The 57671-nt window shown below is 68.0% G+C and carries 44 protein-coding genes (1 of these 44 running past the window's edge); 19 read left to right on the top strand and 25 right to left on the bottom strand.

Translation table 11 applies throughout. From position 1 onward, the window contains the following. The 3 genes from ABZT04_RS06895 to ABZT04_RS06885 all read right to left on the bottom strand — a co-directional run. Positions 1-914, bottom strand: partial view of a glycoside hydrolase family 11 protein gene (locus tag ABZT04_RS06895; RefSeq protein ID WP_356053756.1) — the 5' portion only. Its footprint begins 61 nt before the window's first position; the window shows 914 of its 975 coding nt (coding positions 1-914); its start codon is at positions 912-914; its stop codon lies off the left edge, out of view. Between the two features lie 216 nt (positions 915-1130). Next, positions 1131-2339, bottom strand: a complete 1209-nt coding sequence (locus ABZT04_RS06890; protein ID WP_356053754.1) for a hypothetical protein — start codon at positions 2337-2339, stop codon at positions 1131-1133. Continuing rightward, positions 2336-3529 (bottom strand): ThiF family adenylyltransferase, encoded by a 1194-nt coding sequence (locus tag ABZT04_RS06885; protein ID WP_356053752.1) that lies wholly within the window; start codon positions 3527-3529, stop codon positions 2336-2338. Before ABZT04_RS06885 ends, ABZT04_RS06890 begins: the two co-directional genes overlap by 4 nt. A 307-nt stretch (positions 3530-3836) precedes the next feature. Between ABZT04_RS06885 and ABZT04_RS06880 the strand changes: the two genes are divergently transcribed. Beyond that, entirely contained in the window at positions 3837-5147 is a 1311-nt protein-coding gene (locus ABZT04_RS06880) for a M14 family zinc carboxypeptidase (RefSeq protein WP_356053750.1), read from the top strand. A 30-nt stretch (positions 5148-5177) separates the two neighbouring features. Here ABZT04_RS06880 and ABZT04_RS06875 read toward each other — a convergent pair whose 3' ends face one another. The 9 genes from ABZT04_RS06875 to ABZT04_RS06835 form a co-directional block, all read right to left on the bottom strand. Then, entirely contained in the window at positions 5178-5471 is a 294-nt protein-coding gene (locus ABZT04_RS06875) for a hypothetical protein (protein WP_356053748.1), read from the bottom strand. Next, on the bottom strand, positions 5440-5883 hold the full coding sequence (locus ABZT04_RS06870) for an IMP cyclohydrolase (RefSeq protein WP_356053746.1): 444 nt from the start codon (positions 5881-5883) through the stop codon (positions 5440-5442). Before ABZT04_RS06870 ends, ABZT04_RS06875 begins: the two co-directional genes overlap by 32 nt. A gap of 259 nt (positions 5884-6142) precedes the next feature. Continuing rightward, on the bottom strand, positions 6143-7243 hold the full coding sequence (locus ABZT04_RS06865; protein WP_356053744.1) for a tyrosine-type recombinase/integrase: 1101 nt from the start codon (positions 7241-7243) through the stop codon (positions 6143-6145). A gap of 403 nt (positions 7244-7646) precedes the next feature. Beyond that, positions 7647-9791 carry a 3'-5' exonuclease gene (locus ABZT04_RS06860; RefSeq protein WP_356053742.1) on the bottom strand — a complete coding sequence of 715 codons (2145 nt, stop codon included), beginning with the start codon at positions 9789-9791 and terminating at the stop codon, positions 7647-7649. Between the two features lie 17 nt (positions 9792-9808). Continuing rightward, entirely contained in the window at positions 9809-11416 is a 1608-nt protein-coding gene (locus ABZT04_RS06855) for a serine/threonine-protein kinase (protein WP_356053739.1), read from the bottom strand. Positions 11417-11532: 116 nt separating this feature from the next. Beyond that, complete coding sequence (locus ABZT04_RS06850; RefSeq protein ID WP_356053737.1) at positions 11533-14745, bottom strand: DEAD/DEAH box helicase family protein; 3213 nt, start codon at positions 14743-14745, stop codon at positions 11533-11535. Continuing rightward, positions 14742-16028 (bottom strand): restriction endonuclease subunit S, encoded by a 1287-nt coding sequence (locus ABZT04_RS06845; protein ID WP_356053735.1) that lies wholly within the window; start codon positions 16026-16028, stop codon positions 14742-14744. The genes ABZT04_RS06850 and ABZT04_RS06845 overlap by 4 nt, the downstream gene beginning before the upstream one ends. Continuing rightward, on the bottom strand, positions 16025-18061 hold the full coding sequence (locus ABZT04_RS06840) for a class I SAM-dependent DNA methyltransferase (RefSeq protein WP_356053862.1): 2037 nt from the start codon (positions 18059-18061) through the stop codon (positions 16025-16027). Before ABZT04_RS06840 ends, ABZT04_RS06845 begins: the two co-directional genes overlap by 4 nt. Positions 18062-18149: 88 nt before the next feature. Continuing rightward, positions 18150-20234 (bottom strand): N-6 DNA methylase, encoded by a 2085-nt coding sequence (locus ABZT04_RS06835; RefSeq protein ID WP_356053733.1) that lies wholly within the window; start codon positions 20232-20234, stop codon positions 18150-18152. A gap of 136 nt (positions 20235-20370) precedes the next feature. Between ABZT04_RS06835 and ABZT04_RS06830 the strand changes: the two genes are divergently transcribed. Continuing rightward, entirely contained in the window at positions 20371-21210 is an 840-nt protein-coding gene (locus tag ABZT04_RS06830) for a hypothetical protein (protein ID WP_356053731.1), read from the top strand. A 264-nt stretch (positions 21211-21474) separates the two neighbouring features. Here the strand turns inward: ABZT04_RS06830 and ABZT04_RS06825 are convergent, their stop codons facing one another. Next, entirely contained in the window at positions 21475-23631 is a 2157-nt protein-coding gene (locus ABZT04_RS06825; RefSeq protein ID WP_356053729.1) for an AIPR family protein, read from the bottom strand. Positions 23632-23943: 312 nt separating this feature from the next. Then, positions 23944-25032, bottom strand: a complete 1089-nt coding sequence (gene ychF / locus ABZT04_RS06820) for a redox-regulated ATPase YchF (RefSeq protein ID WP_356053727.1) — start codon at positions 25030-25032, stop codon at positions 23944-23946. A 200-nt stretch (positions 25033-25232) separates the two neighbouring features. Between ychF and ABZT04_RS06815 the strand changes: the two genes are divergently transcribed. Beyond that, entirely contained in the window at positions 25233-25811 is a 579-nt protein-coding gene (locus ABZT04_RS06815; RefSeq protein WP_356053725.1) for a DUF6542 domain-containing protein, read from the top strand. A gap of 55 nt (positions 25812-25866) precedes the next feature. On the opposite strand, the gene ppgK is transcribed toward ABZT04_RS06815, so the two are convergent. Together ppgK and ABZT04_RS06805 are read right to left on the bottom strand one after the other, a co-directional pair. Continuing rightward, positions 25867-26613 (bottom strand): polyphosphate--glucose phosphotransferase, encoded by a 747-nt coding sequence (ppgK, locus tag ABZT04_RS06810; RefSeq protein WP_356053723.1) that lies wholly within the window; start codon positions 26611-26613, stop codon positions 25867-25869. Positions 26614-26642: 29 nt separating this feature from the next. After that, positions 26643-27668 carry a 4-hydroxy-3-methylbut-2-enyl diphosphate reductase gene (locus tag ABZT04_RS06805; RefSeq protein ID WP_356053721.1) on the bottom strand — a complete coding sequence of 342 codons (1026 nt, stop codon included), beginning with the start codon at positions 27666-27668 and terminating at the stop codon, positions 26643-26645. 124 nt (positions 27669-27792) lie between these two features. Here ABZT04_RS06805 and ABZT04_RS06800 point away from each other — a divergent pair, with 124 nt between their 5' ends. The 4 genes from ABZT04_RS06800 (at position 27793) to ABZT04_RS06785 (ending at position 31466) form a co-directional block, all read left to right on the top strand. Next, positions 27793-29175 carry an APC family permease gene (locus tag ABZT04_RS06800; protein WP_356053719.1) on the top strand — a complete coding sequence of 461 codons (1383 nt, stop codon included), beginning with the start codon at positions 27793-27795 and terminating at the stop codon, positions 29173-29175. An 86-nt stretch (positions 29176-29261) separates the two neighbouring features. Continuing rightward, entirely contained in the window at positions 29262-30479 is a 1218-nt protein-coding gene (gene xseA, locus ABZT04_RS06795) for an exodeoxyribonuclease VII large subunit (protein ID WP_356053717.1), read from the top strand. A gap of 9 nt (positions 30480-30488) precedes the next feature. After that, complete coding sequence (locus tag ABZT04_RS06790) at positions 30489-30719, top strand: exodeoxyribonuclease VII small subunit (protein WP_356053715.1); 231 nt, start codon at positions 30489-30491, stop codon at positions 30717-30719. 156 nt (positions 30720-30875) lie between these two features. Beyond that, positions 30876-31466 carry a malonic semialdehyde reductase gene (locus ABZT04_RS06785; protein WP_356053713.1) on the top strand — a complete coding sequence of 197 codons (591 nt, stop codon included), beginning with the start codon at positions 30876-30878 and terminating at the stop codon, positions 31464-31466. A gap of 94 nt (positions 31467-31560) precedes the next feature. Here ABZT04_RS06785 and ABZT04_RS06780 read toward each other — a convergent pair whose 3' ends face one another. Further along, complete coding sequence (locus ABZT04_RS06780) at positions 31561-32082, bottom strand: DUF4245 domain-containing protein (RefSeq protein WP_356053711.1); 522 nt, start codon at positions 32080-32082, stop codon at positions 31561-31563. Between the two features lie 125 nt (positions 32083-32207). On the opposite strand from ABZT04_RS06780, the gene glpX reads away from it, so the two are divergent. Further along, positions 32208-33242, top strand: coding sequence for a class II fructose-bisphosphatase (glpX, locus tag ABZT04_RS06775; protein WP_356053709.1), 1035 nt, complete (start codon positions 32208-32210; stop codon positions 33240-33242). 66 nt (positions 33243-33308) lie between these two features. Here glpX and ABZT04_RS06770 read toward each other — a convergent pair whose 3' ends face one another. Further along, on the bottom strand, positions 33309-33683 hold the full coding sequence (locus ABZT04_RS06770; protein ID WP_026150672.1) for a WhiB family transcriptional regulator: 375 nt from the start codon (positions 33681-33683) through the stop codon (positions 33309-33311). Between the two features lie 173 nt (positions 33684-33856). Further along, positions 33857-34576, bottom strand: a complete 720-nt coding sequence (locus ABZT04_RS06765; RefSeq protein ID WP_356053707.1) for a DUF1707 domain-containing protein — start codon at positions 34574-34576, stop codon at positions 33857-33859. Positions 34577-34745: 169 nt separating this feature from the next. Between ABZT04_RS06765 and ABZT04_RS06760 the strand changes: the two genes are divergently transcribed. The 8 genes from ABZT04_RS06760 to ABZT04_RS06725 all read left to right on the top strand — a co-directional run bounded on the left by ABZT04_RS06760 (position 34746) and on the right by ABZT04_RS06725 (position 47196). Next, entirely contained in the window at positions 34746-36413 is a 1668-nt protein-coding gene (locus tag ABZT04_RS06760) for a fumarate hydratase (RefSeq protein ID WP_356053705.1), read from the top strand. A 440-nt stretch (positions 36414-36853) separates the two neighbouring features. Next, positions 36854-37000, top strand: coding sequence for a hypothetical protein (locus tag ABZT04_RS06755; protein ID WP_356053703.1), 147 nt, complete (start codon positions 36854-36856; stop codon positions 36998-37000). Between the two features lie 679 nt (positions 37001-37679). Further along, on the top strand, positions 37680-38039 hold the full coding sequence (locus ABZT04_RS06750) for a hypothetical protein (RefSeq protein ID WP_356053701.1): 360 nt from the start codon (positions 37680-37682) through the stop codon (positions 38037-38039). Positions 38040-38052: 13 nt separating this feature from the next. Further along, the gene (locus tag ABZT04_RS06745) at positions 38053-41070 is read left to right on the top strand and encodes a hypothetical protein (protein WP_356053699.1); all 3018 of its coding nucleotides are present in this window, start codon (positions 38053-38055) and stop codon (positions 41068-41070) included. Positions 41071-41108: 38 nt separating this feature from the next. Then, positions 41109-42494: a class II fumarate hydratase gene (locus ABZT04_RS06740; RefSeq protein WP_356053697.1), complete on the top strand. Its 1386-nt coding sequence runs from the start codon at positions 41109-41111 to the stop codon at positions 42492-42494. Positions 42495-42566: 72 nt separating this feature from the next. Further along, the gene (locus tag ABZT04_RS06735; protein ID WP_356053695.1) at positions 42567-43259 is read left to right on the top strand and encodes a DUF402 domain-containing protein; all 693 of its coding nucleotides are present in this window, start codon (positions 42567-42569) and stop codon (positions 43257-43259) included. Positions 43260-43549: 290 nt separating this feature from the next. Beyond that, positions 43550-45643, top strand: a complete 2094-nt coding sequence (locus tag ABZT04_RS06730; protein ID WP_356053693.1) for a SpoIIE family protein phosphatase — start codon at positions 43550-43552, stop codon at positions 45641-45643. Between the two features lie 95 nt (positions 45644-45738). Next, positions 45739-47196 carry a catalase gene (locus ABZT04_RS06725; RefSeq protein WP_356053690.1) on the top strand — a complete coding sequence of 486 codons (1458 nt, stop codon included), beginning with the start codon at positions 45739-45741 and terminating at the stop codon, positions 47194-47196. 59 nt (positions 47197-47255) lie between these two features. On the opposite strand, the gene ABZT04_RS06720 is transcribed toward ABZT04_RS06725, so the two are convergent. Next, entirely contained in the window at positions 47256-49580 is a 2325-nt protein-coding gene (locus tag ABZT04_RS06720; RefSeq protein ID WP_356053688.1) for a transglycosylase domain-containing protein, read from the bottom strand. Positions 49581-49892: 312 nt separating this feature from the next. On the opposite strand from ABZT04_RS06720, the gene ABZT04_RS06715 reads away from it, so the two are divergent. From ABZT04_RS06715 to ABZT04_RS06705, 3 genes are read left to right on the top strand one after another with little or no spacing between them, the layout of a single operon-like run. Then, positions 49893-50417: a PadR family transcriptional regulator gene (locus ABZT04_RS06715; protein WP_356053686.1), complete on the top strand. Its 525-nt coding sequence runs from the start codon at positions 49893-49895 to the stop codon at positions 50415-50417. Continuing rightward, positions 50414-51106 (top strand): ABC transporter ATP-binding protein, encoded by a 693-nt coding sequence (locus tag ABZT04_RS06710; protein ID WP_356053684.1) that lies wholly within the window; start codon positions 50414-50416, stop codon positions 51104-51106. Before ABZT04_RS06715 ends, ABZT04_RS06710 begins: the two co-directional genes overlap by 4 nt. Continuing rightward, positions 51103-53442 carry an FtsX-like permease family protein gene (locus tag ABZT04_RS06705; RefSeq protein ID WP_356053682.1) on the top strand — a complete coding sequence of 780 codons (2340 nt, stop codon included), beginning with the start codon at positions 51103-51105 and terminating at the stop codon, positions 53440-53442. Before ABZT04_RS06710 ends, ABZT04_RS06705 begins: the two co-directional genes overlap by 4 nt. Positions 53443-53473: 31 nt before the next feature. Here ABZT04_RS06705 and ABZT04_RS06700 read toward each other — a convergent pair whose 3' ends face one another. The 5 genes from ABZT04_RS06700 to ABZT04_RS06680 form a co-directional block, all read right to left on the bottom strand. Beyond that, positions 53474-53902 (bottom strand): hypothetical protein, encoded by a 429-nt coding sequence (locus tag ABZT04_RS06700; protein WP_356053680.1) that lies wholly within the window; start codon positions 53900-53902, stop codon positions 53474-53476. A gap of 4 nt (positions 53903-53906) precedes the next feature. Beyond that, on the bottom strand, positions 53907-54266 hold the full coding sequence (locus ABZT04_RS06695; RefSeq protein WP_356053860.1) for a roadblock/LC7 domain-containing protein: 360 nt from the start codon (positions 54264-54266) through the stop codon (positions 53907-53909). Between the two features lie 71 nt (positions 54267-54337). Continuing rightward, complete coding sequence (locus ABZT04_RS06690; RefSeq protein ID WP_356053858.1) at positions 54338-55183, bottom strand: MarR family transcriptional regulator; 846 nt, start codon at positions 55181-55183, stop codon at positions 54338-54340. Positions 55184-55360: 177 nt separating this feature from the next. Beyond that, a complete protein-coding gene (locus ABZT04_RS06685) occupies positions 55361-56701 on the bottom strand; it encodes an AI-2E family transporter (RefSeq protein WP_356053678.1) in 1341 nt (446 codons plus the stop codon). A 137-nt stretch (positions 56702-56838) separates the two neighbouring features. Beyond that, positions 56839-57537, bottom strand: a complete 699-nt coding sequence (locus ABZT04_RS06680; RefSeq protein ID WP_356053676.1) for a lytic transglycosylase domain-containing protein — start codon at positions 57535-57537, stop codon at positions 56839-56841. Positions 57538-57671 lie beyond the last annotated feature (134 nt).

Raw genomic sequence — 57671 nt, 5'->3', positions numbered from 1 at the left:
CCCCAACTGTTGCCGCTGCCGTTGGGTTTCGCGGTCAGCACCTGTGCGCTGGGGTAGGAGGCCGCGATGTTCCAGGTGGAGAGGACCTTCGCCGGGGAGGGGACGTTCATCGTCACGGTCCAGTTGCTGGAACCGGTGACAGCGACGTTGAGGTTGTACCGGTCGCTCCACTGCGTACCGGCCGACAGCGTCGCCGTACAGCCGCTGGAGCCACCGCCCGAACTGGTGCCGCCCACCGTGATGTTGGAGTTCCCGCTGCTCTGGTAACCCTCGGTCGCGAGGATCATGTAGTAGCTGAAGCTGCCCAGCGGCATCCCCGCGCGGGCCCAGGCGTCGAAGTGGTTGCCGGTGGTGATGGTGCCGCCGGTGCGCTTCGTCTGCCGCACGCTCCAGTACTGGTCGAAGGTCTTCGTGCCCTCCACCGACGGGGCGTTGTACCGCGTGGTCTTGTAGATGTCGTACGTACCGCCGTCACTGGTGACCGTGCCCATGTACGTCCCGGTCGGCCGGTAGGTGCCCCAGTTGTCGACGATGTAGTACTCGACGAGCGGGTTCGACGTCCATCCGTACAGCGACAGATAGCCGTTGCCGGACGGATTGAAGGTCCCCGAGTACGTCACGCTCCGGCGACCGCCGGTGCTCCAGCCCTTGCCGGCCACGAAGTTGCCGGTGTTGCTCCATGAGGTGCTGTAGTTCCCGCCGGAGCCGAGGTTCATGGAGACCGACCCCTGGGTGTCGGTCCAGAACGAGTAGTAGTAGCCGTTGTTGGTGCCGGTCTGGTTCGTGGTGACCACCGTGTCGGCCTGAGCGGTGCCGGGCAGGGTCATCGCCGCGAGGAGCGCCAGCAGCAGGGCGCAGGCGCCGCTGATGAACAGCCTGAAGCGATTCGTCGTGCGTGCGGGTGTGTTGTCCATGCGGCGTCAGTGTTGGTAGGTCCCTGTCAACTGTCAATAGTTTCGGCGTCGAGTGCGAATATTTCGCTGGCTCCGGAGACGCGATTCATCGCTGCGATGATGCAGTTCAGAGGCCCTATGGAACGATTCACGATCGGAGACGATTGGCGCGCGGCGGGAATTCAAGATCCATCGCCCGAATGTTTTCGATCGAATGTTTCGAAGAATTCACCGATCTTACGGCCGCACCGCCGAACGTCGATTGCGCCACCGGGTGACCGCCCACAGGACGTTGATCCCGCCCAGGGTGACCAGCACCGCCGCCGAGTCGGCGTTGCCCGCGAGGCTGTGCCCCGGTCCCAGTCCCCGCGCCGCGCGGACCAGCAGGGTGACGTCGACGGGCAGGGTCACGGCGGCCATGAACGTCAGGCAGGCCACCGTCCCGACCACGAGGACGAGGCTGTAGAGCCGTACGGCCCGGCGCTCGTGGGGAGGCAGACGGGTGCTCGGGTCACCGGTCCCCGTGCGCGTCACGCGGCGGAACACGTACCGGGCGTAGGCGAGACCGTCGCCGTACAAGTCCCGGCAGCCGGTGAGGTCTTGGAGGACGAAGTACAGGTCCGTGCGCGTGAACACCATGAGCTGGAAGGGCAGCGGCAGCAGGGCGAGCAGCAGCGCGGCGGACAGCAGCCGGTGGGTCGTGGTCCCCGTGTCGGCCAGGGCGAGGGTCAGGACGAGGGCCGAGGCGAGGGAGAGGTTGAGGGCGATGCCGGCCAGGTAGGCGGTCAACCGGTGGCGGCGGGGCGCGAGTTCGATGCCGCTGATGTCGGTCTGCATGACCAGGAACTGGAGCCGGGTGCCCAGCCGTATCCTCCCCGGCACGCCTGCCGCACGGGCGGTGACGAGGTGCGCCAGCTCATGGGCCAGCACCAGCGTCCACCCGGCCGCCGCCGCGCTGATCAGGACCAGGCTGCCGTGCGGACTCCACAGGAGGTCGCGATAGCCCGGCAGCAGTTCGGGGCGGCGGATCAGGACTACGACGGCGGCGAGCAACAGCACGCCGACGAACACGGGCAGCGCCGGGTGCAGTGCCGATCGGACCTGGTGGGGGCGGAGCCAGGGCAGTGACGCGCGCGGTGGTTCGCCGTCCGGGACCGGGCGGTCCCCGATCCGCGCCACGAAACCGAGAGCGACCAGATCCCCCACGAAGTCCGAGATCTCGAACTCCTCACCGGTCTCGGCTCGCAGCACCTCCCCCGTACGGGCCACGCTCAGCCCTTCCCCCAGAAGCTCCACCGCCCGAGCACCGGCCGCCGGCAGGGCGACGAAGGTCCGGGTGGCCATACGGCCCACGATCCACTCGTCCCGGTCACGCCGTGTGGCGAGGTCGTGCAGCAGGATGCGGGTGGACGGGGTGATCTGCGGGTGGTGTCGGGGGTCGGTCACGGACAATCCCCGGGTACCGCCGAGCAGGCGGGGCAGTCGGCCCGTCGCCCCGAACGCTGCATGATCGCGTCGCCCGGCACCATCAGGTTGAGGCCGTACCGGCACCCCGGGTCGACCGGCGGCACACCGCACAGCAGCGCGATCGCCGCGTGGGCCAGCAGACCGCCGGACAGGCCCGCCGTGACGGCGTTGGCCGGGTTCCACGGCATCCGGGGCGAGGCGACATCCTCGTCCTGGCCGGGCGCGAGCCGGAGTTCACGCCGCTCGGCCTCGGCGATCCGCAGACACTCCCAGCACCCACCCCGGCCGGGCGTGAACACGCCGACACTCACCAACGGCCCCCGATAACCGGCTTCCGCCCAGGACATACCGTGGTCCAGGCATACCCGGTTGGCCCATCTGCGGATCACGGCGGGCCGGTCGGCGGCCAGCAGGAACACGTCGTAGGCCGGGGTCTCGTTCGAGGGGGTCGCGGGCTCTCCGGGGGCACCCGCAACACCAGAGCCACCGTCACCCCCACCCGCCAACAACGCCTCAAGGTCCCCCACCCCCCGCACCTCCCGCCGCTCCCCGGTAACCACCACCCCCGAGTTCAACGCCCGTAACTCCCGCACCGCCGCGTCGACCTTCGCCGTGCCGACATCACGTTCGCGGAACAGGGTCTGCCGGTTGAGGTTGGACAGTTCGACGACGTCCGGGTCTACGCAGTGCAGGCGTCCCACGCCGGAGGCGATCAGATCTCGGGCGGCGGCTCCGCCGGTTCCGCCGACGCCGATGAGCAGGACCCGGGCCCGGCGCAGCCGGAGTTGTGGTTCCCAGGCACTCTCTCTGGGCCGGAGGTCCATCCAGCGCAGCAGCGTCATGCCTCTGCCGTAGCGCTCGCGTTCCCGCGCGGACAGTTCGGCGGGCGGCTGCGCACCCGCGTCCTCCACGAACCCGGCTCCGGTCAGATCCGTCATCGCCTGGACGATGTCCGGTGCCGGCAACCGGAGTTGGGGGTGCCGGCGGGTCACCTCGTCGACGATCTCCGCGAGGTTCCGCGTGCCGTCCATGGTCTCGACCAGCGTCCACAGCCAGCCGTCGGGATCCCTGACCTCGGAACCGATGCCGTAGACGACGCTGCCGATCCTGATGTTGCCGTCCACTGTCCGATAGGCCCGGTGTTCCGGCTTGATCCGAGGCCGTCGCATCGCTCGTACCGTCATCTTCACGCCAATCTCGTCAGCACCGGCCCCTTCGAAAGCAACAGTCGTTGACAACGGTCACCCCCTGTGCGAACTCTGGCAAGGGCACGTCGATATGTGCACGCCACAGCCCCCACCGGAAGGAAACGGCATGGCGAACAAGATCGAGATCCGTCCGCTGGACAAGAAGGAAACCACCAGCGAAAGCAGCGGCAACGGCGGCTCCTGACCGGCCGCGCCGACGCACATGACGTACAACATGACCTACGTGACCCATGCGCCGCACGCGCCGCACGCGACGTAGACGGCGTACATGATGGCTCGTACGACGGACCGCTACCCCACGGTCGCGCAGGTCACCGAAACGGCGCGGCGACTGGTCTCCCGGTTTCCCGGAACCGGCCGGCTGCGCCGGATCGGGAACTCCCGCGCGGGCCGTCCGATCCTGATGCTGTCCGTGGGACACGGGCCGCGCCACGTCCTGGTGGTCGCCGGACCACACCCCGACGAACCGGTCGGCGGCGCGACCGCCCTCGCGCTGGCGGAGCGGGTGGCCAGCGGCGACCGGCTCTCCGCGGCGACCGACCCCGCCCTCGTCACCTGGGACATCGTCCTGTGCCTCGACCCGGACGGCGCGGCCGTGAGCGAGGCCGGCGCCGAAGGCGCGACGACGACCGACCACACCTTGCGCGGCTACTACGGCACCACCTTCCGCCCCATCGCGGCGGAACAACCGGAGTGGGCCCCGATCGTCACGCACCCGCTCCCCGAGAGCCAAGCACTGTTCCAACTGATCGACGAGCTACGGCCGTTCCTCCAGTGCTCCCTGCACAGCACCGATGTGGGCGGAAGTTGGGTCCAGTTGACCCGTGACCTGCCCGAACTGGCCGCCCCCTTCCGCACATCGGCGGCGGAACTCGGCATCCCGCTCCAACACGGCACGTACGACGCCCTGTTCTGGGAGAACCCCAGCCCCGCGGTCTACGTCCTGCCGCCACCGGGCAGCACGGGACGCCTGGCGGCAGGCTCGGAGAACATCGGGGCGTCGACCTGGTGCGCACCCCTGCGCTACGGCGGTGTCACCGCGATCGTCGAAGTCCCCATGTGGGCAAGCGAGTTGGCGGAGGACCTGACCCCGTACCCGGATGCGGGCCAGGCCCTGCACGCCTTCTCCGAACTGGTACTGGACGGAGGACGCCGGGTGACCGCCGTCCTGGACAAGGCCCGTGCCTTCCTGCCACCACCCAAGGACGACCCGCTCAGACGCGTACTGGAGTGGATGGCCGACGGCCTCTACACCATGGTCGCCGACTCCTGGACCCCACTCGCCCGCCAAGCGGCCACCGAACCACGGCTGTTGACGACGGCTCAGGTCTCCACCCTGAACACCGTGGCCCGCCGCCAGCCGATCCGCGCGGCAGGCCTTCTGCTACGACTCCTGAAGGCGTCGGACGACAGATCCGCCCCGGCGCTCCACCGCGAACTCGACGAACTCTTCACCAGGTGGTGCACGGACGCCGAGGAGGCGCTGCGGGTGCGCTGGGTACCTGTCTCCCACCAGGTGGAACACCAGGCACGGACGGTGCTGGCCGCGGCGGAGAGTGCGTTGAAGGGGTTGGCTTGAGCGCGCCCCGGTCGGCGTCCCTCGTCGCGGTTACTCCGCTCGGGCCTGGGCGTGACGGGCGGGCCCCCGCACCCCGGTGATCGGCGCGAACGTGACCGCGGCGACCCGGAAGCGCGGGTCCAAGGCGTCCCACAGTTCCGTGAGCAGCGCGTCCGCGTCCTGGGCCGCGGTGCTCAGTTCGAGGTGGCGCGGCGCGGTCGACACGAGGTCCCCGTCCGACTGATAGGTGCTGAGCATGACCGCCTGGCCCGGCGAGAGTTCACCGAGCGCGACGACGACGGTGTCCGCACTCTCACGGCCGCCTTCGGGCCGGGCGCGCGGCACCGAGCCAGAACCGTCGGCCGACCCGGTCCACGACGGCGGTGATCCGAGGCGTGTGGATCGGCGGATCCGGCTCGTAACTCAGCCCCTCCAGAGCGATGCCCGGCGCGAGCCCCTTCGCCAGTCGACCGGCGACCTCCGCCACCTGCTCGCCGTTGCCGTAGACGGTCCACCGCTCGTCCGCGGTCGCGGCGATGTAGTGCCGGAGCGCGTCGTGGCCCTCGGCGCCGACGGGTACGACGGGTACGACGGCCAGTTCGCCGGACGGGGTGGATTCGATCCGGCGGGCCCGGGAGGCCGCGCTCCGACCGGTGAGCGCGTATCCGGCGGTCGGTTCGCCGTTCAGCGTGCGGGCCAGCAGGATCAGCCGGCCGGGGTAGGGATTGTCCCGCAGAGCTTCCAGGATCGAGGTCATGCGCCAACGCCCTTCCGTGTCTGCCTGTTGGGTGCGATGCCCCGACGAAGAGGCCAGCTCCCGGAGGAGTCGGCCTCTTCTGACCTGCATGTTCGTCACGTCACCAAGGTGGTCAATTCATCGGCTCAGACATTGAACCTGAATCCGTAGTGCAGAGCTCCCACCTGCGGAAACGCGGATTCTTCAGGGGGCATCCCAGCACCATCCCAGCACGGGCGTTCTATCCCAGCACCATGCAGACGAGCCAGCTCTCGTACTCCTACGCAGCTCGGTTGCCGGCGCTCCAGCTCGCCTCCTCGGACAGGAAGGACGTCGCGCCCGGGGATGCGGGCCGCATGGCGCGCTGCAAGACTTCCCGGCAGCGGTCCCACGCGCTGGGCAGCAGATGCCCGTAGATGTCGACCGTCGTCTTGACCGAGCGGTGCCCCAGCCAGCGCGAGACCTCGTGGATCGGCACGCCGTTGGCCAGGGCCGTGGAGGCGAAGAAGTGCCGCAGGCTACGAGGCGTGTACTTGGCATTGCCGTCCAGATCGACCAGGCCAGCCGAGAGGCATGCCTTCTTGAACTGGTAGCCGTAGGACGCGATGGACAGCATCACGCCAGCCCCAGGCTGACGTGGAGCAAAGAAGGTCTCGAGCCGAATCCGTTTCCCCTTCTGCCCAGCGAAGAAGACGGGCACCGGCTTCCACTTCAAGAGATGCGCGTCGATCTCCTGCTCAATGAACAAGGCAGTTGGGACATCTCGACACTCCTTCTCCAGCCGATACTTAAGCGGCACGAAGGGCCTCTGGCAGTCCGCACGGTGCGCCTTGGCACTGACCTGCCATCGGATCCTGACGTAGCCGGGCCGCCGGCACTCGGTGGAGAAAGCCAGGGCTTCACTGGGGCGCTGGCCTGTGCCGGACTGAAGATAGACGGTGAGGCGGAACCGTGGGGCGATGTGCGCAGCGATCAGATCCACCTCAGCTGGCGTCGGAACTTCGTCCTCGCCCACCGCTACTGCATCTCGACGTGAGATCCGAATGCCCCGGGCAGGGTTTTCCGTGATGCGCTTGTCGACAACAGCCGCCTCCATGATGGCGGCCACCATCACCATGCGGTCATTGACAGTCGATGCAGCCAGCCCCGCACCGCCTCGGTAGATGTCCTTGACGAACCTCTCAAAGTCCCGCCGCGCCAGCCCAGCCAGGGACTTACAGCCGAGGCGCGGCACGAGATGGTTGCGGATGAACCCATCGTAGTTGCGACGGGTCGCTTCACCGATGACTCGTCGCTCAAGCCAATCCTCAGCCCAGACCGACAACGCCATGGCACCGTGCGCAGGATCCACAAAGACACGAGCCTTCTTGTCCTTCTCCACACCAGCGGCGAAGGCGTCCGCACCGTCGAGGCCGATCCTCCGCAGAAACGACTTCTCCCGCTGCCGCCCACTCCTGCCGCCTGGCTCCCGATACCGCACGGTCCACGCGTGACCGCACCTTGGACGCTCACACGGGTAGTGCCGATCTCGGGCGTCCCGCTTGCACCTCTGAAAGACGCTCGCCACCCAACACCCCGATCAGCCTGGCCCTCCGACCTAAAGCGTTTCCATCACTTCGTAACCAGACAAGATGCACGACACTAAACCGCCCCTTTCAGCGAAAGTGACGCTTCATGCGCGGACGAAGCAACCACCGTGCTCCCGGGACCGTAAGGTTTCCCCGGCGGCTGGGCGCCGGACCCTAGCCTCAAGCCGGATTGTCAGTGCGGCGCACACGAGGCTCCTATGCCGCTCCCACTTCAGCGAGAAAGCGACTCGCTGGACCGCTCCACGACACGTGCAGTCGGTCGCGTGCGCGCGTACAGGCTACGAAGAGCAGACAACGCTCCGCTGTCAGATCCGTGTGGTGCTGGATGGGGTCAAGTTCCATTGGCGTGATGGCTCCTGGGTACGGAACCGTCCCTTCACGCACCCCAACGACCGCCACACACCTGAACTCCAACCCTTTGAGAGAATGCATGGTTGCGACCCTGACGCCCTCAGCGTCTGCGCTTCCGTCTTGCCGTAGCCGGACCGCAGGGATTCCCTCGTCCCGCAACCGCTGCGCCACGCGGTACACGATCTTGTTGAATCGGGCAGCCACCGCGATATCAGAGAACTCAACTCCGCTGTCGGCCCACTCTCGGATGCGTGCCAACAGCTCGGCCAGTTCCTCATCCGGGTCATCCGTGGCACACACGGTCGGGCGGGCGCCGCGGAGCGAGGACCGGAAACCTGCCAGCGTGTCCGCACTCCCGTTCTCCAACTGCTCCACAGGCCGACCGTCCAGCAACGACACCGCCCAAGCGAGAATTTCCTGCGTGCTGCGGTAGTTCTTGTGCAGCCGGGTGGAACGTCCGGTCACGGCGACCCCCAACGATCTCAGAGACACCTTCGAGTCGTAGATGCGCTGATGCGGGTCGCCAGCAATGAACAAGTCGTCAGGGCGATTGGGCACCACGGCCCGCAGTAGCCTCCACTGGGCGGGGTGCAGGTCCTGTGCCTCGTCAACGACCACATGCCGATAGGGCTGCACTCCGGATGCGGTGACCCGCAACGCCGCTTCATCGCACACACCCAGATGCGTACGCGCGGAGCGCTTGTCGAGCGCAACCTGGAACGCCTCCACCGCCTGCCAGACCTCGTGCCGTCGAGCGGAGGCGAGCCGGGAGCCCCGACCCCTTCTGGACGCCTCACGGTAGGCGTCGAGCGAGCGCAGACCCTGCGCCAAGACGACATGCTTGTACTCCTGGGCCAGGAACTGGTCGTTCCACGGCAAACCCAACTGGTCGCCGATCTCTCCCCAGAGAGCAGTCTCCTGCGCCCCGTCGAGATAAGCACGCCGGATGGTGTCATGTGGTTCAACAATTTCTCGTGCCAGGGCATTGACCGTCGACACGTCCACCCGACCGCGTCGCTCCTCGTCCTCGATCAGCAGGGCCAGCCCCTCGCGAAGAGCCGACGTGAGCGCCCCGGTGTACGTGGTGAGCAGGATGCGCTCGCCGGTCCGTAGATGCTCCAGGAGGTGCTTGACCCGATGAAGTGCCACCACAGTTTTCCCCGTGCCCGGTCCACCGGTCACTTGGGCAGGACCCGAGTAGCTGGGCCGGTACGCCATATACCGCTGAGACGGATGCAGGAAGATCCTCCACGCGGCGAACGGCTTGTCGAGGATGTCGGACAGTTCTCTCGGGCCAGTCACCAGGGCAATACGCGATGGAGTGTTCCGCATCGCGCTGGCCAGGTCTGTACGGTCCACCGTAAGCGCGCCGTTCCGGGCGCGGAAGGCGACCAACTCACCCCATACCGTTTGTACGCTCAGTCCCTCGGCGAGGAACTGCAGCACCTGCCATTGATCCTCTGGCATCAACGGAGCGAATGCATCGAGCTGCTCCTTGGAGGTCAGGGAACGGGCCGCGCGCAGCACATCATCCTCGATACCCAGCCCACGAAGATCCGCGTCTGGGTGACAGGCGAAGAGAGGTTCCGCCACGGCGGTGGCCGCCTCCGCCTCCCATGTCGGCACCAACTGTTCCACGGTGACGACGTCACGGATCTCCAGCCCATGGGTCACCGCGTTCACGCTCGGTACCTGCTTGGCCGCCCACCTGTAGGCGTCGTCGTGAGCCATGACACGTAGCAGCAGAAAGTCCTCGCCAGTGCCGGGAGCCAGCACGACTCCCCGATAGAACCTGTCGATACGGCAGGTATAGATGTGCTTGTCTCTGGCCCCCTTGGGCTGCTTGAAATCCAGTCCGGCATCCGACCAGAGCTGTTTGAGCGTGAGCTGCTGGAACTTCAGAGCCGTCTTCACGGCCCCGGACCGCGCCTTGGAGTCGAGCTTCCCAAACTCGTCGAGGAACCGGACCGACAGAGCCAGCTGTGCCATGGGGGAAGCTCCTTCGGTCAGTTTCTGCGCGTCGCGGCCCGGCCGCTGCCAGTAGTACGCGAGGTACGCAGCCGGATACGTACGAGTGCGTCCCGCACCTGAGCGGTCTCTGGGGCATCCGGTCCGTACTCGACCATCAGGTCCCGGTACAACGGCATCAGCACCTCGACCGCCTCCCGCAGCCGGTCGACCGCCTGAAGCAGCAGGCCCACATGCCTGCGTACCTCAAGGACGTCCATATCGCTGTCCGGCAGCCCCTGCCTCATCTGTCCCAGTACGGCCTCGAACTCGGCCAGCGCACCTTCGCTGTCGCCGAGCTCCATCCGACAGAAGGCGGCCTGCCTGCGGCAATAAAGGGCATCCTCGCCACGGGCGGAACCTGCGGCCTCCAGTACCTCAACGAGCGCCTCGTACTCTGGCAGTGCTCGCCCGTAGTCATCGTCACAGAAGAGCGCGAGGGCGTGAACGAGACGGAGGCCGACCATCAGCGGTTCGGAAGCGCTACGGACCGCAGCAGCGCGGGCCAGGACGTCCTCCAGCATTCCGGATGCCTGGGAGAACCGCTCCTCCTCCACGAGAGCCGCTGCATGACCGCGGGCCTGCTGCAGTTCCTCATCCGGTACGGCAGGGGCGGCCAGCCCCAGTGGCGAGTCCACAGCGGTCGGCGTGTACACGGCCTTCTCGGCCGGGCGGGGACGGGGCGCGAGCGGACGGCGGTAAGGACCCGTGGGGTCAGTGACTCCCTGCCCCCGCTGCTCGGTGGTCCGCTCAGGGTCGGGTGCGGGGAGAAAAGGCACCAGACGGTCGTAGACATCCTGGGCTGAGTCAGGCCGCTGATGGGGCACCTTGGCCAGCAGATCCAGGACCAGCCGCTCCAGTGCCGGGTCCACCTCAGCGCGCAGCCCGCATAGCGGCGCCGGCGCCCGGTACATGTGGTCCTCCATCAGCTGGAACTCTGCCTCGGCCGTGAACGGCGGTTTCCCGGCGAGCAGTTCATGAAGGATGCAGCCCAGCGCGTAGAGATCACTGCGCGGGCTGACCGCAGCCGCTTGGATCTGCTCGGGCGACATATAGCGGCGGGTGCCGATGATGTGCCCGGTGGACGTCAGCTTGGTGACATCGGTTCCGAGCACCGCGGCGACTCCGAAGTCGAGAACCTTCACGGTGCCGTCCCCGGCGACCATGATGTTGTCCGGCTTCAGGTCGCGGTGGACGACGGGCACGGCGTGAGCGTACGAGAGCACCGAGCAGACCTGCGCGGCGACGGAAACCGCCCATGGGACCGGCAGCACACCGGGCCTGGCGAGGATGTCGGTGAGCAGGGCGCCACGCACCAGCTGCATCACCATGTAGACGCCGTCCGCCGCCCGGTCGAGCACCGCGTCATGGACCGCAGGCACCCCTGGGTGGTCGAACTTGGCTGTAACCCGGGCTTCCCGCTTGAAGCGCTCGGCCAGCTCTTCCGCGTCCGGGCCCGGCGTGGTCAGGTCCCGGCGGATGAGTTTGACCGCCACGTCCCGGTTCAGGATCGGGTCGTAGCCAAGCCAGACCTGTCCCATACCCCCGGTACTGATCCTGGTCCGCAGCTCATAGCGTTCGGCGATGACTCGTACTTCTGGCGCCACCTGCGCTGTCCTCCCCGTGCCCCGTGATCATGTGTGCCCAGTGTGGCGCGTGTCGCCGTAAACCGTCCACGGTTACGGGGAGTTGCCAAGGACGGTCCGCGCTGCCCGCGGCGGGTTCAGGCCGCGTCGTCCATCCCCAGTTCGCGGCGCAGCATGCGGAAGGCGTGCCGCCGCAGGTCACGCTTGATCGACTCCCGGTGATCGCGGTCGTCGTGGAAGTAGTGGTCACCCAACTCGCGAACGGAGTCGATGTGCTTCATCATCTCGGCGTCCAGCACCGGGTCGATGACGTGCTTGAATCCGTCCTCGTCGTCCTGTGAGGCAGATCGCCGGACCTTTTCGTCGGCCATCACCGCCCGCAGCGGCACGATGAAGTCCTCCTCGGTGAAGTCGGTACCGAACCGCTCGTTGAACCGGTCGATCACCTCGGCCAGCGGCGACTTCTCGGGCTCCGCGGCACCACCGGCACCACTACCGAAGCCCCTCAGTTCGACCGCGCCCTCGGGAGTCAGGCTCACATTGACCTCCCCGACCCTCTCCAGACGCACGGCCTCGAGCCGGGTTTCCCCGATGTCCACCCCGCCCCCCTCGCGCGGGGGCAGCCTGCGCAGCAGGTGCTGCCCGAAGAGATGCAGGCGCTCCAGATCGATGTCGATGTACGGCACGATCTGCGCGAGGAAGCTGTACTTGCGCACATAGTCGGCGAGGTCGGCCCGGAACTGCTCGGCGCTTTCGTGCTCGGCACGCACTTCGCTGTCCCTGAGCGCGATGAACCTGTCGCGGGCGGGGTCGGTGTGCCGGTAGAGCTCCGCGTGCAGCTTCTCCCAGCGGGTGTCGTCACCGGCCGCCACGTCCTGAGCCCTGAGGTAGTCGGCCACGAACGCCTGCATTTCGCCGACGAGCAGGATCGGCGGATCCATGACTTGATGCTGCGCGTCGTAGACCAGGTTAGGGTCGGTGGGCATGGTCTGGGCTTCTTCGAAGAATGGCCGGAACTCGCTCTGGATGACGTGCGGGTCGTTCGCGAAGTCTAGGACGCACAGATCCTGCTGGTCCTTGAACGGGTGTGTGCGGTTGAGGCGGGAGAGCGTCTGTACGGCGGCGACGCCCTTCAGCTTCTTGTCGACGTACATCGTGGTCAGCAACGGCTGATCGAACCCCGTCTGGTACTTGTCCGCGACCACCAGGATCCGGTACTCGCGCTGCCGCCCGGCTGATGTGCCCTTCTTGTCGTCGGCCGTGGTGTACGCGAACCTCTTGCGCAGCTCGCCCTCCGAGAAGCCGTTGAGTTTCGCCTCGGTGACCTCCTCCTCTCCCTCCTTGAGAGAACCGGAGAAGGCGACCAGTACCCCGGGGTCCGGATAGCCGTTGTCGTCGAAGTACTTGACGATCTGCCGGTACAGCTGGAGCGCGCCGTACCGCGAACGGCACACCACCATGGCCTTGGCCCGCCCTCCCAGCCGCCTGCGGGTGTGGACCATGAAATGTTCCGCGATCACCCTGGCCCGCTGCACGGCGGTCGTGGTGTGGCTGTGCGCGGTCAGGGCGAGCAGCGCGTTGGCCTTCTTCTTGTCGACCTCGCGGTCCGCCTCATGCGGGTCCTCGTTGACCATCTGCCAGTACGTCTCATACCTCACGTACTGGCACAGCGGATCAAGGATGAACTTCTCCTCGATCGCCTGCCGCATGGAATAGGTGTGGAAGGGCTCGTAGAGGCCGGTGAGCGGGCTTTTGGTGCCGAAGAGCTTCAGCGTCTTGTGCTTGGGTGTGGCGGTGAACGCGAAGTAGGAGAGATTCGCACTCTGTCCGCGAGCGCGGGCGGACGCGGCGAGACGTTCGTCGGTGGTGGGCTCCAACGCTTCCGCGTCGGCCTCCGTGGCTCCGGTCTCTTCGTCGTCGGCGTCGAGGCCGAGATCGCGCAGCGCCTTCTTGACGTCGGTGGCGGCTTCGCCCGACTGGGACGAGTGCGCTTCGTCGACGATGATCGCGAAGCGACTGCCTCGTATCTCGACCGGCGACTTGCGAAGGTAGGCGAGCAGTGCGGGGAAGGTCTGGAGGGTGACGATGAGGATCTTCGCCGTCTCCTGGGCAAGCGCATCCGCCAGCTGCGACGACTTCGAGCCGCCCTTGCCTCCGATTCCGAGGACCAGGCCATTGGTCTGCTGGAAGTCACCTATGGTTTCCTGCAGCTGATCGTCCAGGACCGTGCGGTCCGTGATCACCAGCACCTTGTCGAAGACCGACTCGTGGCTTGCGTCATGCAAGTCGGAGAGCCGGTGGGCGAGCCAGGCGATGGTGTTCGACTTGCCGGACCCGGCGGAGTGCATGACTAGGTAGTTGTGCCCCGCTCCGTTCCGCGCGGCGTGTGCGGTCAACTCTCTGACGGCATGCCACTGATGGAAGCGCGGAAAGATCAGCTTCTTGACGATGCTGCCGTCATCCTTCTTCTCCGTGCTCTGGTGAACGTACCGCTCCAGCAGGTCCAGCCAGGTGTCCGGGTGCCAGATCTGTTCCCAGAGGTATGAGGTCCGATACGTGCCGGCGCGAGCCGCGTCAGGTATCGCCGGGTTTCCGGCACCGCCGCGGTTTCCGGGACCGTCGGAACCGGTGTTGAAAGGCAGAAAGACGGTGTCCCTGCCCTTCAACTGGGTAGTGAGGAGCACGGCGTCCGGATCGACCGCGAAGTGCGCGAGGGCGCGCTTGGCGAAGAGCGGCTCCCGGTGGTCCCGGGTGGTCCGGTACTGGTGCATGGCCTCGGCGGTACCGGTGCCGGTAAGCGGATTCTTCAACTCGGCCGTGGCTACGGGGATGCCGTTGACAAAGAGGGTGAGGTCGGGCTTGTTGCCCTCGTCCTTGCTGGTCGCGCCGTCCGGCGCACGGCGGGTGGCGTAGACGAGATCGCGGACGACGGTGAGCCGGTTCTTGCTGTACGAGCTGAGGGCGCCGGGGTCGATCGTCTGTGACGGTTTGAAGTAGGCGAGGTCGAAGTGGATGCCATGCGCCTTGACCCCCTGGCGGAGGGTCTGGAGGGTGCCCCGCTTGTCGATCCACTTGGCGAGGTGCTCGGCGAATGCGCGCTGGGCGGTGTCGGGGTCGTTGTCGTAATAGCCGGCATAGTTCAGCCAGGCCTTGTTCTGGGTGGCACCGATGAACGCGAAAACCTGTGCGGTGTCGAGGGCGAGGTCGCGGCGGTAGTCGGAGTTGAGGCCCATCTCCCAGCCGTGGGCAAGGAGCCGGTTCATGATCGCGATGCGGAACGCCTCTTCGTGGTGGACCTTGTACTGGGGTCCTTTCGAGCCTTTGTTGCTGAACGGATTGCTGTGAGTCATGGAACTCGCACCCCCCGTGCGGTTGTCACGTCGATTTGGCCGGTTACTGCGGCAGTGATCAGGGCGCGGCGGCGCTCGGAGAGGAGTTTGAGCTGGCCCTCAATGGACCTACGCAGGGTGGCTGTACGAGCTCGGGACTCGGCCACTTGCGACACCAGAGCTTTCTGGGCCTCTCCGTCCGCAAGCGGGACGGGCCATTCCTTGATTTCCTCGAAGCGGAGATTCGCCATGGACTGAGAAGCGCCATTAGCAACTGCCGCACAGAGACCACGCACACGGCTGCCACTGGCGATTGCCGAAACATAGTGCGGATCGAGGCGCGCATCCAGCCTGACCCGAAAAATCTTGTCGGACAGCAGGAGGCCTTTACGGACGGCGGGGACGACAGCAGTCGACCCCACCAACGCGGGGGTGTTGGCCCGGGTGACCAACAGGTCCCCCTGACGCACCTCGTCGCGCGGGTCGAATTCCAGCTCCGTAGGCAGTCGCTTATTCTCTCCTGGATAGAACTCCCCGGGGCGAAGACAGCTAACCTTGAGCACTCCCCACTCGCCCTCAGCAGCAGGCACCGAATCACACTGCGGACTTGAGCCCTGGTTCACGCCAGCTACGAAGCGACGCAGCGGAGCGGTTCCGAAGCGGGAAATGTTCGCATCGATAGCCAGATCCAGCACGGCGGCTGCACGCTCAAACAGCAACTTGAGGAGCGCCTCAAGGTTTCCTTTCATGCGGTCGATGCGGCTAACCTCGACATCAAGGAAACGTGAGATCCTCCGCTGCTCCTCAGCAGGCGGTAGCGGCACTGACGCATCGCCGAGCCGATCGCGATTCAGCTCGATCTGGTTCGTTGCCCCTACTACTAGCGCCGCATAGATGTATTCCTGAAAGGGAATCGATGACAGCCAGTAGTAGAGGAACCGAGGGTCCACGTCGGATGGGATCGCCCGTGCCACGGTCACATGGGTGTCCGCCATACAGGGAATCTCATCCGGTCCCCCTTGGAAGAAGCCGATTCGTCCCAGGGTTCCGGTACCGGTTGAGTTGATGAGGATATCATCCGGCAATAGGTAGCCCTTAAGCCTGAGGGGATCCCCAATCGCATCGTGGAACCGAGTCCGCTCCCAGTCCAGTCCCCCAGGCTGATTAGCCGCCTGGCTGATGGCGCGCACAGGGCCGTCGTCAACGTAGTCCGGAGCGGACCCCCGGTTCAGCAGGGACGTGACGCGCTTCAGGCGGGAAGCGGTCCAGCCCTCCGGCAGCGCAGTTCCAAGTACCTCGGTCACTTCGTCACCTCCCCGAGCAACCGCTGAATCTCGGTCTCCAGCGATGTCAGCTCCGCGTCGATCGTCTCCAACGGCCTCGGAGGCTCATAGACATAGAACTTCCGCGTGAACGGAATCTCGTAACCGATCTTCGTCTTCGTGTGGTCCACCCACGCGTCCGGGACGTGCGGCAGCACCTCGCGCTTCATGTACGCGTCGATGTCTTCCTCCAGCGGCACGTTCTCGTTGTCGCGGAGGTCAGGGTCCGGTTCCGCGTGCAGGTCGCCCTTCTTGAGGTACTGCTCCTCGCCCTCGGGATCGCGCACCCCCACCACATCCCGTAGCGCCTTCTGGAAGGGCTTGCCCGTCGGCATCATCAGACCCGCCGGCACCAGCGCCTGACGGATCGCGTCCCACGCCTCTACCTTGGTCGCCCATCGCTCACCCACCAGCGACTTCAGCGCATCCGCGAACGCCCCCGCATCAACCGCCTTGTCGATCGCAGCCGAAGCGCGGAGCGCGGTCAGCGTCTCCTCCGTGACTTCGAAGCGCAGCTTCAACGGCCTCTCCACGGTGATGCGTTGGTAGCCGAACTCCTTCGCTTCAAAGATCTTCGCGTTCTCCGGCAGCGACTGCTCCTCGTCGGCCGCGGCAGCCACCGCCTCCATGTACATGTCGGTCACCGCTGTGATCTGAGCATCGGAGATGACCTTGCGCTTGTCGCCCAGCGACTTCCGCATCTTCGTCCACTGGCCTCGCGCATCCAGCAAGATGACCTTGTCCTTGAGGCTCCGTTGCTTCCTGTTCGACAGGATCCAGAAGTAGGTGGAGATCCCGGTGTTGTAAAAGAGCTGGTCCGGCAGCGCAACGATGGCCTCCAACAGGTCCTCTTTCTCGAGGATCCATCGCCGGATTTCGGACTCGCCGGAGCCCGCCCCGCCGCTGAACAACGGCGACCCGTTGAAGACGATCGCGATACGGCTTCCGCCCTCGAAGCCGCCCTTCCCGTCAGGATGCGCCGGCTTCATCTTCGAAATCATGTGCTGGAGGAAGAGGAAGGAACCGTCGCTGATCCTCGGCAGTCCAGCGTGGAAGCGATCCCCATTTCTAGCGAACCGCTCCACCTCTTGCTTGACCTTCTTCCACTCCACCCCGAAGGGCGGGTTTGCGACCAAGTAGTCGAACTTCTGCTCCTTGTGGCCGTCCTGGGTGAAGGAGTTCCCGTACTTGATGTTGTCCGGCTCCTGCTCCTTGATCAGCAGGTCGGACTGGCAGATGGCATGCGACTCGGGGTTCAGTTCCTGCCCGTACAACCCGACGGTCGTATGCGGGGCCTTGCGCTTGATGTGGTCCTCGGTCTCGCTGAGGATGCCGCCCGTCCCGCAGGCCGGGTCGAGGACCGTCCGCGTCTTGCCCGCACCCAGCGTCCCCTCGTCCGGGGCCAGCAGCAGGTTCACCATCAATCGGACCACCTCGCGGGGCGTGAAGTGCTCACCGGCGGGGTTGTCTTCGGAGAACTTCCGGATGAGCTCCTCGAAGATGTAGCCCATCTGGTGGTTGTCGATGCCGTCCTTGTCGTCCGGTCCCTGCGGCAGCCGCAGATCGATCTTGGCGAATTCGCCGACGACCTGATACAGCAGCCCCTTCTCCTGAAGATCGGAGATGTGCTGCTCGAAGTTGTACCGGTCGAGGATCTCCCGGGCGTTCTCCGAGAAGGCGCTGTAGTACGACTTCAGCAGCGACTTCGCCTGTGAATGGTCCCGGCCAATGCGCTTAAAGGTGAGCTCACTGGTGTTGTAGAACCCGTGCCCGGCGACCTCACGGAGCTTCATCTCCCGGTATGCCAGCGGTCGCCCCCGCTCCTCCATCTCCGCAACTTCCGCGAGCACTTCGGCCTTCGTCGGCTCCAGCACACTGTCCAGTCGCCGCAGCACGGTGAACGGAAGAATGATCTTCCCGTAGTCATGCGCCCGGAAGTCGCCGCGCAACAAGTCGGCGACCTTCCAGATGAAGTTGATCATCTCCGAGTGCCTGCTGTGGTCCTGCTCCACCATTGTCCTTCCGGGCCGCCGGGACGGCGAATGCTTCAGTGCGGTGCGTACGCGGTCAGTGTGTCGCTTATGCGGGAAGGCCCGCATGGGTTCAGGCCGGTGGCGGTGGCCGCAAAGCACCTGCTGTGAGCGCAGCCCGCAACTTCCCGGCCGTCTCCTCACCCTGGAGCGCAGCCCGGCGCAGAGCCGTTGTAAAGGTGTGCAGCCGCCGGAACGCCGACCCGTATGTCTGCTGCTCCTCAAGCGGCAGCAAGGGAACTTGGAGCCTGCGCGGATCCACCCGAACGATCGACGCCCCCTGGCTCGCCCGCTGCACATTGGCCGGGTCTGCGAGGAAACCGGCCAGGAACCACGGGTCGAGCCGCGCCTCGTCCGGGCGCAGCAGGTGCAGGTTCTTGCCGAGCAGCGCCCCCACGTCGGTGTCGTCCGCAACCCGCGCGGCAGTCCTGTCCGCGGACAGCAGGGTCCCGGGGATGATCACGTCTCCGGCCCTGATCCGCACCGCGTCCTCGTCCCCTGCCGGACCGCGCCCGGACGGGGAGCGCCCCTCATTCACATCCGAAGCCGTGAGGACCGGATCGTCGCCACTCAAATCCCCGTTGGCGCCCGTCGCCTTGGGCCTGAGCAGAGTCAGCGCCCCCGTACGAATCAGATCGGCGATCGGGGCCGTCGTCCATGGCCCGCCCGTCCGGGAGACTCCCCAATCGTCGCTCGGGGCGAGTACCGATGCCTGCGACAGCACGGACCCGAGGCTGTCTCGACGGCCGCTCAGGGTACGACGGAGGTCGGCTACCGGCGGCAGGGCGCGCTCCCCCGCCAGTCGTGGCGCGGGCGTGAGGTCGACTGTGTCGTCGAGCAGATCCGTGATCAGAACGGCACGGTAGACGCCTGGCATGGCAGGGCACTTCTCAGGCGCTGTAAGCAGCTCTCGGTAGGTGACGGAGGGGCGCCCTCCACGGCTGTTCATGTCCGGCAACGACTTGCAGTTCATGAACAACACATGGCTGGCCTCTGCACTGTTGCCCCCGCCCGGCCTCCGCAGCACCCACAGATGCAGCCCGATGTGCGCCGGCGGAGCGGCCCCGGCAGGCAGCGCCAGCACAGCGCGCAGCGCGCCGTGCCGTACGAGCGCCGCTCGGATCCGCCGCCCCGAACTCCGAGAGGCGACGGACGGCGGCAGCAGCATGACCACCACACCACCCGGCCGCACCCGCGACAGGCAGTGCTGCACCCAGGCGAGCTCGGACTCGGACCGGGACGGCAGGCCGTACTCCCAGCGGGAGTCGTACGCCAACTCGTCCGCGCCCCAGTCACGTTCGTTGTACGGGGGATTGCACAGGACCGCGTCGAACTCCCCACCCGTATGCCGGGATCGGGCGAGAGCGTCCTCGGCTTCGACAGAGCCGTGCCCTTTCCCGCCCAGCCGGAGGGAGAGCCGGGACGCGGCCAGCTGGGCCAAATGCAGCTCCCGGTCCTGGCCATCAAGCTGCGTGGCCCCCTGGATCCGGGCCGCTTCCAGCAGGTCCCCCGTCCCGCATGCCGGGTCGAGTACGGCGCTCAGCGCGTCGTCCGGCGAGGCGGCCTTGGCCAGTGTCGCCATGAAGTGGGCCACCGCCGCTGGGGTCCCCGGCCCGCGCCTTCGCGACTCGCTCGCGTAGCGGTCAAGCAGGTCCGACAAGACCTCGTCCGGCGTCTGCCGTGTCGCGGCAGCCGCAAGCTCACGCATCAGCGACGCGGAACGCAGTAGGGCGAGCGGCTCAGGCATGTCCTGAAGTGCTCTGCCGATCTCGTCGAGCATGCCGTCACCGAGACCCTCGTCGTCCAGGTCCGGCCCTTCGGCGTAGTGAACGTAATGCGTCTCCCGTGAGGCGTGACCTTCACGTTCCAGGAAGGCGAGGAAGAGCGCGGCCCGGGCCATCGCTTCAGTCAGCCCCGACCCCTCGGCCTCTCGCAGCAGCTCACGCCACAACTGCTGCTGCTCGGTGAACTGCGGGAGGCGGCCATGCTCGGCCAGCCACCCCTCCACATCCTCCAGCGTGAACGTGGGGCGCGATTCCGTACCGCCCGTGGGAGCGGGGAAATCGGAGTGGCGGCGCCGCCAGTTGGTCACGGTCGCGCGGCCGACGTCCGCGATACGGGCAATGTCGGAGGTACTCACCGTGGTAGGTGCGGCCATCAGCAGCCCCCTTCGTCTTCATCGAACACGCACGAACAGTACAGCACGACAGAATGTCGTTTGACAATGCTTTCAGGCGATGCTGTCATCGTTGCTATCGACGAGTGCTGCCGGTGATGGCAATGGAGGGGACGTCATGCAGAGCAACGTAGAAGTGATCACGCCCGAGCTGGCCCGCGACTGGCTGCTTCTCAACACCAAGAACCGCCCGCTGAGCAAAGCGTTCGTCCAGCAGCTCACCCAGCAGATCGAGCGCGGCGAGTGGCAGCTCACCCACCAGGGCATCGCCTTCGACGACCACGGGGCACTGATCGACGGCCAGCACCGATTGGAGGCGGTCGCGAAGGCGGGCATCCCCGTGCAGTGCGTGGTGACACGTGGGGTGGCGCAGTCCGCGTTCACAGTGATGGACACTGGCCGCAAGCGGAGCGGCCGCGACGCCTTGGCCCTGGCGGGCGAGGAGCACAGCACCCACCTGGCCGCCGCTCTGCGCGGTCTGCACCTCTATCTGACAGCCCCGGACTCCGCGTGGAGCGGGCAGAGCGCCGCCGCCAGTAACGATCTACTGCTCACCGTCCTCGACCAGCACCCCGGTATGCGGGACGCTGTCCGGGCGGCGATCCCGATGAACAAGGCGTTCCGCATCACCGTGACAGCCGCTGCGGTCGGCTGGTACGCGACCACCGACGCCCGTCCCGAGCTCGATCAGCTCCCCTGGCACGAGGCCCTGGTCACCGGTGCGGGGCTGCGCATCGGTGACCCGCGGCTGACTCTGCGCAATACGCTGCTGAACCTGGCGGCCGGCAAGACCCACCGCAGGCGCGACGACTCGCGAGAGCACCTGCTCTATTACCTCAAGTCCTGGAACGCCTGGGTCGAGGGCCGCGACATGAAGCTGCTCCGTCGTTCACCAGGCGAGACGATGCCGCGCATTTCGCGGCACACGGCCCGGCCCCGGTTCGCAGAAGGGGCCTGAAACTTCCTCATCCCGGAAGAGTTCGGCATCAGGGGCAAGGGAAGTTCGGCCGCGCGGATCAGCTCACGCATCGTCGGGCGGGACTTCGGCTTCCGATTCACGTTGAGGCCGTGCACTCTGCTTATCGACGTCACCGATGCTCGCGCAGAGCGCCGCGCGCTCCTCGCTAGCGCATCGCCCACCGGATGCCGAATCGAGAGGAGGTCGAGGCAGAGCTGGTTCGCCGACACGCGTCACTGTGTCGGGCGTTGCCGGAAGCTGCCCTTACTGGAGCGACTCGAACTGTTCCTCCTCAGGCAAGGACTCCGTCAGGAGCCGCTGCCAGAGCTGCTCTGCAAGGTCAACAAGCGTTCCATCCTCGCCCAGCACACCCCACTGTTTTGGCCCCTGGACCGCGCTCCACGCTTCGCGCCACTCGGCCTGCTGCCAGATATGCGTGACCAGGCCGCTTGGCGAGTAACGGTTCCCGTCAGCCTCCCAGAGCAAGGGCTTGCGCCGGTCGTTGACCCAAGTCGCGTAGGCCCGGCGCGGGTCAGCGTTCAGCCAGTCCCCGATAGCCTGCTCCTCCGTCGCGCTGGGGTGGTACATCAGCCTGGTACCGGCTGGAATACGGTCATGGTCGATCAGCAGGGTCACGGTATTGGGGCGCCTGGGCGGCTTCGAGTCGTCCCGCTGCTGGTACGCAGCGAGGTCTCCGGCATCCGTACCGTCCGAGAGCGCCTGAAGGACAGCGGCGACCAGTTTTCGGGAGCGTTCCTCGCTGGCGAAGGTGCTGGTGATGTAACTTCCGCCGCCAAAAAGGTGGTTCACAAGCGGGATAAGCTGGGCAAGCGTTGCGCCGACCCGCGCCGGTACGTCCTCCAGAGAGGACTCCCAACCTGAGTCTGGTTCGTCGATTCCCTCTGATCCGACCTGCTGGGCAACCATGTGCGCCACCAGCAGAGCACCACTGTCAGCGATCGAACCCGCCCGTCCGGTGAGCGTGGAGCGGACCTCGTGCAAGGACTCCCGCACCCGCCGCATAAGTAGGACGCTACGCCAGATCTGATAAGCGCTGGGCCTGCGCCCGAACAGCCGGGTGTAGATGCCTCCAGGACCGTCCTCCCAGAGCGCGTCGGCTGAGCCCTTCACCCGTACCGCCAGGGCCGGGTCCGGGTGAGCGCAGGCAAGGGCGGTGGCGGCCTCGCGGACTGAGCATCCGAACGCCGGCGACGGCTCAATCTCACCGCGCTTGAATACGTAGTCCTTGTCAAGAGAGAGTCGGAAGTCCTCACGGATCAGGCTCTGTACTGGCTTGATCGCGATGAAGTCCGACCGCTCCATGTGGTTCTGCGTGTTGGTCGCCTCGGTGATCTCGCCCGCGAACCCCTCCGGGGCACCGGAAACTGAGATGATCCGGACGGTGACGTACGCCTCGCCCACCGCTTCTTCGTTCTGCTGGAACGCCCGGTGGGCAGAACTGACCGTCTGCGCACCGTTGACGACGCTTGCGTTTTCGAGGACCAGCTTCACGGGCTCACTGGGTTTCTGCTTCGCGAAGAAATGCGGCTCGATCTTGTCGCACTGAACCGTGATGCCGTTATGGCGGTACCAGAAGCCCTGCGGATCCCGAATCAGACTCTCGACGAGCGTCTGGTTGACTCCGGTCAGGCCCAGCGATCTGCGGACGTTGCGGTCGTACAACCGCTCCCCGTTGTCGGCGTACCACTGAGCGAGTTCGTCGGCCGCCACCAGCCCCGAATATGCCTGAAATGGGGTTTCCCGGGAATGCCAGCCCTGCGTCATGGTGGCGGTGAGGGTGATCGGCTCTGGGGTGAGGTCCTCGCGGACGGCACGGTGGAAGTCCGTCTGGTTCAACACCCGGTGCTCGATGGAGCGCGTGTAGCCGCCGAACTCCTCAGCCGCTTCGACGAGTATGGCCTCGGTCTCCGTAGACAGGTGCCCTTCGCCCATGACAGCGATGACGAGGACCACCTTGCAGGTAGGCACGTCAAGCACTGACCGCACACGGTCAGCGAGACGGCGGAACCGTTCGTTGAACTGATCGAAGTCCCGGTTGTCGAGCTTTTTCAGGCCGTGCACCAGCTTGTGTGCGGCACTCGTGTCAAAGCCGGCCTTGCCTTTGTCGCTCCATTTGGCCTGGATCAGCCACAGTTCAGGAGCGGAGGCGGAGAAGGCGACGGCGTCGATACCGAAGTCGTCCCGGCCGTCGATCACCGACTCGGCAGCTTCCTCGGACGTACAGTCCGTGAGCATGCGAGCCGCCCTGGCGGACAACGCACGCGAGTTGAAGGCATTCTCACGTTCCAACGGCTGACGTTTCTCGTAGTCAGCGAGCGAGATCAGCGGATCGAACTCGCGCTTCAACGCATCGCGAACATGCCGGACTTCCAGCGGCGTTGCCTGCCCGCTCTTGCTCATCCCTGCCCCCAGCCACGACCACGCGTTTGAACTTCTCATATGCTACGAGAAGCCTGGGCCAGCGGGACTGAACGGATGAGTCCGCGTCACAGCTCGTGCTGACGGCGAGGCGCACCAACCGCCCATAGCCGGCGCTCCCGGCAGGCGCCCCGCGACTGGCAGTGACGCAGACCCCAGAAGGGCGGCTTGGGCCCTTCGTGCACCATCAAAGATGGCAGGCATGACCGATGAGGCCGGAACGAGGTCATCCCGGCCTCATCAGTCACTTGTACTTTCGGACTGAACTCCACCACATCAGCGACGTGGTGGAGTTCAGTTGTTGAAGCGGAACTCCACCACATCCCCGTCCTGCATCACATAGTCCTTGCCCTCCATCCGGGCCTTCCCCTTGGCCCGGGACTCCGCCACCGACCCCGTCTCCACCAGGTCGGCGAAGGAGATGACCTCCGCCTTGATGAAGCCCTTCTGGAAGTCGGTGTGGATCACGCCCGCTGCCTCGGGGGCCGTCGCGCCCTTCTTGATGGTCCAGGCGCGGGATTCCTTGGGGCCGGCCGTGAGGTAGGTCTGGAGGCCGAGGGTGTCGAAGCCGACGCGGGCGAGGGTGGCGAGGCCGGGCTCCTCGGCGCCGACCGACTCCAGGAGTTCCATCGCGTCCTCCTCGTCCAGTTCGGCGAGGTCCTGCTCCAGCTTGGCGTTGAGGAAGATCGCCTCGGCGGGGGCGACCAGCGCGCGCTGTTCGGTCTTGAAGTCCTCGTCGACCAGTTCGTCCTCGTCGACGTTGAAGACGTAGAGGAAGGGCTTCGTCGTCAACAGGTGCAGGTCGTGGAGGAGTTCCTCCTTGCCCGAGCCCTGGACGATGCCCTGGGAGAAGAGGGTGTCGCCCCGCTCCAGGATCTCCTTCGCCGCCTCCACGGCCGCGACCTTCGGCACGATGTCCTTCTTGATGCGCGAGTCCTTCTGGAGGCGCGGCAGGACCTTCTCGATGGTCTGCAGGTCGGCGAGGATCAGCTCGGTGTTGATCGTCTCGATGTCGTCCTTGGGCGAGACCTTGCCGTCGACATGGACGACGTTCTCGTCCTTGAAGGCGCGAATGACCTGGCAGATCGCGTCGGACTCACGGATGTTCGCGAGGAACTTGTTGCCCAGACCCTCGCCCTCGGAGGCGCCCTTCACGATGCCCGCGATGTCGACGAAGTCGACGGTCGCCGGGAGGACCTTCTGGGAGGAGAAGATCTCGGCCAGTTTCGTCAGGCGCGGGTCGGGGACACCGACCACGCCGACGTTGGGCTCGATCGTGGCGAACGGGTAGTTGGCCGCCAGCACGTCGTTCTTGGTCAGGGCGTTGAACAGGGTCGACTTGCCGACATTCGGCAGACCGACGATTCCGATCGTGAGCGACACGTTGCGACTTCCCGTGGTGAGAGGACGTGAGAGGCCGGAGAGGACTGGAGGGATGCGAGTACTCCGGAGTCCGGGGGCCGATCCACCAGTCTACGGCGTGCGCCGCGCCGTCCCGGCTCCGCGTCGAACACGTGGCCAAGCTCTGCCCATCGGCGTGTCTGAGGGCCGATTCGGCACATAAACCGACCTAAGTTGGTCCAGTGGAGCAACACAGGACACGACCCCCACAGCCCGGCGCGAAACGAGGGGCCCCGCCCCTGCCCCCGCAGGCGGGCAGGGGTCCGAACGGCGGCCCGGCCCGTGCCCCCCGGCCGGGACCGCAGGCACGCGGCACCGCGCAGCGCCGTCCGGCGCCGGTACGGCACCCGGGTCCCGCGGCGGCCCAGAGCGCACGGCAATTGCCCAACCCCAGGCTCACCGGGCTCGGCGGCGGTCTGTTCTGCGCGGCCGTGATGTTCGTGCTCGGGTGCCTCGACCAGTTCCTGTTCGGGGCGTCGCTGACCGTGTACGGCGTCCTGTTCCTGCCGGTGTGCGCACTGACCGCGGTCTGGATCCGACGGGGGGACCTGCTGACCGCGCCGGTCGTCGTGCCGATCGCCTTCGCCGTCGGACTGTTCCCGGTGGCCGACGACGGCGGCGGCGGTCTCGGCAACCGCCTGATGGGCCTGTTCACCAGCCTCGCCACCCAGGCCGGCTGGCTCTACGGCGGCACGCTCATCGCGGGGGTCATCGCGACGGTCCGCAAGATCAGCCTGCTGAACCGGGGCCGACAGCCGTGACTGCGAGGATCACAACAGCGCGGTGGTCGGCCGACACCGCCACCCCGCACACCCCCTAGTCGTCCCCCGCCGCGTGCATGGCCGCCCCCACGATCCCCGCGTTGTTCTGCAACTGGGCCGGGACGATCTCCGCCTTGATGCCCTCGATGAAGTGCAGGAATTTGTCGGCCTTGCGGCTGACTCCGCCGCCGATGATGAACAGTTCGGGCGAGAACAGCATCTCGACGTGGGCGAGGTACTTCTGGACGCGGTGGGCCCAGTGCTCCCAGGTCAGCTCGCCGTCCTCCTTGGCCTTGCTGGAGGCCTTCTTCTCGGCGTCGTGGCCGTTCAGTTCGAGGTGGCCCAGTTCCGTGTTCGGGACGAGGACGCCGTTCGCGAACAGGGCGCTGCCGATACCCGTGCCGAAGGTCAGCAGGATCACCGTGCCCTTGCGGTCGCGGCCGGCGCCGAAGTGCATCTCGGCGACGCCGGCCGCGTCCGCGTCGTTGACGACGGTCGCCGGGAGGCCGCCCAGTCTGTCGCTGAACAGCGCGCCCGCGTCCGTGTCGATCCAGCTCTTGTCGACGTTCGCCGCCGTACGGATCGTGGCACCGCCGGTGACCACGCCCGGGAACGTGAGGCCGACCGGTCCCGTCCAGCCGAAGTGCTCGACGACTTCCCTCACGCCGTCGGCCACCCCGTCCGGTGTCGCCGGGTGCGGGGTGAGCACTTTGTGCCGCTCTTGGGTCAAATCGCCCTTGTCCAGGTCCACAGGGGCGCCCTTGATCCCGGATCCACCGATGTCCACGCCGAAGATCTGCATGGATCCACGCTACGACGAACGACTGACAGTCACTGCCCGGAGGGGGTCGAACCGTCCGTGCCGGTGCGCTCGGCGACCAGTGCCGCCGCCTCTTCGCGCAGGTCGCGGCGGAGTTCCTTGGGCAGCGAGAACGTGATGGACTCCTCGGCCGCCTTGACCAGCTCGACGTCCTCGTAGCTCCGCGCGGCCAGCCACTCCAGGACCTGCTCGACCAGGACCTCCGGGACGGAGGCGCCCGAGGTCACGCCGACCGTGGTCACGCCCTCCAGCCAGGCCTCGTCGATCTCGTCGGCGAAGTCGACCAGGCGGGCGTCGCGGGCGCCGGCCAGCTTGGCGACCTCGACGAGCCGTACGGAGTTGGAGGAGTTCTTCGAGCCGACCACGATCACCAGGTCGGCCTCCTCGCCCATCTGCTTCACGGCGAGCTGGCGGTTCTGCGTGGCGTAGCAGATGTCGTCGCTGGGCGGGGAGATGAGCTGCGGGAACTTCTCCTTCAGGGCGTCGACCGTCTCCATGGTCTCGTCCACGGAGAGGGTCGTCTGCGAGAGCCAGACCACCCTGGAGGGGTCCCGTACCTCGACCTTGGAGACGTCGGACGGGCCGTCGACCAGGGTGATGTGGTCGGGGGCTTCCCCGGAGGTGCCGATGACCTCCTCGTGGCCCTCGTGCCCGATGAGGAGGATGTCGAAGTCCTCGTCGGCGAAGCGCACGGCTTCCTTGTGGACCTTGGTCACCAGGGGGCAGGTCGCGTCGATGGTGGCGAGCCGGCCCTGCCTGGCCTCGTCGTGGACGACGGGGGCGACGCCGTGCGCGGAGAACATCACGATGTTCCCCTCGGGGACCTCCTCGGTCCGCTCGACGAAGATGGCGCCCTTCTTCTCCAGGGTCTGGACGACGTACTTGTTGTGCACGATCTCGTGCCGGACGTAGATCGGAGCCCCGTACTGCTCCAGGGCTTTCTCGACGGCGATCACGGCGCGGTCCACGCCCGCGCAGTAGCCCCGGGGGGCGGCGAGCAGGACACGGCGGCCAGGCGAAGCAGTCATGCGTCCCATCGTAAGGCCGCGCTCGGCGGGTCAAAGATCGCGTCCTTGGGGAGACTGGCCGTGGAGCGGGAGGGGTGGGGCCGGCCAGGACGTAGGCGCCGTAGGCGACGTAGCGACGTACGGGAGACGTGAGATGGCGGACACGGACACGGATACGACGGCCACGACCGGTGAGGGTCCTCAGCTACGGCGCAGTCTCGGTTTCCGGGATCTCGTCGTCTACGGGCTGCTGTTCATCGCCCCGATGGCGCCGGTCGGCGTGTTCGGCACCCTGGACGCCAAGTCGCACGGCGCGGTCGCGCTCGTCTATGTCGTGGCGACCGTCGCGATGGCGTTCACCGCTTTCAGCTACGCGCAGATGGTGCGGGTCGTCCCTCAGGCGGGGTCGGTGTTCGCCTACGCGCGCGTGGGGCTCGGCAGGGAGGCCGGGTTCATCGCCGGGTGGATGGCGATGCTGGACTACGTCTTGATCCCCGCGGTCGCCTATCTCTTCTCCGGGATCGCCATGAACGCGCTGGTCCCGGGCGTCTCCCGGTGGGTGTGGACCGCGCTGGCGGTCGTCGTCACGACCGGGCTCAACCTCTGGGGAGTGCGGGCCGCCGCGCGCGTGGGCTTCCTGGTCCTCGCGATGGAGATCGTGGTCCTCGTCGTGTTCGTGGTGTCGGCGGTCGTCGTCCTGGCGCGCGACGGCGCGGAACGGGGCTGGCTGTCGCCGTTGTCCGGGGACGGCACGCAGGGCGCCTTCGCGCTGTCGGCGGTGATCGGCGCGGTCTCGGTCGCCGTGCTCTCCTACCTGGGCTTCGACGCGGTCGCCACCTTCGCGGAGGAGGTCACCGGCGGCTCCGAGAAGGTGGCCAGGGCGTTGCTGTTCTGCCTCGCCCTGGCCGGTGTCCTGTTCGTCGCCCAGACGTACCTGGTCGCCCTCCTGGAGCCGACGACGTCCGCACAGCTCGCCGCGGACGCCGGGAAGCAGGGAACGGCGTTCTACGACGCGGTCGACGCCTCGGTCGGCGACTGGCTGCACAACCTGGTGGCCGTCAGCAAGGCGATCGGCGCGGCCTTCGCGGCGCTGGCCGGGCAGGCCGCGGCGGGGCGGCTGGTGTTCGCGATGGCCCGCGACCGACGGCTGCCGCGCGCCCTCTCGAAGACCGACGACGGACTGCCCCGGGTCGCGCTGCTCTCGGCGGCCGTCGTCACGCTGATCGCCGCGGTCTGGGCGGCGCGCCGCGACGACGGCCTCGATCACCTGGTCTCGGTCGTCGACATCGGCGCCCTCACCGCCTTCACGCTGCTGCACGCGAGCGTGGTGGGCTGGTTCGCGGTACGCCGCCGGGGCGGGCCGGTGGTGTGGTGGCGGCACGTACTGGTGCCGGTGCTGGGCGCGGCGATCACCCTCGCGGTGATCGTGGAGGCGTCCGGCACGGCACAGGTGGTGGGCGCGATCTGGTTGGCGGTGGGGGTACTGGTCCTCGCTCTGCAGTCCCGCGGGGACGAGGCCCGCGCGGACGCCGGTTGAGGAATTCGACCGGCACCCCACGACCGACGACCACCACCCCCGACACCTCACCCCCGTTGTCAGAGGCGCCCACTACCCTCGGGCGCATGGCTCTCAATACCGCTCCGGACGCGCCGCTCCCCGTCGGTGAGGTCTCCCGGCTGATCGGGGGGTGGATCGACCGGCTCGGGGCGGTGTGGGTCGAGGGGCAGATCACCCAGTTGTCGCGGCGCCCGGGGGCCGGTGTCGTGTTTCTGACGTTGCGTGACCCGTCGTACGACATCTCGGTGAGCGTGACCTGCTTCCGGCAGGTGTTCGACGAGATCGCCGATGTGGTCAGCGAGGGCGCGCGGGTGGTCGTGCTCGCGAAGCCGGAGTGGTACGCCCCGCGTGGGCAGTTGTCGTTGCGGGCCACGGAGATAAGGCCGGTGGGGGTCGGTGAACTCCTCGCGCGGCTGGAGCAGTTGAAGAAGTCACTGGCCGCCGAGGGGCTGTTCGCGGCCGACCGGAAGAAGCCGTTGCCCTTTCTGCCGCAGTTGGTCGGGCTGGTCTGCGGGCGCGCCTCGGCCGCCGAGCGGGACGTGCTGGAGAACGCGCGGCATCGCTGGCCCGCCGTCCGCTTCGAGGTGCGCAACGTGCCCGTGCAGGGTGTGCACGCCGTGCCGCAGGTCGTGCAGGCGGTGAAGGAGCTGGACGCGCTCGACGGCGTGGACGTGATCATCGTGGCGCGGGGCGGGGGCAGCGTGGAGGACCTGCTGCCGTTCTCCGACGAGCAGCTCGTACGGGCGGTGTCGGCCTGTCGTACGCCCGTGGTGTCCGCGATCGGGCACGAGCCCGACACCCCGCTCCTGGACTACGTGGCCGACCTGCGCGCCTCCACCCCCACCGACGCCGCGAAGAAGGTCGTACCGGACGTCGGCGAGGAGTACGAGCGCGTACGGCAGTTGCGGGACCGGGCGCGGCGGTGCGTGGTGGCGTTCGTCGACCGGGAGGAGCGCGGGCTGGCGCAGGCGCTGGCGCGGCCGTCGATAGAGGATCCGCACCGGATGATCGACGAGCGCGCGGATCATGTCGCCGCCCTCCTCGACCGCGGCCGGCGCACCCTCGGCCATCTCCTGGACCGCGCCGACTCGGAGCTGACCCACACGCACGCGCGCGTGGTGGCCCTCTCCCCCGCGGCGACCCTGAAGCGGGGGTACGCGGTGTTGCAGAAGGCCGACGGGCATGCCGTCCGGGACCCGGAGGAGGTGACGGCGGACGAGGTGCTGCGGGCCCGGGTCGCCGAGGGTGAGTTCACGGTTCGAGTCGCTGCGGCGGATGCATAGGGTGGGCGGATGACCAGCAAGGTGACGGAAGAGTCGCTCGGGTACGAGCAGGCGCGCGACGAGCTGATCGAGGTCGTACGGCGGCTGGAGGCGGGCGGTACGACGCTGGAGGAGTCGCTCGCGCTCTGGGAGCGGGGCGAGGAGCTGGCCAAGGTGTGCCGGCGCTGGCTGGACGGGGCCCGGGCGCGGCTGGACGCGGCGCTGGCGGAGGAAGAGGCCGTGGAAGAGAGCGGCGAGTAACCACCACACACGGCGACAGCGGCGGCCTCCGCTGTGAAGCGGATCACTACACCCCGCTTTTCGTTGAACCTTGAACTTCCATCCCGTACGGTCGGTCTCGTCAGCCTATCCGGACCGCGGTCCGGATAACCGGTTCCGGCCCGAGGAAGTTCTCGTATGTCTCTCGTCCTTGACCCCACCGCCCAGGACCTGCTGTTCCGTGAGGCCCGCACCGCGAACACCTTCACCGACGAGCCGGTGTCGGACGAGCAGGTGCAGGCGATCTACGACCTGGTCAAGTACGGCCCGACCTCCATGAACCAGTCGCCGCTGCGCGTCACCCTGGTCCGCTCCCCCGAGGCCCGCGAGCGCCTCGTGCGGCACATGTCCGAGGGCAACCAGAAGAAGACCGCCACCGCCCCGCTGGTCGCGATCCTCTCCGCGGACAACGAGTTCCACGAGGAACTGCCCAACCTGTTCCCGCACTTCCCGCAGGCCAAGGACGCCGTCTTCGCCGAGCGCTCGGTCCGCGAGGGCAACGCCGCGCTGAACGCCGCCCTCCAGGCCGCCTACTTCATCATCGGCATCCGCGCCGCCGGCCTCGCCGCCGGCCCGATGACCGGTCTCGACTTCGCGGGCCTCCAGAAGGAGTTCCTGGACGGCGACCACACCCCGCTGATGGTCGTCAACATCGGCAAGCCGGGCCCGGACGCCTGGTTCCCGCGCTCCCCGCGCCTCGCCTACGACGAGGTCGTCACCACCGTCTGAGACGGCTGCCGGACGACGCATGACGGATGACACGAGTAAGGCCCCCGGCACTCCCGCCGGGGGCCTTACTCGTGCGCGCGAAAACCACGCGGTCTCACTTGGTCCGCAGCGCCTGCGCCATCTCGGTCAACTGGGCGAACGAGCCCGTGCCCGCCACGACCGTCGTCGAGCCCTTGTCCGCGAGCACGAGGGCGTCGTAGCGACCGCCGGTGTAGCGGGTCCAGGTATGGCCGTCGATGGTCTGGGTGGTCTTCGTGGCGTCGGCGCCCTGGCTGGCGGTGTCAACGAAGTCGGACGGCTTCTGAGTCGACTGCTCTATCTGGACGTACTGTCCGTCGGGGGCACTGAACCCGAGGTGCCAGGCGTCGAACGCGGCGCCGTCGTAGCGCACCGAGGTCGCCTTCCAGCTCTTGGACAGGCCCTCGGGCGCCGCGACCGGGTACGGCGCCGCGCGGCGCGCCGTCAGCAGTTCCACGCGGTAGTCGACCCGCTTGACGTCCGGAGCGTGGTCGTCGTGCGGGATGAAGATGTAGACGATCGCCGCCGCGATCCCGATCAGGCCCAGGGAGAGAATCATGTCCCGGACCGTCTTCTGCTTGCCGTTCGAACCTGCCACGTCCCTATCGTCGCAGGTACCCCGGTCCGCTCATCCGTGGGCCCCCCTGCTCATTTTGTCTGCCTGGCGATAGAGTCGGGGCACACCCTCATCCGGCCGTCGTCGTATCAGAAAGGTGCGCTCCGATGACCGAGCATCATCATCTGCCGTCCGAACTCGAAGTCCCCTCCGAGGCCCCCGACCGCAACCTCGCCCTGGAACTCGTCCGGGTGACCGAAGCCGCCGCGATGGCCGCGGGCCGCTGGGTCGGGCGCGGTGACAAGAACGGCGCCGACGGCGCCGCCGTGCGTGCCATGCGGACCCTCGTCTCCACCGTCTCGATGAACGGCGTCGTCGTCATCGGTGAGGGCGAGAAGGACGAGGCGCCGATGCTCTTCAACGGCGAGCGCGTCGGTGACGGGACCGGGCCCGAGTGCGACATCGCCGTCGACCCGATCGACGGCACCACGCTCAACGCCAAGGGCATGCCGAACGCGATCGCCGTGCTGGCCGCCGCGGACCGGGGTTCGATGTTCGACCCGTCCGCCGTCTTCTACATGGACAAGCTGGTCACCGGGCCCGAGGCCGCCGAGTTCGTCGACATCGAGGCCCCGGTCTCGGTGAACGTCCGCCGGGTCGCCAAGGCCAAGCGGGTCACGCCCGAGGACGTCACCGTCGTCGTCCTGGACCGGCCGCGCCACGACGGCCTCATCAAGGAGATCCGAGAGACCGGTGCGCGGATCAAGCTGATCTCCGACGGCGATGTCGCGGGCTCGATCCTGGCGCTGCGCGAAGGCACCGGCGTCGACCTGCTCCTCGGCATCGGCGGCACCCCCGAGGGCATCATCTCGGCCTGTGCCGTGAAGTGCCTCGGGGGCGTCATCCAGGGCAAGCTGTGGCCGAAGGACGACGCCGAGCGGCAGCGGGCGCTGGACGCCGGGCACGACCTGGACCGCGTGCTGACCAACGACGACCTGGTCTCCGGGGACAACGTGTTCTTCGTCGCGACCGGGATCACGGACGGCGAGCTGCTGCGGGGCGTGCGCTACCGCTCGGAGACCGCCACCACCGACTCGATCGTGATGCGGTCGAAGTCCGGCACGGTCCGGCGGATCGACTCCGAGCACCGGCTCAGCAAGCTGCGGGCCTACAGCGCGATCGACTTCGACCGGGCCAAGTAGCCACGACCACACGGTCGTACGCGAAGAGGCGCCCCCGGTGCGGTGGGGGCGCCTCTTCTACGTCGGTCAGCCGGCCGCGGCTATGCGGCCCGCCGCGCGGGCCTTCTGGAGCTCCAGGTCGCGGCGGCGGCGCCTGGCCAGGACCACCCGGCGCTCGGCGGCGGTGAGGCCGCCCCAGACGCCGTAGGGCTCCGGTTGCAGGAGTGCGTGCTCCCGGCACTCGACCATGACCGGACAGCGGGCGCAGACGCGCTTGGCAGCGTCCTCGCGGGAGAGTCGGGCGGCGGTGGGTTCCTTGGAGGGGGCGAAGAACAGGCCGGCCTCGTCGCGCCGGCACACCGCTTCGGTGTGCCAGGGAGCGTCTTGGTCCCTGTCTCGCGCAGGCACCCGCTGAGCCGGAACAGCGGCTACCTGCAGGGACGAATGCGGCGGTTGCAGCACGGTCTACTCCTGACGACGGCTTCGCGAGCGAGAGACGATGCAGCAAGCCCTACCCGCTGTGCGCGCGCCTATGCACTGAGTTCCGAACCGCTGGTTTTCGGGCGCTTCTGCGCGATGTCAGGGGCCGACCGGCGTGGACCGATCAGCTCCACATGTGTCCCGATTCACAACCGTCAACGATCCAGGTGCTTGCGCAAACCCTTGTCGACCTTGCGCTGAACCCGATCGAGAATGTCCGCAACGAGCTTGCCCCGCTTGGGTTTTGCCTCGATGTTTCCGAGTACGGCCCACCCGTCGACGTAGACCACGGGCGCGTCCGGTTCCAGTGAATCCAGCGTGTCCACCTCGAAGTTGCCGAGGACACCGCCGCCTGTGCCGCGCAGCGACACATTCTCCGGGACGCGGATCTCGACGTTGCCGAAGACCGAGATGGCCTTGATGACGACCTGCTGGTACTCGAAGATCGCCTCGCTGAGGTCGATCTCGACACTGCCGAACACGGCGTACGCGTGCATACGGCGGCCTGCGCGCCAGCGGCCCTTGCGCATGGCGGAGCTGAACACCGCCACCACGTGTCCGTCGGCCTCGGCCGGGATCGCGCCCTCCGTCGGGCGGTTCGGGGCGGGGCTGTACGACGCGGTCGTCGCCCGGTGTCCATGGGCGGCCGGCAGATCCTGGATGAAGACCTCCAGCTCGCCCACCGTCTTGGCGCTCAGCACCCCCTCGACCCGCTCGGCGTGCTCGTCGGCGGTCAGCCGCCCCTCGGCGAGGGCGTCCCGCAGGATGTCGGCGATGCGGTCACGGTCGGCGTCCGAGGCGCGCAGCGCGGTGGCCGCGGGGGCGGGCTGCGGGGCCGCGGGCTGCTTCTGCGCGGGCTGCTTCTGAAGGTCCACGGCAGCAGCGTACCGAAACGCGATAGATCGCGACTAGGGGTGTGGACAACGTTGGCGTGGCGAACTGAGCCCTACCTCACAAGCCCGCTGTCAGCGGCAGGTTCTACGCTGGTGGGCGCCGGGCCAATGGAGGCCGGCTGCGCTGTCTGTCGAGTGAGGAATGGGCGACATGCCTGAGTTCGCGTACACCGATCTGCTCCCCATGGGAGAGGACACCACCCCGTACCGGCTGGTGACCTCCGAGGGTGTCTCCACCTTCGAGGCCGACGGGCGGACGTTCCTCAAGGTCGAGCCGGAGGCGCTGCGCAAGCTCGCGGCCGAGGCGATCCACGACATCCAGCACTATCTGCGGCCCGCGCACCTCGCGCAGCTCCGCCGGATCATCGACGACCCCGAGGCGTCGAACAACGACAAGTTCGTCGCCCTGGACCTCCTGAAGAACGCGAACATCGCGGCGGCCGGTGTGCTGCCCATGTGCCAGGACACCGGTACGGCGATCGTCATGGGCAAGCGCGGGCAGAACGTCCTCACCGGAGGTGAGGACGAGAAGGCCCTGTCGCGAGGCATCTACGACGCCTACCTGAACCTGAACCTGCGGTACTCGCAGATGGCCCCGCTGACCATGTGGGACGAGAAGAACACCGGGTCGAACCTGCCCGCCCAGATCGAGCTGTACGCGACGGACGGCGGCGCCTACAAGTTCCTGTTCATGGCGAAGGGCGGCGGCTCGGCCAACAAGTCGTTCCTCTACCAGGAGACGAAGGCGGTCCTCAATGAGGGCTCCATGATGAAGTTCCTCGAGGAGAAGATCCGTTCGCTGGGTACGGCGGCCTGCCCGCCGTACCACCTGGCGATCGTGGTCGGCGGCACGAGCGCCGAGTACGCGCTGAAGACCGCGAAGTACGCCTCCGCGCACTACCTGGACGAAATCCCGGCCGAGGGTTCGGAGTTGGGGCACGGCTTCCGGGACAAGGACCTGGAGCAGAAGGTCTTCGAGCTGACGCAGAGGATCGGGATCGGGGCGCAGTTCGGCGGCAAGTACTTCTGCCACGACGTGCGCGTCGTCCGTCTGCCCCGGCACGGCGCGTCCTGCCCGGTCGCCATCGCCGTGTCCTGCTCGGCCGACCGGCAGGCCGTGGCGAAGATCACCGCGGAGGGCGTGTTCCTGGAGCAGTTGGAGACGGACCCGGCGCGCTTCCTGCCGGAGACGACCGACGAGCACCTGGACGAGGCCGGCGACGTCGTGAAGATCGACCTGAACCAGCCGATGGACGACATCCTCGCCGAGCTGACCAAGTACCCCGTGAAGACCCGGCTTTCGCTCTCCGGCCCGCTGGTCGTGGCCCGCGACATCGCGCACGCCAAGATCAAGGAGCGGCTGGACGCGGGCGAGGAGATGCCGCAGTACCTGAAGGACCACCCGGTGTACTACGCGGGCCCGGCGAAGACCCCCGAGGGCTACGCGTCCGGCTCCTTCGGTCCGACCACGGCCGGTCGCATGGATTCCTACGTCGAGCAGTTCCAGGCGGCGGGCGGTTCCAAGGTGATGCTCGCGAAGGGCAACCGCAGCAAACAGGTCACGGACGCGTGCGACGCGCACGGCGGCTTCTACCTCGGCTCGATCGGCGGCCCGGCGGCCCGGCTCGCCCAGGACTGCATCAAGAAGGTCGAGGTCGTCGAGTACGAGGAACTCGGCATGGAGGCGGTCTGGAAGATCGAGGTCGAGGACTTCCCGGCGTTCGTCGTGGTCGACGACAAGGGCAACGATTTCTTCCAGGATCCGGCGCCGACGCCGACGTTCACCAGCATCCCAGTCCGGGGTCCGGGCCTGGGCTGACCTGGCAGCGTAGAGACCCGAGGGGAGCCCCTGGCCGTCGGCTGGGGGCTCTCTCCGTCACCCTGCCGCTCGCGCGGCCCCGTGAGCGGCCAACGCCAGGCATCGTAAGGCCGTCTCAGAGCATCACTGAATTGACTTGGACATCGGAACCCCCGTGCCACTAGGGACATGGCGTGAACTCCCCTGAGGACATGGCGAGTTGGTATCGGCCGTGCTGGACAGTCCTGCGTAACGGCCACGTGTGGGCGGTCGGCATGATCACCAGTGCGGACGTACCGCGCAAGCTCGTGAGGCTGCGTGACTGTGTCCCGGTGGCGTGCCGGACCCTGACGCAGTACGCGCTGCGGCACGCGCCCCCGAAGGGTGGTCGTACGAGTCGGACACCATGGCCGTGCACACCCACCGCATCCCATCCGGGGGCCATGGATACCCTGCTTCGGATGCCCAGAACGGGTTGGGGGCGATGTGCCGTGATGTCCCACCGGGGCCGCAGGAAGCGTCTGGAGTTGGCTACCTTCGCGGCAGCCCCCATGGCGGCGTGGGCGGTCACGGTCATCGCCTCACTGACCACGATCACCCACCCCTAGCCCTGCCTCGGGCCCCGCCCAAGCGGCAGGAACGAACCCTCTCTATGACGCAGCGCAGAGGGGGGCCGGCTCATGCCCTGTGGGGCTACTCGTCGCCCCCATCCGTCTTGGATGTCTTGTCCGCCATCCAATTTCGGTGTGCCGCACTGCCCGCTTTGCCAGGGGACAGTTTCAAGATTGCTGTGTCCTGACTGCTGCCACTGAGGAACGCCTCAGTGAGCACGTACGGGGTTCCCTCGACTCGGAAGCGGATGGATCCGTCGCCGTAGGCCATGACACGGATCCTCCTGCCGTCGGGCAAGGTGACCCACTCAGCGAACACGTTGTCGGGTGAGTCCGGACTCCTGGCCATGCTGCCCCCTCCTGAACGCCGTACAGACTGTCTCGCACAACGGCAGGAACTACCGGGCGTCCTTGGCGGAGATCGCGCAGGCTCCCGGCCGCCTCGCGCTTCTCCGTCGGTACGAGGGCACCCCGGAACAGCGCAGCCGACCGGGCGGCGACGAAACCGTCGAAGTCCGTCTCCACACGCTCCTCCCTTCAGCTCGGGGATCTGCTGCACGGGGGTGGTGAGACCTGGGTCACCGACCGGTTGCGGTACGGTGATCCGTCTCATCCCGATGTCAACGGACCCTCCATGGCCCTACCCTGAGTGCCGGTCACTCTCGGGGGAGCACATATGACGTTCGACCAGTCGTCCTGGCAGCTCCACAACAGCCGGGTCTACAACATCGCCGGGGATCTGCACCTCACCGAGCAGAGCGGGCCACGGGAGTTCGCCGACGCGGTGACGCGGGTACAGGCGGACCTCGGCGCCCTCGATTATGTACCGGAGTCCGAACGCGCCGCTCTCGACGGCGAGTTGGCTCTCGTCGTGGAGGAGGCGACGGCCGAAGGGGACGCTGCGCCCGATGCCATGGTCGGCCGTCTCACCCGGGTCGCCGGCCGGCTGCGCGCCCTGCGCGGCGCCACCACGGCCGCCGTGGAACTGGGCAACTCCGTGGATTCGCTGGCCCAGTGGGCCGGCCATCACTTTTGATCGGGCCCGTGCGATGCAGAGAGGGGACGAGGCGCAGCCGGACTTCGGCCAGCCGAACTGGCGGGTGGACACGGTCATCAACGCCGGTCAGGTCAGTCTCCCGGCGGGCAGCGCCGGAGCACCCCACGGCGAATCGCGCGAGGAACCACCTCCGCCGCCGGACGACCCCGAGTTCCGCAAGGCGCTCGCCCGGCTGCTGCTCCGCAAGCTGACCGCCACCCTCGACGAGATGCACTGGCTGGACGACCGGCTGATCGATCTGTCGGCGGTCGTCGAGGATGTCGACGGCCGCCCGCCGGCGCACCGCCGGGTCCTGCCGGGTCGGCGCGGGCGCAGCGCCGTCAGACCGCTGCACGAGGTCCTGGCACGTCCGGAGACCGATCTCATCCTGCTCCAGGGCGGTGCGGGCGCGGGCAAGAGTGTCGCACTGCGCCGGCACGCGATGTCCCGGCTGCGGCAGATCGCGGAGGGCCGCAACGTCACCGCGCCGCTGCCGCTCTATGTCAACCTCCGCGATCTCAGGGCAGGACCGGACGAGATCGACACGGACGTGCTGCGCCGCTACGTCCTGGCACAGACGGCTCCTCGGGGCAGCGCCGACGTCGCCGCGTACCTCGCCCACTCCTTCATGGACGACCTGCGCCATCGCCGGGTCACCCTGCTGCTCGACTCTTTCGACGAGATCCCTGCCGTGCTCGACAGCCCGACGATCGACGCCGCCGTGGCGCCGTACATCCAGACGGTCATCGAACTTGTCGGGGGCGGCGGCCGGTGCGTGGTCGCCACGCGGGAGTACAAAGGCCCGCGCGCGTCCGGCTGGACCCGGCTCCAGCTCCTCGGGATGTCCCCGCAGCAGCAGGAGGCCCTGCTGCACGGTCTGGATCTCGACGACAGCGCTCTGGCCCTCGTACAGCCGCTCCTGCTGGATCCGCGCCGCGGGTTCGCGGGCGAGTTGCGCAATCCGCTGAGCCTGCACCTGCTGGCGACCTATGTGCGAGGCAACAACGCCCTTCCGGACCGGCCGAGCGCCCTGTTCGCGGAGTACGCCGCGTCCCGGCTGCGGGCGGCCCTGCCGTCGGCCGGACCCGGCGCACATACCGCCTTGGAGGACTTCCTCGCCCGGTTCGCCTACCGGCTGACCTCGACCCGGGGCGGGCTCTCCGTGGACGAGGAGACGTACGCCCGGGAGATCTCCCGGGCGGCGGACGACACCGTGACCCGCGACCTGATGCTCCGGACGCTCACCGCGTCGCGGATCCTGGTCTCGTCGGCGGAGGAATCCGCCGGCCGGACCGTGTTCTTCGGCCACCGCCGCGTACTCCAGTACTTCACAGGCCGCTATGTCGCCGCGCATCCGTCCGCCGTACCGGCTCGGGAGCTGGCGACCAGCGGGCGGTGGCGGGAGACCGCGGTGACCGTACTCCAGGACGGTCCGCGGGAGGTCACCCTCCCCTTGCTGACCGCCCTGGGCGAGGTACTGGCCACCGAGCGGGACCGTGCCCTGACGCCCGGCCCCGACGGGTTCGAGTGGTCGCCCGAGGCCGTCCACTGCCTTGAGCTGCTGTCGGCCGCCTACCAGGGCAGACCGGACTGGCCGCACGAGCCGGTGCGACCACTGGTCGAGGAGCTGGTCGCGGCGGCATGGGAGCGGGGCAGCGTGAGCGACCGGAAGTTCGCCCTGGACTGCCTGCCGCTGCTGTCCGAGGAGACCCGCCAGGCCTATGTCGACCGTGCCTTCGCCGGGGAGAGCGGCTGGCTGCGGATGACCGTGCTGCGGGAGTGCGCCACGCTGCCGGCGTTGTCGGCGGAGGTGCGGGCGTCTATACGACGGCTGCTGATCACCCGGCTCGGAGAGCGGCGGGCGTCGCCCGCGGAGACCCGCGCGCTGGACGTGGACCTGCAACGGCTGCGGGCCGAGGACGACTTCGTGGGGTTGCGGCGGGTGGTGGACCGGAGCCGGACCGGGGCGATCGCACTGGGAGGATCGGGTGCCCTCTTCCAGATGATCGCCGATCGTCCGAGCAGTTTCCTGCATCTGCCGACGGCCCTCGTCTCCGGACTCTTGATCTTCGCCCTTCCTACGTGGGTCGTTTTCCGCTTCTACCAGTCCAGCAGGCCCGTTTCCTATGGAAAGGGAAGGAGCCGGGTACACAGAATCGCCGGGGCGATCGACACCGATTTCCTCGATGTGAAGAGCGACCCGATGCTGCGGGGCGTCAGCACCTTGGCTCTCGCGTTCACCGCGATCGGGTTCGCGGCCGTGGTCCAGGGCCTCGTGCACCACGACATCGTGCCGACGCTGGCGGCCCTCGCCACCTCCCTGTTGCTGAGCCATGCCGTCCTCTGGGGGCCCAGCGTGCTGTATGCCGTCCACCGTGGCCGTTCCGCCCGCGAACTCCGAGGGGTACGGCTCCTGTTCGTCGTCCTGTACGTGCTCGGCTTCAGAGATCACCCGTGCAGGGAGTGGCTGAGGGCCCGGAAATGGAAATGGCGCAAATTCTTGCGCAACGCGCTACTTACCATGGCCGCCCTGCCAGCGATCGGCGCCGCGGGCGCTCTGATCGAAAAGCTGCTGGGAGGATTCACGATGCCGCGGCCCGTTCGCCTGGCGATATACACCGCTACTGTCACAGTTGTCGCGGTGACGATCGCTACTGGTGTCTACAAGGCCCTCCGCGTGATCACCAGGGTCACCCTCGCCGAACTCCGCCGCCACCGCGCCCTCACCCGCGCCATCCAGCGCGGCCGAACCGGCGGCCCCGCCTTCTTCGCCGCCCTGTTCTCGCTCCGCGAGGCCAGTGAGGCCACCGACTTCGTGTGGAGCGTGCGGAACGTTCCACGGGGAACCCCTCTCGACCTCGACCGGCAACTCCTGCGGCACTGCATCGCCCATCTGGAGGGCACCACCACCGATGCCGAACAGATCCACGGGCTCCCCGCCGAGGCACTCCCCCGCCTGGCCAAGTGGCAGGGCGACAGTCATCTCCTCGACGAACTCGGCCGCCTCGACGAACAGCTCCGAGCCCGCTGACCGGGAACATCACGCCCGACCCAAACGCTGTACCGAATATGAGCGACTTCCGCATCGAACACGACTCCATGGGAGAGGTCAGGGTCCCGGCCGACGCCAAGTGGCGCGCCCAGACCCAGCGCGCCGTGGAGAACTTCCCGATCTCCGGCCAGCACATCGAGCGCGCCCACATCCAGGCCCTGGCCCGGATCAAGGGTGCCGCCGCCAAGGTGAACTCCGAGCTGGGCGTGCTCGACAAGGACATCGCCGAGGCGATCCAGGAGGCGGCCCGTGAGGTCGCCGGTGGGCAGTGGGACGAGCACTTTCCGATCGACGTGTTTCAGACGGGGTCCGGCACCTCGTCCAACATGAACACCAACGAGGTGATCGCGACCCTCGCGAGCGAGCGGCTCGGGCGCGATGTGCATCCCAACGATCATGTGAACGCCTCACAGTCGTCCAACGACGTCTTCCCGTCCAGCATTCACATCGCGGCCACCGGTGCCGTGATCCACGATCTGATTCCCGCCCTGGAGCATCTCTCGGACGCGCTGTCGCGTAAGTCCGTCGAGTTCGGTGATGTCGTTAAGTCCGGGCGGACGCACCTCATGGACGCCACGCCCGTGACGCTGGGCCAAGAGTTCGGCGGCTACGCGGCTCAGGTGCGCTACGGCGTCGAGCGGCTGGAGGCCTCGTTGCCGCGGCTCGCGGAGCTGCCTCTGGGCGGGACCGCCGTCGGTACGGGGATCAACACCCCGCCCGGGTTCTCCGCCGCCGTGATCGCGGAGGTCGCCCTGGTCACCGGGTTGCCGTTGACCGAGGCGCGGGACCACTTCGAGGCGCAGGGGGCCCGGGACGGGATCGTCGAGACCAGTGGGCAGTTGCGGACCATCGCCGTAGGGCTGACGAAGATCGCGAACGATCTGCGGTGGATGGCGTCCGGGCCGCGCACCGGGCTGGCCGAGATCTCCCTTCCCGACCTTCAGCCGGGGTCCTCGATCATGCCGGGCAAGGTCAATCCGGTGATTCCGGAGGCCGTGCTGATGGTGGCCGCGCAGGTCGTCGGCAATGACGCGACCGTCGCCACCGCCGGGGCCGCGGGCAACTTCGAGCTGAACGTCATGCTGCCGGTGATCGCCAAGAACGTCCTGGAATCGATCCGACTGCTCGCGAACGTCTCGCGACTGCTCGCCGACCGGACCGTCGACGGGATCGTCGCGCACCGCGAGCGGGCGCGTGAATACGCCGAGTCCTCGCCGTCCGTCGTCACCCCGCTCAACAAGTACATCGGGTACGAGGAGGCCGCCAAGGTCGCCAAAAAGGCGGTGGCGGAGCGGAAGACGATCCGGGAGGTCGTGCTGGAGAGCGGCTATGTGGAGCGCGGCGACCTGACCGTCGACCAGCTCGACGAGGCCCTCGATGTCCTGCGGATGACGCGGCCGTAACCTTTGGTTGCGATGGCGCGAACCGTGACGCGCACCGCAGCGTCGTATGCCCGGGGCACCTAATATCTCTTCATGGCAGACGGTGGAGCGGTGAGAGCGGTGGAAGCGGGTACGTCTACGGCCTTCTGGGCGCCCGGGAGTCAGATCCTGTGGCGCTACCGGGAGAACGCCGGCGAGCGCTTCCACATCGTCCGCCCCGTCACGGTCGTCCGCGACGACCGTGAGCTGCTCGCGGTCTGGATGGCGCCCGGCACCGAGTGTGTGAAGCCGGTGCTCGCGGACGGCACTTCGGTGCATGTGGAGCCGCTGGAGACCCGGTACACCAAGCCGCGCACCGTGCAGTTGGACCGCTGGTTCGGGACAGGTGTGCTGAAGCTGGCGCGGCCCGGTGAGCCCTGGTCGGTGTGGCTTTTCTGGGAACCCGGATGGCAGTTCAAGAACTGGTACGTGAACCTTGAGGAACCGCTGGCCCGTTGGGCGGGCGGGGTCGACTCCGAGGACCACTTCCTGGACATCACCGTGGATCCGGACCGGAGTTGGCAGTGGCGTGACGAGGACGAGTTCGCGCAGGCCCAGCGGGACGGTCTGATGGATCCCCAACTCGCCGAGCGGGTAAGGAAAGCGGGCTGGTCGGCGGTCGAGACGATCCGCGCGTGGGGCCCGCCGTTCGCGGACGGATGGCAGCACTGGCGCCCGGATCCGTCCTGGGCTGTACCTTCACTTCCGGAGGACTGGGACCGCACCCCCGCGCACATGTCCACATGAGACCCTTGATGCGCCCCCGGTCCGCAACCGTAGGATCGTCCTCCGCAAGGGCACAGCGACAACTCCCGGGGCGGACACCGGGACTGACCAGACGTCACCGAGGGGCGGCAGGACGTGAGCGAGGGGTATCAGGGCACCGGCGGTTCGGGCCGCCGGCCCACCGGTGGCACAGGAACAGCCTCTGACCACGCGGGAATTCCGTTCCTGGGGCACGTATTCCGGGTATCGGCATTTCGGCGGGACGATCCGCACGCGCCGCGTGCGGTCCCGGACGGACGGATTCGACACGCGTGACGGAGCACCCCACCTCCTTCGAGCGCCCCCAGGGCGCCGACCCCACGGACCCCCGTGGGGCGCTTCTGCGTACCCCGACGCCGCCCAGGCCGTCCGGTGCCGCCGGTTTACCGGCTCAGGCACGCACCGGTGAGCCGCATTCGGCACCGGGTACGAGCACGTCCCGCGCCAAGGGGAAGGACCCGGCAGGTACCCCTGTGAAGCCCGACACCGCAGGTGGCTCCGAGCACTCCCAGCCCTCGGCCGCCGAACCCGACACCCACCGTCCGCGTCCCGTGCCCGACGGCATCCCGGTCCAGCCGGGCGGCGGCGAGCTCTCCGACGCCTCCGACCAGGAGCGCCGTACGGGACAGGGGCTGCCGCCGGGCCGTCCCATGCCGATGCGGCGGGACGGGGACCGGCTGCGCTTCGTGGGCGCCGCGACCCGGCGGATCGCCCGCGGCATCGACCTGGACGAGATCGTGATGGGGCTGTGCCGGGCGACCGTGCCGACCTTCTCGGACGCGATCCTGGTCTATCTGCGCGACCCGCTGCCCGTGGGCGACGAGCGGCCCACCGGTCCCGTCGTGCTGCGGCTGCGGCGCACCGACCGGATCCCGGAGGAGCGGGACACGGAGAACGGCTTCCTGCCCGCCCTCCAGCCCGAGCAGCCGTCCGAGTTGTCGGCGGTCACCGCCGAGCTGTGCGAGGTACGGCCCGGCGGTGCGCTCAACGAGGTGCTGCGGGGCGTACGGCCCGTCTTCGCGGACTCGCCCGCCGCCCGTGCCGCGCTGCCGGAACTCCTGGGCGAGGGCGGCGAGTTGATCGTCCCCGGCGGTCAGCGCGCGATCCTCGCGCCGCTGCGCGGCCGGCGCCGGGTGATCGGCGCCGCGCTCTTCCTGCGCAGCTCGGAGCGGATGGCCTTCGAGGCCGACGACCTCCTGGTCGCCGCCCAACTCGCCACGCACAGCGCGCTGGGCATCGACAAGGCGGTGCTCTACGGCCGTGAGGCGTACATCGCCGACGAGTTGCAGCGCACCATGCTGCCCGAGACCCTGCCCCGCCCCACCGGCGTGCGGCTGGCCTCCCGGTATCTCCCGGCCGCCGAGACGGCCCGGGTCGGCGGCGACTGGTACGACGCGATCCCGCTGCCGGGCAGCCGGGTCGCCCTGGTCGTCGGCGACGTCATGGGCCACTCGATGACCTCGGCCGCGATCATGGGTCAACTCCGCACCACCGCCCAGACCTTGGCCGGTCTCGACCTGCCCCCGCAGGAGGTCCTGCACCACCTCGACGAGCAGGCCCAGCGCCTGGGCACCGACCGCATGGCGACCTGCCTCTACGCGGTCTACGACCCGGTCTCGCACCGCATCACCATCGCCAACGCGGGACATCCGCCGCCCGTCCTGCTGCATCTGGGCGGCCGGGCCGAGGTGCTGCGGGTGCCGCCCGGCGCCCCCATCGGTGTCGGCGGCGTCGACTTCGAGGCCGTAGAACTGGACGCGCCCGCCGGAGCGACCCTGCTGCTGTACACGGACGGGCTGGTCGAGTCGCGACTGCGGGACGTGTGGACCGGGATAGAGCAGCTCCGCGAGAAGCTCGCCGCGGTCGCGCAGCTCACCGGACCGGATCACCCGCCGCCCCTGGAAGCCCTGTGCGACGAGGTGCTCGACATGCTCGGCCCGGGCGACCGGGACGACGACATCGCGCTGCTCGCCGCCCGCTTCGACGGGATCGCGCCGAGCGATGTGGCGTACTGGTTCCTCGACCCGGAGGAGACGGCACCCGGCCAGGCCCGCCGGCTGGCCCGGCGCGCGCTGTCCCGCTGGGGCATGGAGGACATGAGCGACTCCGTCGAGCTGCTGGTCAGCGAGGTCGTCACCAATGCCGTGCGCTATGCGTCACGCCCGGTCACGCTACGGCTGCTGCGGACCGACGTGCTGCGCTGCGAGGTCGGCGACGACGTGCCCCAGTTGCCCCGGCTGCGGCAGGCGCGGGCCACGGACGAGGGCGGGCGCGGCCTCTACCTGGTCAACAGACTGGCCCGTCGGTGGGGCGCCACCCGGCTGAGCACCGGGAAGGTGGTCTGGTTCGAACTGAACCGGAATTAGACCCCATCCAAAAGTTGCCGACGTACCGGCGTCGGAGTTGACTGCTGGGGTACGCGAAGCGGAAGCGACCTACTCTCTTCGACAGGAGGACGCTCGTGACGCAGGCACCCCAGCACACTCCGTACACCACGAACAACGTCGGAATTCCGGTGGAGAGCGACGAACATTCGCTCACCGTCGGACCCGACGGCCCGATCCTGCTCCAGGACCACTACCTCATCGAGAAGATGGCCCAGTTCAACCGGGAACGGGTGCCCGAGCGGGTGGTGCACGCCAAGGGCAGCGGGGCGTACGGCTTCTTCGAAGTCACCAACGACGTCAGCCAGTTCACCAGGGCCGACCTCTTCCAGCCCGGCAAACGCACCGAGATGCTGGCCCGGTTCTCCACCGTGGCCGGTGAGCAGGGCTCGCCCGACACCTGGCGCGACCCGCGCGGCTTCGCCCTCAAGTTCTATACGGAACAGGGCAATTACGACATGGTGGGCAACAACACCCCGGTCTTCTTCGTCCGGGACACCATCAAGTTCCAGGACTTCATCCGCTCGCAGAAGCGCCACCCGGTGACCGGGCTGCGCAGCAACGACATGCAGTGGGACTTCTGGACACTCTCCCCCGAGTCGGCACACCAGGTGACCTGGCTGATGGGCGACCGGGGTATCCCGAAGACGTACCGCCACATGAACGGCTACAGCTCCCACACCTATATGTGGATCAACGGCGCCGGTGAGCGGTTCTGGGTGAAGTACCACTTCAAGACCGACCAGGGCATCGAGTACCTCACCCAGGCCGAGGCCGACGAGCTGGCCGGGTCGGACGCCGACAAGCACCGCCGCGACCTCTTCGAGTCGATCGAGTCCGGGAACGCGCCGAGCTGGACCCTGAAGGTCCAGATCATGCCGTTCGAGGACGCGGCGGACTACCGCTTCAACCCCTTCGACCTGACGAAGGTCTGGCCGCACGGGGACTACCCGCTGATCGACGTCGGCCGGATGACCCTGAACCGGAACCCGGAGGACTACTTCGTCCACATCGAGCAGGCCGCCTTCGAGCCCTCGAACCTGGTCCCGGGCATCGGCCCCTCACCGGACAAGATGCTGCTGGGCCGGCTGTTCTCGTACCCGGACACCCACCGGTACCGGATCGGCCCCAACTACGCCCAACTGCCGCCGAACCGGCCGCACTCCCCGGTCAACTCGTACGCCAAGGACGGCCCGATGCGTTACGTGCCGTCCAACGCGGCCCGCCCCTACGCCCCGAACTCCTACGGCGGCCCCGCGGCCGACTACGGGCAGTTCGGCGACCCGGCGAGCTGGCAGACCGCCGGTGAACTGGTCCGCGAGGCAACGAGGTTGCACCGCGAGGACGACGACTGGGGCCAGCCGGGCACGATGATCCGCGAGGTCTTCGACGACGCGGCCCGCGACCGGCTGGTGTCCAACGTCAGCGGCCACCTGAAGGCCGACGTGTCCCGCCCGGTCCTCGACCGCGCGCTCCAGTACTGGCACAACATCGACAAGGAGACGGGCGCCCGGATCGCCGCGAACTTCGCCTAGCGGTACGGCAGACGGAGGGGCGCCCGGCGATGTGCCGGGCGCCCTTCACGCTGTCCGCCCTACTGACCGAGCTGGTCGAAGGGAATGTCCGAGTTGTCGTCGGTCGGTGTCGATGGCGCGCTGGTCGTCGGGGTCTGCGACGGTGTCTGCGAGGGCGTCTGCGACTCCGACTGCGAGGGCGACTCCGACGGCGTCTCGCTCGGGGTCTCCGACGGTGTCTCGGAAGGTGTCTCGCTCGGCGTCTGCGACGGCGTCTGGGAGGGCGTGTAAGTCGGCTGGACGGCCGCGCCCTGGTCGGTGTCCAGGTCGAACTTGCCGTTCGCCTTCGTCACTCCGAACATGTACGTCGCCCAGATCTGCGCCGGGTAGCCACCACCGTTGATACGGCCGCCGCCCGCGGTGATCAGACCGGTCGCGCCGGTCAGCGGGACCTGGGTACCGACGCCCTTCTTCTCGCCGAACAGGCCCACCGAGGTGACCAGATCGGGCGTGTAGCCGGTGAACCAGGCCGACTTGTTGTTGTCGGACGTACCCGTCTTGCCCGCGACCTGCTGCCCGTCGCGCTTGCTGTTCTCGGCCACCGACACCTTCGCCGTACCGTCGTCGACCACGCCGGTCAGCACCGAGGTCACCGTGTCCGCGGCCTGGACAGAGATGACCTGGGCGCCGATCGGGTTCGGCATCTTCACCGTGCGCGTGTTGTGCGCGACCGACTTGATGATCGCCGGGGTGACCTTCTTGCCGTGGTTGTCGAAGGTGGCGTAGACGCCGGCCATCTCCATCGGGCTCGCGCCCATGGTGCCCAGCGTCTGCGCCGGTACGGCCTTCAGGTCGCCGGTGTCCATGCCCAGCTCGCCCGCGGTCTTCATGACCTTGTCCATGCCGACGTCGACACCGAGCTGCGCGAACACGGAGTTGATCGACTTGTTCATCGCCGTCTGGACGGTGACCTGGCCGTAGTTCGTGTCGTCCTCGTTCTCCGGCGCGAAGGCGATGTCACTGCCCACGACCGGGCGCTTGCTGGTGCCGTCGTAGAGCGTGTTCGTCGTGATCGTCTTGCCGGACTGGGTCTTGGCCTCGTCAGCCAGGGCCGCGGCAAGGATCACCGGCTTGAATGTGGAGGCGGGCTGGTAGTCGGCCCGGGTGGCGTTGTTCTGGTAGTGCTCCGTGTAGCCCGCGCCGCCGTACATCGCCACGACCGCGCCCGTCTTCGGGTTCACGGACACCGCGCCCGGCTGGACGTTCCCGTCGACCTTGCGCTTCTTGGCGTCGAGCTTGCTGGTCAACTGGGACTTGACCGACTTCTCCAGTTGGGCCTGCTTCTTCTTGTCGATGTTGAGCGTGATCGTCCAGCCGCCCGCACGGACCAGCGCGTCGGCCTCCGTGGTGTTGGAGGCCTGACCACTGGATATCAACTGCTTCTCCAGCGCCGCGTTGGCCGCCGTCACCATGTAGCCGACCTGACCCTCCATGCCGGCCTCGGCCTTGGGCGCCTTGGGGACCGGGAACTTCATGGCCTCGCGCTTGGTGGCGCTCAGCCAGTCCTGCCCGACCATGTTGTCCAGGACGTAGTTCCAGCGCGCCTGCACCAGCTTCTTGCCGGTGTCGCTCGCGATGGCCCAGTCGTACTGGTTCGGCGCCTGGAGGAGCGCGGCGAGATAGGCGCCCTGCTCGACGGAGAGGTCCTTGGCGTCGACCCGGTAGTAGGCCTGGGCGGCTGCCTGGATGCCGTAGGCGCCACGGCCGTAGTAACTGGTGTTGATGTACCCGGCGAGGATGTAGTCCTTGGACTTCTCACGGTCCAGCTTCAGCGAGATGACCATTTCCTTCAGCTTGCGCGTGACGGTCTGGTCCTGGGTCAGGTAGTAGTTCTTGACGTACTGCTGGGTGATCGTCGAGCCGCCCTGCGCGCCCTTGCCCGACAGCGTGTTGAGCAGACCGCGGGCAGTGCCCTTGAGGTCGACGCCGGCGTCGCTGTAGAAGGTCTTGTTCTCGGCGGCGACGAACGTCTGCTGGACGGCCTTCGGGACCTGAGAGAGGTCCACGTTCTCGCGGTTGACAGTGCCCTGGCGGGTCAGGACCGAGCCGTCGCTGTACTTGTAGACGTTGCTCTGGAGCTTCGCGTCGGCGTTGCCCGCGGGGATGCTGATCATCATGTAGAGGACGATGAAGGCGCCGATGCCGAGCAGACAGAAGCCGAGGAACGTGCCGAGGATCTTCTTCCAGGTGAAGAGCCTGCGTATGAAGCTCTTACCGTCCTTGGCGCTCTTGCCGCCCTTGCTGTCCGTGGCGTCCGTGCCGGCCGCGCTCGACGAGCGGCGGGTCTTCGGCGCGGCGCGGTGGCCACCGCGTTGTCGCGCTCGTCGCTCTTCCGCTCGTCCCATGAGTCCGTCTGCTCCGCTTCCGTATCGGCTGTCGCTGCGAGTCAGCTCAGAAAGCTAACACCGCCAGTTGTGACAAAGGTCTGCCGATCCTGTCTTTTACGGACGTGAGAATCAGCACCTGTCCCATCGGAACCGACGTCCGAGAGGGCCCGAAGGTTGCCATGACGAGCCACATCTCCCGCTGCCCGCACACCGGGAACGCGGTGACAGAACCGTGACAATCGGCCCCGACCTGCGGGGCCGTACCCGGGGCCATGATCTACACACAGTGCGTATACACACGGCGTATACACCCTGTGTATTGTGCTTCGCATGTCCATCGGTCACACCCTTCTGGGGCTCCTGGAATCCGGCCCGCGCCACGGCTACGACCTCAAGCGGGCCTTCGACGAGAAGTTCGGTCACGACCGGCCGCTGCACTACGGCCAGGTCTACTCGACGATGTCCCGACTGCTGAAGAACGGCCTCGTCGAGGTCGACGGCATCGAGGCCGGCGGCGGTCCCGAGCGCAAGCGGTACGCGATCACCGACGCCGGTATCACCGACGTACAGCAGTGGCTCGCGACGCCGGAGAAGCCCGAGCCGTATCTCCAGTCGACCCTCTACACCAAGGTCGTCCTCGCGCTGCTCACCCACCGCAACGCGGCGGAGATCCTCGACGTGCAGCGCTCCGAGCATCTGCGCAGCATGCGGATCCTGACCGACCGCAAGCGCAAGGGCGATCTCGCGGACCAGTTGATCTGCGACCACGCCCTCTTCCATCTGGAGGCCGACCTGCGGTGGCTCGAGCTCACCGCGGCGCGTCTCGACAAGCTCGCCGCGGCGGTGGCCAAGTGACGACGCATCCCGTTGGTTCCCTGCTCGCGGCCCACGAGCTGCGCAAGGCCTACGGCCCGACGACCGCGCTCGACGGCGCCGAGTTCTCCATCCATCCCGGCGAGGTGGTCGCCGTGATGGGGCCCTCCGGGTCCGGGAAGTCGACGCTGCTGCACTGCCTCGCCGGGATCGTGCCGCCCGACTCGGGCTCGATCCTCTACGACGGACAGGAGATGGCGACCATGAGCGACGCCCAGCGCAGTGCGCTGCGCCGCTCGGAGTTCGGGTTCGTGTTCCAGTTCGGCCAGTTGGTGCCCGAGCTGACCTGCGTCGAGAACGTCGCACTGCCGCTGCGGCTGAACGGCACCCACCGCAAGGAGGCGGAGCGGGCCGCGCTCACCTGGATGCAGCGGCTGGAGGTCGACGACCTCGCGAAGAAGCGGCCCGGCGAGGTGTCCGGCGGTCAGGGGCAGCGCGTCGCCGTCGCCCGCTCGCTGGTCACCAGCCCCCGGGTGCTGTTCGCCGACGAGCCCACCGGCGCGCTGGACTCGCTCAACGGCGAGCGCGTGATGGAGCTGCTGACCGAGGCGGCCCGGTCCACGAACGCGGCCGTCGTGCTGGTCACGCACGAGGCCCGGGTGGCCGCCTACTCGGACCGCGAGATCGTCGTACGGGACGGCAAGTCCAGGGACATGGAGCGCACCGTATGAACGTGCGTCAGTGGACGGCCGATCTGGCCATGGGGATCCGGTTCGCCTTCGCCGGTGGGCGTGAGGGGTGGGTCCGGGCGCTGCTGACCGCTGTCGGTGTCGGGCTCGGGGTGGCGCTGCTGCTGCTCACCACCGCGCTGCCGAACGCGCTGTCCGAACGCAGCCAACGCGGCGACGCCCGGCAGGACTTCACCTACAGCGGGAAGGTGCTGCCGAAGGCGGACAACACGCTCGTCGTCGCCGACACGGACACTACGTTCCGCGACAAGGACGTGCGCGGGCGGCTGCTGGAGCCCGAAGGCGCCAAGGCGCCGCTGCCGCCGGGGGTCGGCAAGTTTCCCGCGCAGGACGAGATGGTCGTCTCGCCCGCGCTGGACAAGCTCCTCAAGTCCGACTCCGGCAAGCTGCTGCGCGAACGGCTGCCCTACCGGGTGACCGGCACCATCGCGCAGTCCGGGCTCATCGGGCCCGCCGAACTCGCCTACTACGCGGGCGGGAAGGACCTCCTCCAGCGCCAGTCCGGCGGGTCCGTCGAGCGGATCGACTACTTCGGTCCCTCCCCCAACAGCCAGCCCGACAAGCTGGACCCGGTACTGCTCCTGCTGGTCCTGATCGTCTTCGTCGTACTGCTGCTGCCGGTCGGCGTGTTCATCGCCGCGGCCGTACGCTTCGGCGGCGAACGCCGGGACCGGCGGCTCGCGGCACTGCGGCTGGTCGGCGCGGACGGGCGGATGACGCGCCGGGTCGCGGGCGGCGAGGCGCTCGCGGGGGCGCTCCTCGGGCTCGTCTTCGGCACCGGGTTCTTCCTGCTGGGACGGCGGTTGGCGACCGGGCTGGACGTGCGGGACGTCAGTGTGTTCCCCAGCGACCTCAACCCGTCGCCCGCGCTCGCCCTGCTCGTCGCCGTCGCCGTGCCGGCCGCGGCCGTCCTGGTGACGCTGTTCGCGCTGCGCGGGGTCGTCATCGAACCGCTCGGTGTGGTCCGCAGGGCGAAGCCGCCGCGGCGCCGGCTGTGGTGGCGGCTGCTGCTGCCGCTGGTCGGGCTCGCGATGCTCTACCCGATGATGGGCAAGGGCGACGGCCAAGGGAACTTCAACCAGTGGCTGGTGATCGGCGGCACGGTCCTGCTGCTCGTCGGCGTCACCGCCCTGCTGCCGTGGGTCGTCGAGGCCACTGTGGTCCGGCTGAATTCCGGCTCGGTGTCCTGGCAACTCGCCGTCCGCAGGCTCCAGTTGAGCAGCGGTACGGCCGCTCGCATGGTCAACGGCATCGCGGTCGCGGTGGCCGGTGCGATCGCCCTGCAGATGCTGTTCGCCGGGGTCGAGGGCGACTACACCAAGCCCACCGGCAACGACGTGAGCCGGGCCCAGATGGAGGTCTCCGTGAACAACGGGGTCCAACTGTCCGAGGCCAAGGCGCAGTTCGCGCGGACCAAGGGTGTGCGCGGTGCGTCGGTCATCTCGCTCACCTCGCTCGGCGACCGGGCGAAGGACCCGAACACCGAGGTGGAGGTGTCCGTGGGCAGTTGCGCCGAACTGCGCGAGGTGGCCCGCCTGACGTCCTGCGCGGACGGCGACATGTTCAAGATCCTCGGCGGCCAGTACGACGGCGACACGAGGAAACTCGCCAAGGCGGGCAGCACCTTGTACTTCGACCCGGGGTACGACGGGTCGACGAGCGTCTCGCACCCGGTGTCCTGGAAGGTACCCGCGGGCCTGAAGACGGCCGCGCCCCGCAAGGATCCGACCGGTTGGGCCCGCGACGGTCTGCTGATCACCTCCGGCGCGCTGCCCTCGAACGCGACGAAGGGCCTGATCCAGAAGGTGTACGTCTCGCTGGACCCGTCGGTGGCGGACGCGAGCGACCAGGTGCGCAACACCGCGGCCCGGCTCGATCCGCTGTCGGACGCGTCCACCCTGACGGCCAGCCAGGAGTCGAACCAGTTCCGGTCCATCCGCACCGGTCTGTTCGTCGGCGCCACCTGTGTGCTCCTGCTGATCGGGGCGAGTCTGCTGGTGTCGCAGTTGGAGCAGTTGCGTGAGCGCAAGAAGCTGCTGTCGGCGCTGGTCGCCTTCGGTACCCGGCGGCGCACGCTGAGCCTGTCGGTGCTGTGGCAGACGGCGATCCCGATCGGCCTCGGCCTCGCCCTGTCCACGGCGGTGGGGCTGGCGCTGGGCTCGGTGCTGCTGAAGATGAGTGCCACACCGGTGCGGATCGACTGGGCGAGTGTGCTGGCGATGACCGGCATCGGCGCGGGCGTCGTCCTGGCGGTGACGCTGCTGAGCCTGCCACCGCTGCTGCGGATGATGCGGCCGGACGGGCTGCGCACGGAGTAGCCCCGTCCGCAGCCGTCCGCCCGCTGGCGTCTCAGAGCCCGTACTCCCGCACCACACGGCGGACCTGGGCGAAGAGCATGCCCACGTTCACCGACTTGCGGCAGACGACCACGGCGACGACGTCCTGCTGCTCGGTCATCCGTACGAACAGATGGGTGAGGTTCTCGCTGTTGACGAGGATCTCCTGGAAGTAGTGGTGGTCACTGGTGATCCCGCGACGCTCCTTGAAGACGTCCTCGATCATCACGACCGTCCGGCCCTGGAACAGGTCGAGGGTCGCACCCGCCAGCAGGTCGAGGACCTCTGGCGGGTGGTTGTCGATGGTCTCGTACGACAGCAGCATGCCGGTGGACATGTCGACCACACCCGAGGCCACACAGTCGGGGGCGTCGGTGCGGAGGGTTTTGACCAGGCCCATCACCTGGTCGGAGAATCCTGGGGTCATACGTTTCGTCGCCATCCCTTCACACTCCTTCTGACGCTTTCTCCGTGAGGATCGACTCGATGCGATCCAGCGCCGGCCGGGCCGCGAGATGCAGCCGGTCGACGTCCATCCCCTCGTCGCCGAGCACCACCATCAGCGCGGTGTCGCCGACGGCGTAGGTCGCGGCGCAGCCGTGGCTGCCGTAGGTGACCGTCTGGCGCAGCGTGCCTCGGTCGGTGGCCTCGGCGGTGCGCCGGGCGAGACCGAGGCCGGCCGCGGCGAGGGCGGCGAGGGCCTCCGGGTCGATCGAGTCGGCGGTGTCGGCGGCGATGAGCAGTCCGTCGGCCGCCGTGAGTGCGGTGTCGGTGATTCCGGTCACCTGTTCCCGCAGTCCGTGCATTTCCCTTGCCAGGGCTTTGTGATCCACGTATTCAACTCCCTTACGGCTGATCGAAATTCGTCCGTCGTGTTTCATTTCGGGGTGACGTTCCGGAGCCGGAAGAACCCTTTCCGGCGTGGCAGGGCGGTGGGCGCGGTGAACTGCGATGTCGCGGGCGCCGGTTCACGACGGGTCACGGCGAGTTCCCCGGGCGGCAGCCGCACCGGGATCGGCACGGGGGTGTCCACGCACTCCAGAAGGCCCTCGGCGAGCATCCGGGCGACCTCGGTGGTGACCGGGTAGACCCCGCGCCCGGAAAGGAAGGCGAGATCGCGGGCGGTACGGCGGCCGTCGACGTGGGTGAGCAACTCCCGTTGCAGGATGCCGAGTCCGGCCTCGTCGGGGAGGTGCGCGGGCGGCCGGGGCCGTTCCCGGTCGGGGCGTACGGGGTGGGGCAGCGCGGCCAGCGCGTCGAGTTTCCGGGTCGCGTCCTGGAGCAGCCGGATCGGGGGCTCGCCGAGCCTGACCGGCGCCAACGGCTCGGCGTCCGGGACGCGTTCGCAGTCCTCGACGTCCCCGGCGACGACCGCGAAGGCCGCGTCGTACAGGGCCAGCACACAGACGATCCGCAACTGGGCGGCGCCCGCGTACCCGTGGGCGATCAGCCCGTCCAGCGGCCAGCGCGAGCCGCCCGACTCGCTTACCAGGTCGGCCCATTGCTCGCCGTCGATCCGACCGGAGCGCAGCAGCAGCGCCTCAGGACCGGGAGCGCCGGGACTCTCCACGGCCACGACGAGTCCGCCACGCAGATGGAAGATCCCGCCGGGTCTGCCGGACACCCGCAGTCCCCCGGTGAACTCCTCGCGCCCACAGGCCGAAAGAGCCGCCGCGAGCAGGTCGTGACCGACCCGGCCGAGGGAATCCCGAATGCCCGCCATCACGCCCCTAGGCTTTTCGTACACGCACCTGACGTGTAGCGCTGAGGGGTGAAGGTGTATCAGTCCGGGCGCATATTCCGGCCGAGTTCTTCCTACCTGCCTGCGGCTGACGGAAGTTGAGAACTCCCGCCGTTCGATTTCCTTTGTCCGACGCTCATTTGACCGAACGGGGGCGGGTCAGGACTGCGCCGGCGGCTCGGGCTGTGGGGGTTCGGGCGGCGTCGACGACAACGCCGTAGCGCCCCTGGGCTTGGGCGACTGCCTCGATGGCGGCTCGGTGCCCTGGGAGTAGGCCTTCAGGTAGCTCACCACCGTGTTGGTGACCGCGACCAGCGGCACGGCCACCACCGCTCCGCCGATGCCCGCGATCATGCCGCCGGCCGCGACCGAGAGGACCACCGCGAGCGGGTGGACCCGGACCGCGCGGCCCAGGATGAACGGCTGGAGGATGTGGCCCTCGATCTGCTGCACGAGGAGGACGACGGCCAGCGTCAGCAGGGCCACGACCACGCCCTGGGTGACCAGCGCGACGACGACCGCCAGCGCGCCGGAGGCCACCGCGCCCACCAGCGGGATGAACGAGAACAGGAAGATGAAGACGGCGAGCGGCACGGCCATCGGCACACCGAGGAAGTAGATGCCGATACCGATGCAGATCGCGTCGATCAGGGCGACTATCACCGTGCCGCGGACGTAGGCCGTCAGTGTGCGCCAGGCGCGCGGGCCCGCGCCCGCCATCGCCGGCCGGGCCGCCGCGGGCACCAGCTTCAGCGACCACTGCCAGATGCGCGGGCCGTCGTACAGCAGGAACAGCGTCGAGAAGATCGACAGCAGGATGCCGGTCAGGGCCTCCACGATGACCTGGACGCCCTCCAGGCCGAACGACGTGATCTGGTCGGTGTTGGCGCCGATGGCCTCGCGGAGGTTCTTCGCGATCTGGTTGATCTGCTTCTCGGTGACGTGGAACGGGCCCTTGAGCAGCCAGTTGCGCAGGTCGTCGACGCCGTTCTGGACCTGGTCGGAGAGGTTGTCGATGTTCGCCATGACCTGCCAGGTCACGAACCAGCCGATCAGCCCGATCACGACGAAGCCGAGGATCGCGGTGAGCGCGGTGGCCACTCCGCGCGGAAAGCCGTAGCGGATCAGGCGGGCCACGGTCGGCTGGAGCAGTGCCGTGACGAGCAGGGCGGCGGCGAAGGCGAGGACTACCAGTTGGACGGCGCTGATGACGCGCATCAGCACCCAGAGCGTGCCGGCCAGGATCAGCAGGCGCCAGCCCGCCTCGGCGGCGACGCGCACTCCCCAGGGCACGGCGAGCGCGGGGTCGGGGCGGTCCCGGGCGATGGTGACGGGTACCGGTTCGGGGGCGGGCGCCGGTTCGGCGAGTGCGGGGGCGTCGGCGGGCGGTTCGGGCTCGGTGTGCTCCTTCTCCACCTCGGCGCGACGCTCGTCCAACCGCTCCCCCATCTCGCTCAGTCCGGCACCGAGCCGGCCGAGCCACCCTGGTACGCGCGACATGATCCGCCCTCTTCCCCCGTCCGTCCCCACCACTCCCCCCTGGAGTCTTTCCGTGTCCGACCGTACATGGCCGAAGCCCCTCCCCGTAGGACGGGGAGGGGCTCGGAAAGGTTGAGCGGCCGGTGCTCGGGCGGGGCCTAGTAGTAGTGGTTGGCCTGCCAGAACGTCCAGGCCTCACAGGGGCTGCCGTAGCGCCCGTTCATGTACTGGAGGCCCCACTTGATCTGGGTGGCCGGGTTCGTCTGCCAGTCGGAGCCGACGGACGACATCTTGGAGCCGGGCAGGGCCTGGAAGAGACCGTAGGCGCCGGAAGAGGCGTTGACCGCGCGGTAGTTCCAGCTCGACTCGTGGTCCACGATGTTGCTGAAGCACTGGAACTGGCCGCTGGGCACCATCGAGGCGGCCATCGACTGGATCTGCGAGATCGTGTAGGAGCTCTGGACGGGGAAGCTCGACGAGGAGCTGCTCGCCTTCGCGGCCGCTTCCTTCGCCTCCGCCTTCTCCTTGGCCAGCTTCTCCGCCTTCTCGGCGGCGGCCTTCTTGGCGACCGCGGTCTTGGCGGCGGCCAGGCGGGCCGACTCCTCGGCGTCCTTCTTGGCGCTCGCGTCGGCCTGGATCGCCTGGGCGTCGGCCTGCTGCGTCAAGGAGGCGGTCTGCACCTGGGCCTGCTGACCCGTGGGGATGTCCGCCAGGAGCGTGGTGTCGGCTGCCGTCGTCTCGGCGTCATTGTTCTGCGCCTGAGCGACGCTGCCCGAGGCAACGCCTACGACGCTTCCGACGGCGGTGACCGCGGTGGCCGAGGCCACTGCGAATCCCCGGACCGAAATCCGGCTCACACGGTTTCCTTCCAGCATCGTCCGCTTCGGTGACCCTGGCGGACGCAATCGTGCCCCTGAACGCTGGCCTCCCAACTGCGGGGTCACGGGAGGCACGGGCCCGGTGGGCAACTCCCGCGAGGGGAGCGCCGCGT

Origin of the sequence: Streptomyces sp. NPDC005492 (assembly GCF_040605995.1) — a bacterium.
Lineage (GTDB): Bacteria > Actinomycetota > Actinomycetes > Streptomycetales > Streptomycetaceae > Streptomyces.
This window is presented reverse-complemented; position numbering and strand designations above follow the sequence as displayed.

Coding starts and splice junctions, on each gene's coding strand:
- ABZT04_RS06755 (WP_356053703.1), top strand. CDS start 36,854: ATGCCCAGAACGGGTTGGGGGCGATGTGCCGTGATGTCCCACCGGGGC.
- ABZT04_RS06850 (WP_356053737.1), bottom strand. CDS start 14,745: ATGACTCACAGCAATCCGTTCAGCAACAAAGGCTCGAAAGGACCCCAG.
- ABZT04_RS06720 (WP_356053688.1), bottom strand. CDS start 49,580: ATGGGACGAGCGGAAGAGCGACGAGCGCGACAACGCGGTGGCCACCGC.
- ABZT04_RS06825 (WP_356053729.1), bottom strand. CDS start 23,631: ATGAGCAAGAGCGGGCAGGCAACGCCGCTGGAAGTCCGGCATGTTCGC.
- ABZT04_RS06880 (WP_356053750.1), top strand. CDS start 3,837: ATGATGGCTCGTACGACGGACCGCTACCCCACGGTCGCGCAGGTCACC.
- ABZT04_RS06690 (WP_356053858.1), bottom strand. CDS start 55,183: ATGGCGGGCATTCGGGATTCCCTCGGCCGGGTCGGTCACGACCTGCTC.
- ABZT04_RS06685 (WP_356053678.1), bottom strand. CDS start 56,701: ATGTCGCGCGTACCAGGGTGGCTCGGCCGGCTCGGTGCCGGACTGAGC.
- ABZT04_RS06745 (WP_356053699.1), top strand. CDS start 38,053: ATGCAGAGAGGGGACGAGGCGCAGCCGGACTTCGGCCAGCCGAACTGG.
- ABZT04_RS06860 (WP_356053742.1), bottom strand. CDS start 9,791: ATGGCACAGCTGGCTCTGTCGGTCCGGTTCCTCGACGAGTTTGGGAAG.
- ABZT04_RS06870 (WP_356053746.1), bottom strand. CDS start 5,883: ATGACCTCGATCCTGGAAGCTCTGCGGGACAATCCCTACCCCGGCCGG.
- ABZT04_RS06805 (WP_356053721.1), bottom strand. CDS start 27,668: ATGGGACGCATGACTGCTTCGCCTGGCCGCCGTGTCCTGCTCGCCGCC.
- glpX (WP_356053709.1), top strand. CDS start 32,208: ATGACCGAGCATCATCATCTGCCGTCCGAACTCGAAGTCCCCTCCGAG.
- ABZT04_RS06835 (WP_356053733.1), bottom strand. CDS start 20,234: ATGGCCGCACCTACCACGGTGAGTACCTCCGACATTGCCCGTATCGCG.
- ABZT04_RS06700 (WP_356053680.1), bottom strand. CDS start 53,902: ATGGCGACGAAACGTATGACCCCAGGATTCTCCGACCAGGTGATGGGC.
- ABZT04_RS06750 (WP_356053701.1), top strand. CDS start 37,680: ATGACGTTCGACCAGTCGTCCTGGCAGCTCCACAACAGCCGGGTCTAC.
- ABZT04_RS06760 (WP_356053705.1), top strand. CDS start 34,746: ATGCCTGAGTTCGCGTACACCGATCTGCTCCCCATGGGAGAGGACACC.
- ABZT04_RS06715 (WP_356053686.1), top strand. CDS start 49,893: ATGTCCATCGGTCACACCCTTCTGGGGCTCCTGGAATCCGGCCCGCGC.
- ABZT04_RS06800 (WP_356053719.1), top strand. CDS start 27,793: ATGGCGGACACGGACACGGATACGACGGCCACGACCGGTGAGGGTCCT.
- ABZT04_RS06790 (WP_356053715.1), top strand. CDS start 30,489: ATGACCAGCAAGGTGACGGAAGAGTCGCTCGGGTACGAGCAGGCGCGC.
- ABZT04_RS06740 (WP_356053697.1), top strand. CDS start 41,109: ATGAGCGACTTCCGCATCGAACACGACTCCATGGGAGAGGTCAGGGTC.
- ABZT04_RS06785 (WP_356053713.1), top strand. CDS start 30,876: ATGTCTCTCGTCCTTGACCCCACCGCCCAGGACCTGCTGTTCCGTGAG.
- ABZT04_RS06695 (WP_356053860.1), bottom strand. CDS start 54,266: ATGCACGGACTGCGGGAACAGGTGACCGGAATCACCGACACCGCACTC.
- ABZT04_RS06735 (WP_356053695.1), top strand. CDS start 42,567: ATGGCAGACGGTGGAGCGGTGAGAGCGGTGGAAGCGGGTACGTCTACG.
- ABZT04_RS06830 (WP_356053731.1), top strand. CDS start 20,371: ATGCAGAGCAACGTAGAAGTGATCACGCCCGAGCTGGCCCGCGACTGG.
- ABZT04_RS06840 (WP_356053862.1), bottom strand. CDS start 18,061: ATGGTGGAGCAGGACCACAGCAGGCACTCGGAGATGATCAACTTCATC.
- ppgK (WP_356053723.1), bottom strand. CDS start 26,613: ATGCAGATCTTCGGCGTGGACATCGGTGGATCCGGGATCAAGGGCGCC.
- ABZT04_RS06885 (WP_356053752.1), bottom strand. CDS start 3,529: ATGCGACGGCCTCGGATCAAGCCGGAACACCGGGCCTATCGGACAGTG.
- ABZT04_RS06705 (WP_356053682.1), top strand. CDS start 51,103: ATGAACGTGCGTCAGTGGACGGCCGATCTGGCCATGGGGATCCGGTTC.
- xseA (WP_356053717.1), top strand. CDS start 29,262: ATGGCTCTCAATACCGCTCCGGACGCGCCGCTCCCCGTCGGTGAGGTC.